This window comes from Erwinia sp. PsM31, from assembly GCF_030433775.1.
In the GTDB taxonomy this organism is placed as follows: Bacteria; Pseudomonadota; Gammaproteobacteria; order Enterobacterales; family Enterobacteriaceae; genus Erwinia; species Erwinia aeris.
Genome location: NZ_JARUWZ010000032.1, coordinates 1 through 50489, shown reverse-complemented (window position 1 = coordinate 50489; position 50489 = coordinate 1). Strand labels below are relative to the sequence as shown.

Annotated in this window: 49 protein-coding genes, 1 tRNA gene and 2 pseudogenes; 20 read left to right on the top strand and 32 right to left on the bottom strand. The window is 56.1% G+C overall.

Going from position 1 to position 50489, the window contains the following annotated elements; all coding sequences use genetic code 11:
• Positions 1–333 precede the first annotated feature (333 nt).
• Complete coding sequence (gene rpiA, locus QCD69_RS19400) at positions 334–993, bottom strand: ribose-5-phosphate isomerase RpiA (protein ID WP_253458641.1); 660 nt, start codon at positions 991–993, stop codon at positions 334–336.
• 198 nt (positions 994–1191) lie between these two features.
• On the opposite strand from rpiA, the gene QCD69_RS19395 reads away from it, so the two are divergent.
• Positions 1192–2088, top strand: a complete 897-nt coding sequence (locus tag QCD69_RS19395) for a LysR family transcriptional regulator ArgP (protein WP_125287336.1) — start codon at positions 1192–1194, stop codon at positions 2086–2088.
• A gap of 90 nt (positions 2089–2178) precedes the next feature.
• On the opposite strand, the gene QCD69_RS19390 is transcribed toward QCD69_RS19395, so the two are convergent.
• From QCD69_RS19390 to epd, 6 genes are all read right to left on the bottom strand, one after another.
• Positions 2179–2898, bottom strand: coding sequence for an oxidative stress defense protein (locus QCD69_RS19390; RefSeq protein ID WP_253458639.1), 720 nt, complete (start codon positions 2896–2898; stop codon positions 2179–2181).
• A 150-nt stretch (positions 2899–3048) separates the two neighbouring features.
• On the bottom strand, positions 3049–3669 hold the full coding sequence (argO, locus tag QCD69_RS19385) for an arginine exporter ArgO (RefSeq protein ID WP_301253210.1): 621 nt from the start codon (positions 3667–3669) through the stop codon (positions 3049–3051).
• Positions 3670–3848: 179 nt separating this feature from the next.
• Complete coding sequence (gene mscS, locus QCD69_RS19380; protein WP_301253209.1) at positions 3849–4745, bottom strand: small-conductance mechanosensitive channel MscS; 897 nt, start codon at positions 4743–4745, stop codon at positions 3849–3851.
• 285 nt (positions 4746–5030) lie between these two features.
• Positions 5031–6110 carry a class II fructose-bisphosphate aldolase gene (fbaA, locus tag QCD69_RS19375; protein WP_125287332.1) on the bottom strand — a complete coding sequence of 360 codons (1080 nt, stop codon included), beginning with the start codon at positions 6108–6110 and terminating at the stop codon, positions 5031–5033.
• A 90-nt stretch (positions 6111–6200) separates the two neighbouring features.
• On the bottom strand, positions 6201–7361 hold the full coding sequence (gene pgk / locus QCD69_RS19370; protein ID WP_253458627.1) for a phosphoglycerate kinase: 1161 nt from the start codon (positions 7359–7361) through the stop codon (positions 6201–6203).
• 22 nt (positions 7362–7383) lie between these two features.
• Positions 7384–8430 carry an erythrose-4-phosphate dehydrogenase gene (gene epd, locus QCD69_RS19365; protein ID WP_253458624.1) on the bottom strand — a complete coding sequence of 349 codons (1047 nt, stop codon included), beginning with the start codon at positions 8428–8430 and terminating at the stop codon, positions 7384–7386.
• A gap of 485 nt (positions 8431–8915) precedes the next feature.
• On the opposite strand from epd, the gene QCD69_RS19360 reads away from it, so the two are divergent.
• The gene (locus QCD69_RS19360) at positions 8916–9653 is read left to right on the top strand and encodes a bactofilin family protein (RefSeq protein WP_301253206.1); all 738 of its coding nucleotides are present in this window, start codon (positions 8916–8918) and stop codon (positions 9651–9653) included.
• A 98-nt stretch (positions 9654–9751) separates the two neighbouring features.
• Here the strand turns inward: QCD69_RS19360 and tkt are convergent, their stop codons facing one another.
• Entirely contained in the window at positions 9752–11743 is a 1992-nt protein-coding gene (tkt, locus tag QCD69_RS19355) for a transketolase (protein ID WP_301253204.1), read from the bottom strand.
• A 274-nt stretch (positions 11744–12017) separates the two neighbouring features.
• Here tkt and QCD69_RS19350 point away from each other — a divergent pair, with 274 nt between their 5' ends.
• Positions 12018–12770, top strand: coding sequence for a M48 family metallopeptidase (locus QCD69_RS19350; protein WP_125287327.1), 753 nt, complete (start codon positions 12018–12020; stop codon positions 12768–12770).
• A 41-nt stretch (positions 12771–12811) separates the two neighbouring features.
• Here the strand turns inward: QCD69_RS19350 and speB are convergent, their stop codons facing one another.
• The 3 genes from speB to QCD69_RS22905 form a co-directional block, all read right to left on the bottom strand.
• On the bottom strand, positions 12812–13735 hold the full coding sequence (gene speB, locus QCD69_RS19345; protein WP_125287326.1) for an agmatinase: 924 nt from the start codon (positions 13733–13735) through the stop codon (positions 12812–12814).
• A gap of 141 nt (positions 13736–13876) precedes the next feature.
• On the bottom strand, positions 13877–15853 hold the full coding sequence (gene speA / locus QCD69_RS19340) for a biosynthetic arginine decarboxylase (RefSeq protein WP_125287325.1): 1977 nt from the start codon (positions 15851–15853) through the stop codon (positions 13877–13879).
• The gene (locus QCD69_RS22905) at positions 15846–15947 is read right to left on the bottom strand and encodes a hypothetical protein (RefSeq protein ID WP_367317868.1); all 102 of its coding nucleotides are present in this window, start codon (positions 15945–15947) and stop codon (positions 15846–15848) included. The genes speA and QCD69_RS22905 overlap by 8 nt, the downstream gene beginning before the upstream one ends.
• Before the next feature lie 626 nt (positions 15948–16573).
• Between QCD69_RS22905 and metK the strand changes: the two genes are divergently transcribed.
• The 8 genes from metK (at position 16574) to ruvX (ending at position 23812) form a co-directional block, all read left to right on the top strand.
• Positions 16574–17728, top strand: coding sequence for a methionine adenosyltransferase (metK, locus tag QCD69_RS19335; protein ID WP_253458613.1), 1155 nt, complete (start codon positions 16574–16576; stop codon positions 17726–17728).
• Between the two features lie 413 nt (positions 17729–18141).
• A complete protein-coding gene (locus QCD69_RS19330; RefSeq protein WP_253458610.1) occupies positions 18142–19539 on the top strand; it encodes a sugar porter family MFS transporter in 1398 nt (465 codons plus the stop codon).
• 69 nt (positions 19540–19608) lie between these two features.
• Entirely contained in the window at positions 19609–20121 is a 513-nt protein-coding gene (locus QCD69_RS19325) for a SprT family zinc-dependent metalloprotease (RefSeq protein WP_253458608.1), read from the top strand.
• 107 nt (positions 20122–20228) lie between these two features.
• Positions 20229–20933: a deoxyribonuclease I gene (gene endA, locus QCD69_RS19320; RefSeq protein WP_253458605.1), complete on the top strand. Its 705-nt coding sequence runs from the start codon at positions 20229–20231 to the stop codon at positions 20931–20933.
• A 72-nt stretch (positions 20934–21005) separates the two neighbouring features.
• Positions 21006–21737: a 16S rRNA (uracil(1498)-N(3))-methyltransferase gene (gene rsmE, locus QCD69_RS19315; RefSeq protein ID WP_253458602.1), complete on the top strand. Its 732-nt coding sequence runs from the start codon at positions 21006–21008 to the stop codon at positions 21735–21737.
• A gap of 54 nt (positions 21738–21791) precedes the next feature.
• Entirely contained in the window at positions 21792–22736 is a 945-nt protein-coding gene (gene gshB / locus QCD69_RS19310) for a glutathione synthase (protein WP_125287319.1), read from the top strand.
• Positions 22737–22826: 90 nt separating this feature from the next.
• On the top strand, positions 22827–23390 hold the full coding sequence (locus tag QCD69_RS19305) for a YqgE/AlgH family protein (protein ID WP_125287318.1): 564 nt from the start codon (positions 22827–22829) through the stop codon (positions 23388–23390).
• The gene (gene ruvX, locus QCD69_RS19300) at positions 23390–23812 is read left to right on the top strand and encodes a Holliday junction resolvase RuvX (RefSeq protein WP_125287317.1); all 423 of its coding nucleotides are present in this window, start codon (positions 23390–23392) and stop codon (positions 23810–23812) included. Before QCD69_RS19305 ends, ruvX begins: the two co-directional genes overlap by 1 nt.
• Positions 23813–23821: 9 nt before the next feature.
• Here ruvX and QCD69_RS19295 read toward each other — a convergent pair whose 3' ends face one another.
• Positions 23822–23968, bottom strand: a complete 147-nt coding sequence (locus QCD69_RS19295; protein ID WP_301253200.1) for a hypothetical protein — start codon at positions 23966–23968, stop codon at positions 23822–23824.
• Between the two features lie 84 nt (positions 23969–24052).
• On the bottom strand, positions 24053–25048 hold the full coding sequence (locus tag QCD69_RS19290) for a type IV pilus twitching motility protein PilT (protein WP_253458596.1): 996 nt from the start codon (positions 25046–25048) through the stop codon (positions 24053–24055).
• Between the two features lie 15 nt (positions 25049–25063).
• Here QCD69_RS19290 and QCD69_RS19285 point away from each other — a divergent pair, with 15 nt between their 5' ends.
• The 4 genes from QCD69_RS19285 to hemW are packed head-to-tail and all read left to right on the top strand — an operon-like array spanning position 25064 to position 28082.
• The gene (locus QCD69_RS19285; RefSeq protein WP_253458593.1) at positions 25064–25762 is read left to right on the top strand and encodes a YggS family pyridoxal phosphate-dependent enzyme; all 699 of its coding nucleotides are present in this window, start codon (positions 25064–25066) and stop codon (positions 25760–25762) included.
• Between the two features lie 15 nt (positions 25763–25777).
• Positions 25778–26329 carry a YggT family protein gene (locus QCD69_RS19280; RefSeq protein ID WP_253458591.1) on the top strand — a complete coding sequence of 184 codons (552 nt, stop codon included), beginning with the start codon at positions 25778–25780 and terminating at the stop codon, positions 26327–26329.
• A gap of 30 nt (positions 26330–26359) precedes the next feature.
• Positions 26360–26953 carry an RdgB/HAM1 family non-canonical purine NTP pyrophosphatase gene (gene rdgB, locus QCD69_RS19275; RefSeq protein ID WP_253458589.1) on the top strand — a complete coding sequence of 198 codons (594 nt, stop codon included), beginning with the start codon at positions 26360–26362 and terminating at the stop codon, positions 26951–26953.
• Positions 26946–28082, top strand: a complete 1137-nt coding sequence (hemW, locus tag QCD69_RS19270; protein ID WP_253458587.1) for a radical SAM family heme chaperone HemW — start codon at positions 26946–26948, stop codon at positions 28080–28082. The genes rdgB and hemW overlap by 8 nt, the downstream gene beginning before the upstream one ends.
• A 255-nt stretch (positions 28083–28337) precedes the next feature.
• Here hemW and QCD69_RS19265 read toward each other — a convergent pair whose 3' ends face one another.
• The 3 genes from QCD69_RS19265 to trmB form a co-directional block, all read right to left on the bottom strand.
• On the bottom strand, positions 28338–29045 hold the full coding sequence (locus QCD69_RS19265; RefSeq protein ID WP_253458585.1) for a DUF2884 domain-containing protein: 708 nt from the start codon (positions 29043–29045) through the stop codon (positions 28338–28340).
• An 84-nt stretch (positions 29046–29129) separates the two neighbouring features.
• Positions 29130–29456 carry a YggL family protein gene (locus tag QCD69_RS19260; RefSeq protein WP_253458583.1) on the bottom strand — a complete coding sequence of 109 codons (327 nt, stop codon included), beginning with the start codon at positions 29454–29456 and terminating at the stop codon, positions 29130–29132.
• Positions 29456–30175: a tRNA (guanosine(46)-N7)-methyltransferase TrmB gene (gene trmB / locus QCD69_RS19255; protein WP_253458581.1), complete on the bottom strand. Its 720-nt coding sequence runs from the start codon at positions 30173–30175 to the stop codon at positions 29456–29458. The genes QCD69_RS19260 and trmB overlap by 1 nt, the downstream gene beginning before the upstream one ends.
• Positions 30176–30330: 155 nt before the next feature.
• Here trmB and mutY point away from each other — a divergent pair, with 155 nt between their 5' ends.
• The 3 genes from mutY to mltC are packed head-to-tail and all read left to right on the top strand — an operon-like array spanning position 30331 to position 32807.
• The gene (gene mutY, locus QCD69_RS19250) at positions 30331–31407 is read left to right on the top strand and encodes an A/G-specific adenine glycosylase (protein WP_301253216.1); all 1077 of its coding nucleotides are present in this window, start codon (positions 30331–30333) and stop codon (positions 31405–31407) included.
• Positions 31407–31679: an oxidative damage protection protein gene (locus QCD69_RS19245; protein ID WP_125287307.1), complete on the top strand. Its 273-nt coding sequence runs from the start codon at positions 31407–31409 to the stop codon at positions 31677–31679. The genes mutY and QCD69_RS19245 overlap by 1 nt, the downstream gene beginning before the upstream one ends.
• A 51-nt stretch (positions 31680–31730) precedes the next feature.
• Entirely contained in the window at positions 31731–32807 is a 1077-nt protein-coding gene (mltC, locus tag QCD69_RS19240) for a membrane-bound lytic murein transglycosylase MltC (RefSeq protein ID WP_199746323.1), read from the top strand.
• Between the two features lie 111 nt (positions 32808–32918).
• Here mltC and QCD69_RS19235 read toward each other — a convergent pair whose 3' ends face one another.
• The gene (locus QCD69_RS19235) at positions 32919–33746 is read right to left on the bottom strand and encodes a phosphoenolpyruvate hydrolase family protein (RefSeq protein WP_301253196.1); all 828 of its coding nucleotides are present in this window, start codon (positions 33744–33746) and stop codon (positions 32919–32921) included.
• Between the two features lie 2 nt (positions 33747–33748).
• Positions 33749–34969, bottom strand: a complete 1221-nt coding sequence (locus QCD69_RS19230) for a Tm-1-like ATP-binding domain-containing protein (protein WP_253458575.1) — start codon at positions 34967–34969, stop codon at positions 33749–33751.
• Between the two features lie 280 nt (positions 34970–35249).
• Between QCD69_RS19230 and QCD69_RS19225 the strand changes: the two genes are divergently transcribed.
• Positions 35250–35885 carry a TetR/AcrR family transcriptional regulator gene (locus tag QCD69_RS19225; RefSeq protein ID WP_253458572.1) on the top strand — a complete coding sequence of 212 codons (636 nt, stop codon included), beginning with the start codon at positions 35250–35252 and terminating at the stop codon, positions 35883–35885.
• 62 nt (positions 35886–35947) lie between these two features.
• Here QCD69_RS19225 and QCD69_RS19220 read toward each other — a convergent pair whose 3' ends face one another.
• Complete coding sequence (locus QCD69_RS19220; protein ID WP_301253194.1) at positions 35948–38092, bottom strand: ornithine decarboxylase; 2145 nt, start codon at positions 38090–38092, stop codon at positions 35948–35950.
• A gap of 790 nt (positions 38093–38882) precedes the next feature.
• Between QCD69_RS19220 and QCD69_RS19215 the strand changes: the two genes are divergently transcribed.
• Positions 38883–38958 (top strand) — tRNA-Phe (locus QCD69_RS19215).
• 295 nt (positions 38959–39253) lie between these two features.
• On the opposite strand, the pseudogene QCD69_RS19210 reads toward QCD69_RS19215, so the two are convergent.
• The 13 genes and pseudogenes from QCD69_RS19210 to QCD69_RS19150 all read right to left on the bottom strand — a co-directional run.
• Positions 39254–39361: pseudogene (locus QCD69_RS19210) on the bottom strand (helix-turn-helix domain-containing protein); the annotation flags it as partial.
• Positions 39362–39703: 342 nt separating this feature from the next.
• Positions 39704–40192, bottom strand: coding sequence for a GNAT family N-acetyltransferase (locus QCD69_RS19205; protein ID WP_301253193.1), 489 nt, complete (start codon positions 40190–40192; stop codon positions 39704–39706).
• Positions 40189–40482: a type II toxin-antitoxin system TacA family antitoxin gene (locus QCD69_RS19200; RefSeq protein WP_301253191.1), complete on the bottom strand. Its 294-nt coding sequence runs from the start codon at positions 40480–40482 to the stop codon at positions 40189–40191. Before QCD69_RS19200 ends, QCD69_RS19205 begins: the two co-directional genes overlap by 4 nt.
• 393 nt (positions 40483–40875) lie before the next feature.
• Complete coding sequence (locus QCD69_RS19195) at positions 40876–42213, bottom strand: VasL domain-containing protein (RefSeq protein ID WP_301253190.1); 1338 nt, start codon at positions 42211–42213, stop codon at positions 40876–40878.
• A gap of 94 nt (positions 42214–42307) precedes the next feature.
• Entirely contained in the window at positions 42308–42676 is a 369-nt protein-coding gene (locus tag QCD69_RS19190) for a DUF1283 domain-containing protein (protein WP_301253189.1), read from the bottom strand.
• Between the two features lie 58 nt (positions 42677–42734).
• Entirely contained in the window at positions 42735–43190 is a 456-nt protein-coding gene (gene tssE, locus QCD69_RS19185) for a type VI secretion system baseplate subunit TssE (protein ID WP_253458563.1), read from the bottom strand.
• On the bottom strand, positions 43190–43726 hold the full coding sequence (tssJ, locus tag QCD69_RS19180) for a type VI secretion system lipoprotein TssJ (protein WP_301253187.1): 537 nt from the start codon (positions 43724–43726) through the stop codon (positions 43190–43192). The genes tssE and tssJ overlap by 1 nt, the downstream gene beginning before the upstream one ends.
• Entirely contained in the window at positions 43704–44789 is a 1086-nt protein-coding gene (gene tssG / locus QCD69_RS19175) for a type VI secretion system baseplate subunit TssG (protein WP_301253185.1), read from the bottom strand. Before tssG ends, tssJ begins: the two co-directional genes overlap by 23 nt.
• Positions 44753–46507, bottom strand: coding sequence for a type VI secretion system baseplate subunit TssF (gene tssF / locus QCD69_RS19170; RefSeq protein ID WP_301253213.1), 1755 nt, complete (start codon positions 46505–46507; stop codon positions 44753–44755). Before tssF ends, tssG begins: the two co-directional genes overlap by 37 nt.
• A gap of 431 nt (positions 46508–46938) precedes the next feature.
• Positions 46939–48933: a T6SS effector phospholipase Tle3 domain-containing protein gene (locus QCD69_RS19165; RefSeq protein WP_441004989.1), complete on the bottom strand. Its 1995-nt coding sequence runs from the start codon at positions 48931–48933 to the stop codon at positions 46939–46941.
• 52 nt (positions 48934–48985) lie between these two features.
• A complete protein-coding gene (locus QCD69_RS19160; protein ID WP_301253182.1) occupies positions 48986–49750 on the bottom strand; it encodes a T6SS immunity protein Tli3 family protein in 765 nt (254 codons plus the stop codon).
• Positions 49751–49766: 16 nt separating this feature from the next.
• Positions 49767–50144 carry a T6SS effector phospholipase Tle3 domain-containing protein gene (locus QCD69_RS19155; protein WP_301253180.1) on the bottom strand — a complete coding sequence of 126 codons (378 nt, stop codon included), beginning with the start codon at positions 50142–50144 and terminating at the stop codon, positions 49767–49769.
• Positions 50134–50489, bottom strand: a pseudogene (locus QCD69_RS19150) (T6SS immunity protein Tli3 family protein); the annotation flags it as partial. The pseudogene QCD69_RS19150 and the gene QCD69_RS19155, both read right to left, overlap by 11 nt.

Here is a 50489-nt window from a genome sequence, read left to right as displayed (position 1 = left end):
AACTTAGAACTTAGAACTTAGAACTTAGAACTTAGAACTTAGAACTTAGAACTTAGAACTTATCGATTGTGGCCTGCCATTTAGCACCTGGCATTTAGCATTTAGCATTTAGCATTTAGCATTTAGCATTTAGCACTTAGCACTTAGCACTTAGCACTTAGCACTTAGCACTTAGCACTTAGCATTCAGAGCTTATGGCTATGGCTATGACCTGGCGCTTATAGCTATGGCTACAGCTATGACTTAGAGCCTGGCGCTTAAGGTCGCGGCTGGCGGCCACGACCTTGATGCGCTATCTGCCTTTCCAGGCTGGTAAACGGCCACGCTAATCAGCTAATCGCCCAGCGTTTTTACACCGTTTGCCGTGCCGATCAGCGCCACGTCCGCGCCACGCGTGGCGAAAAGCCCCACCGTGACTACGCCCGGCAGCGCGTTGATGGCTTTTTCCAGCGCGACGGCATCCAGGATTTTCAGATTATGCACGTCCAGGATGACGTTACCGTTATCGGTGACCACCTGCTGACGATATTCCGGCAGGCCGCCCAGCTTCACCAGCTCGCGCGCCACAAAGCTGCGAGCCATAGGAATGACCTCGACCGGCAGCGGAAATTTGCCCAGCACGTCGACCTGCTTGGATTCGTCGGCGATGCAGACGAACTTTTTCGCCACGGCGGCAATGATTTTTTCACGGGTCAGCGCCGCGCCCCCGCCTTTAATCATCTGCATCGCGCTATTGATCTCGTCGGCGCCGTCAACGTAAACCGACAGGGAATCCACCTCGTTCAAATCGAAAACCGGAATACCTAAGCTTTTCAGCCGGAGCGTGGAAGCCTCCGAGCTGGAGACCGCGCCTTCAATCTCATTTTTAATCGAGCCCAGCGCATCAATAAAGTGGGCGGCGGTCGATCCGGTGCCCACGCCAACGATAGTGCCGCGTTCAACATAGTTTAACGCGGCCCAGCCAACGGCTTTTTTCAGTTCATCCTGCGTCATGGTAAGTTTAGAATCCGTGCTGCTACTGTGTGGCGATAGTATAAAGCAACCCTCGTTGAAAAAACCGCCCTGCGGCGCCATTTGTTGTCACTCTGGAAGAGAGGCCGCAAAACCGGGACGCCAGCTTTAAGCGCAGGGCAAAATGGCAAAAATATGGCATAGTGCAGATTCCACACCTGAAAGAGAGCTAAAACAACAATGAAACGCCCGGACTATCGAACGCTTCAGGCGCTGGATGCAGTCATTCGCGAGCGCGGCTTTGAACGCGCGGCGCAAAAACTTTGTATTACCCAGTCAGCCGTTTCCCAGCGCATCAAGCAGCTGGAAAATATGTTTGGTCAGCCGCTGCTGGTGCGCACCGTGCCGCCTCGCCCTACCGAACAGGGGCAAAAGCTGCTGGCGTTGCTGCATCAGGTAGAGCTGCTGGAAGAAGAGTGGCTGGGCGATGAAAACAGCGGCACCACGCCGCTGCTGCTGTCACTGGCAGTGAACGCCGACAGTCTGGCGACCTGGCTGCTGCCCGCGCTGAAAACGGTGCTGAGCGATTCGCCGGTGCGCCTGAATCTTCAGGTGGAAGACGAAACCCGTACCCAGGAGCGCCTGCGGCGCGGCGAAGTAGTCGGCGCGGTAAGTATCCAGCCGCAGCCGCTGCCAAGCTGCCTGGTGGATCAGCTCGGCGCGCTGGATTATCTGTTTGTCGGCTCGAAAGAGTTTGCCGCGCGCTACTTTCCGAACGGCGTGACCCGCTCAGCACTGCTGAAGGCGCCGGCGGTGGCTTTCGATCATCTTGACGATATGCATCAGGCGTTTTTACAGCAGAATTTCGATCTGTCGCCCGGCAGCGTGCCGTGCCATATCGTTAACTCGTCGGAGGCTTTTGTGCAGCTGGCGCGTCAGGGCACGACCTGCTGTATGATCCCGCACTTACAGATTGAGCGCGAGCTGGCGGAAGGCGAACTGATCGATCTGACGCCGGGGCTGTTTCAGCGCCGGATGCTGTACTGGCATCGTTTTGCGCCGGAAAGCCGCCTGATGCGCAAAGTGACCGACGCGCTGATTGCCCACGGCCATCGCGTGCTGCGCCAGGGGGAATAGCGCTCAGGTTGGAGCGGATTTTTGCCTGGCATCCCTGGCAAAGAAAAGCGTCCGGAATGCTTACCGGACGCGGCTTTCAGCAAGCTGAGATTACTGCTTGCGCTGTAGCTCAAACACCACATCCACCTGATCGTCAAAGTGAATGCTCTGCTGCTCGTAGGTTTGCGCGGCCGAGCTCATCGGCGCGGCGTCGGCGGTTTTAAACATTCTCGCCATTGGCATCGGCTGATAGTTGGCTACGTGATAGCGAATGCTGTAAACCGGCCCCAGCTGAGCGTTAAAGCCTTTCGCCAGCTCGCCAGCCTGATGCGTCGCGTTTTCGATAGCGGCCTGGCGGGCTTTATCGCGATAGCTATCGGGATTAGCCACGCCCAGCTCAACGGAGCGGATTTCGTTCAGGCCCGATTTCAGCGCGCCGTCCAGCAGCTCGTTCAACTTATCAAGCTGGCGCAGCGTAACCTGCACCTGACGCACCGCGCGATAGCCTTTCAGCTCCGATTTGCCGTCTTTCAGATAATCGTATTCCGGCTGCGTACGCAGGTTGGCCGCGTTGATATCTTTTTTATCAATGCCGTTTTTCTGGAGAAAATCAAAATACTGGGCGACACGGCTGTCGGCCTGTTTTTTCGCTTCAGAGGCATCTTTCGACGAGACGCCAACCTCTATCGCCAGCGTGGCAATATCAGGCGTTGCGTCGACGCTTGCCTGCCCGGACGTGACAACATGCGGGCCGTTAGGCAGTTCATCCGCCACGGCGGCAAAAGGCGAGGTAAAAATAAGGGCGGCCAGCGCCAGTTTGGTCAGCTTCAAAGGAGATCCTCCATGGGACTTCAGTCATAGCAGAAGAAGCCGGCCTGACTACAGCGTACCGGCTTCCACAATTTATCCATCAGTTCGCATCTTAGTGCGATTGTACCTGCCAGACTATGACCTTAATTCCTGGAATGAGTTCGGCCGTGTTTACCAGATATTCAGCGCCTGCAGCGCCAGCTTCAGGGCGATCAGCCACATCACCAGCCCCACCAGCAGATTAATAATACGCTGCGCCCTGGTGGTATTGAGACGCGGTGCCAGCCAGGCGGCAAGGATAGCCAGGCCGAAAAACCAGATTAGCGAGGCACAGGCCGATCCCAGTGCAAACCATTTGCGCGCTTCTGCCGGAAGCTGGCCGCCCAGGCTACCCAGCACCACAAAGGTATCGAGATAGACGTGCGGATTCAGCCAGGTTACGGCCAGCATGGTGGCGATAATGCGCCAACGGCTTTGCTTCATCGCTTCCGATGACGCCAGCGCCACATCGCCGCTGAAGGCGGTACGCAGCGCCCCCCAGCCGTACCACAAAAGAAACAGTACGCCGCCCCAGGTTACCAGGTTCAGCAGCAGGGTGGAATGGGTCAGCAGCGCGCTGCCACCGAACACGCCACCGCAAATCAGCAGGATATCGCTCAGCGTACAAAGCGCGGCGGTCATTAAATGGTAGTGGCGGCGCACGCCCTGGTTCATCACAAAAGCATTCTGCGGCCCCAGCGGCAGGATCAGCGCGGCGCCCAGCGCCATGCCCTGCAGAAAAACGGCAAACATAGAGTCTTCCTCAAACGGTTTCAGCTGGCGGCGAGTGTATAGCGACAGCATCATTAGAGGAAATTGAAGATTCTAATACTCCATAAACTTAGCTAATGATAACGATCGGTAAAAAGGCGAACCGCAGTCCGCCTTTTCTTTTGCATGATGAGCAAGCCGTCAGGCTCAACCGGCTAACACTACTCTGCCTTTGCCTGTACTGGCGCAGCAGTCTGAGCAGCGTCGCTTTTTGTCTCGGCCGTCTGATGCAGGTGCACATCCATCTGCGGATAAGGGATACCGATATTGTTGGCATCCAGCGTGCGCTTGAAGTTCTTCATCAGATCCCAGTATACGTTTTGCAGATCGCCCGCGTTGCTCCAGCAGCGCACCACGTAGTTAACCGACGAAGCCGCCAGCTCGTTCAGGCCAATCTGTACGCCCATATCCTGCAGCACGCGAGGATCGGCATCCACCACTTCGCGCAGCAGTTTGAGAACCTGGTCCGCGTCGGCATCGTAGGAGACGCCAATGATAAATTCATTACGGCGAACCGGCTCGCGAGAGAAGTTTACGATGTTGCCGGCGATAATTTTACCGTTTGGCACCACAACGGTTTTGCCGTCCGCGGTTTTCAGCGTGGTAGAGAAAATCTGTACCTGTTGTACGGTGCCCATAATGCCGATATCGATAAAGTCACCTGTGCGGAACGGACGAAAAGTCACCAGCAGCACGCCAGCTGCCAGGTTGGAGAGCGAGCCCTGCAAAGCCAGACCGACGGCCAGACCTGCGGCACCCAGCACGGCGATAACCGACGCCGTCTGTACGCCTACGCGCCCAAGCGCCGCAATCAGCGTAAACGCAATCACGGCATAGCGCACCAGCGCCGAAAGGAAATCGGCTACGGTGGCGTCGATATGACGAGCGCGCAGCACCTTGTTCAGCGTTTTTGAAATGATACGCGCTACGATAGTCCCGATAATCAGGATGATAATGGCCGCTACAATATTTACCGCATAGCTCAGCAGCAGCGCCTGATTGTGTACCAGCCAGCTGCCAGCGCGGTTAACGCCGTCGACTACGTTCAAATCTTCCATTTGCTTATCCTGTTGTTGTTCCCCGCCGGGAAGTAAGCAGACTGCCAGTCCAGGCTGGCATCCCAAACCTCAAGCGTAACTAAAAATGCTGTCTGGTGCCAAATAACGAGGCAAATTAATAATTTGTTACCGCAAAGGCGCTTTTTTTGCAGGGTTTTTAATAAGGGAAAAGCCGATAGCCGCGCCAATATTTACAGAAATGCAGAAGGCAAACTTCGCTGACGTTCTAAAATTTGCCCATAAAAAAAGGCTCCGCGAGGGAGCCTTCTGTTCAGAACGAGAAAATTACAGTACGTCTACCGCGTTCAGTTCTTTAAACGCCTGCTCCAGACGAGTAATCATGGAAGTCTGAGCAGAGCGCAGCCATACGCGCGGATCGTAGTATTTCTTGTTTGGTTTATCAGCGCCTTCCGGGTTGCCCAGCTGCGCCTGCAGATAACCTTCGTTCTTTTTGTAGTACTGCAGGATGCCGTCCCAGGTCGCCCATTGGGTATCGGTATCGATGTTCATCTTGATCACGCCGTAGCTGATAGACTCTTCGATTTCAGCAGCGGAAGAACCGGAACCGCCGTGGAAAACGAAGTCCAGCGCGTTGTGCGCCAGGTTATGTTTTTTGGTCACATATTCCTGAGAATCACGCAGGATGGTTGGCGTCAGCTTAACGTTGCCTGGCTTATACACGCCGTGAACGTTACCGAAAGAGGCCGCGATGGTGAAACGCGGGCTGATTGCGTTCAGTTTTTCGTAAGCATAGTTCACGTCTTCCGGCTGGGTGTACAGTGCGGAAGCATCCATATGGCTGTTATCAACGCCGTCTTCTTCACCGCCGGTGCAGCCCAGTTCGATTTCCAGCGTCATGTTGATTTTTGACATACGCGCCAGATACTTGCTGCAGATTTCGATGTTTTCTTCCAGCGACTCTTCAGACAGGTCGATCATGTGGGAAGAGAACAGCGGTTTACCGGTTTTTTCAAAGTGAGCTTCGCCCGCGTCCAGCAGACCGTCGATCCACGGCAGCAGTTTTTTCGCGCAGTGGTCGGTATGCAGGATAACCGGCACGCCGTAGTGTTCCGCCATCTGATGCACGTGATGCGCACCGGAGATTGCGCCCAGGATGGCTGCAGCCTGCGGCTTATCGGACTTCAGGCCTTTACCGGCGATGAACGCCGCGCCACCGTTGGAGAACTGGATGATAACCGGCGCTTTAACTTTCGCGGCGGTTTCCAGCACGGCGTTGATGGAATCGGTGCCGACACAGTTAACCGCTGGCAGTGCGAATTTGTTCTCTTTTGCGACTTTGAAGATTTTCTGTACGTCGTCACCGGTGACAACGCCTGGTTTTACGAAATCAAAAATTTTAGACATGTCTTTTGTCCTGTTTCGTCGGCAGTAGGAAAAGATGTTGCGCCTTAAGGGGCAAATCATTCTGGCGGAGGCAGCCCTCCGCCCCAGAGGTTACTGTTTCGCGCGTTCTTCCAGCATAGCTACCGCAGGCAGTTTTTTACCTTCCACGAACTCAAGGAAAGCGCCGCCGCCGGTAGAGATATAAGAAATCTTATCTTCAATGCCGAAGAGGTCGATGGCAGCCAGCGTATCACCGCCGCCTGCGATAGAGAATGCGTCGCTGTCGGCAATGGCTTTCGCCACGATTTCGGTGCCTTTGCGGAAGTTCGGGAATTCAAACACGCCCACCGGGCCATTCCACAGAATAGTTTTGGCTTCTTTCAACAACTTAGCCATGGCTTCTGCGGTTTCGTCGCCAAAGTCCATGATCTCTTCATCATCTTTAACTTCGGAGACTTTCTTCACGGTTGAAGGCGCAGTTTCAGAGAATTCCGTGCCGACGCGGGAGTCGGTTGGCACAGGAATTTTATATTCGTCGCGCAGTTTTTTCGCAGCTTCCACGAAATCCGGCTCGTACAGGGATTTACCCACCTTGTTGTCGATAGCCACGAAGGTGTTGGCGATGCCGCCGCCTACGATCACCGTATCGGCGATTTTCACCAGCGAGTTCAGCACGTCGAATTTGGTGGAAACTTTAGAACCGCCAACCACCGCCACCATTGGACGAGCAGGCTCTTTCAGCGCTTTACCCAGCGCTTCCAGCTCATCGGCCAGCAGCGGGCCAGCGCAGGCTACCGGCGCAAATTTCCCCACGCCATGCGTGGAAGCCTGGGCGCGGTGCGCGGTGCCGAAGGCGTCCATCACGTAGACGTCGCACAGTGCGGCATATTTTTTCGCCAGCGCCTCGTCGTCTTTCTTTTCGCCTTTGTTAAAACGAACGTTTTCCAGCACTACCAGCTCGCCCTCGGCGATATCAACGCCTTCCAGGTAGTCTTTTTCCAGACGAACCGGAGAAGAAAGTTTTTCTTTCAGATAGTTAACTACTGGCAGCAGGGAGAACTCTTCGTTGTACTCGCCTTCGGTCGGGCGGCCCAGGTGAGAAGTGACCATCACTTTCGCACCCTGTTTCAGCGCGGCTTCAATGGTTGGCAGTGAAGCACGGATACGTGCGTCAGAGGTGACTTTGCCCTCTTTAACCGGCACGTTTAAATCAGAACGAATCAGTACGCGTTTCCCGGCAAGATCCAAATCGGTCATTTTAATTACTGACATGGTGAGTCCTCTCGTTGATTCTCTAAATTTTAAAGGCGCAGTCCGCGCCCTGGCTGAAACCGCTGGCGGCCATGGCTAACGTCGTGTCGAGCATTCGGTTAGCAAAGCCCCATTCGTTGTCGCACCAGACCAGCGTTTTGATCAGGTGCTGTCCGCTGACCCGCGTTTGCGTGCCGTCCACAATGGCACTGTGCGGATCGTGGTTAAAATCAATGGAGACTAACGGTAGTTCCGTATAGTCAACTATACCACTAAATGCTTTTTCTGATGCGTTTCGCAGCAGCGCATTCACCTCGCAGGCCTTTACCGGCGTGCGGACGCTGACGCTTAAATCAATGGCGGTCACGTTGATTGTCGGTACACGCACGGCGATCGCTTCGAAACGGTCATTGAATTTCGGAAAAATACGCGCGATACCCGCAGCAAGGCGAGTATCGACCGGAATTATCGACTGGCTGGCTGCGCGAGTGCGGCGCAAATCAGTATGGTAAGCGTCAATAACCTGCTGATCGTGCATGGCGGAATGGATGGTGGTGACCGTTCCCGACTCAATGCCGAAAGCATCATCCAGTAACTTAATCACAGGAATAATACAGTTAGTGGTGCAGGAGGCGTTAGAGACGATCAGGTCGCTGGCCTTTAGCGCTTTTTCATTGACGCCGTAAACCACGGTAGCGTCAAGATCGTTGCCGCCCGGATGGGAAAACAGGACTTTTTTCGCCCCGGCGGCAAGGTGCGCTTCGCCGTCTTCGCGGCTGCCCCAGACGCCGGTGCAGTCCAGCACCACATCCACGTTCAGCTCCTTCCAGGGGAGATCGGCGATAGCGGCCCGATGCAGAATGCGCACAGGATCTTCGCCTATCCACAGCAGATCCCGCTCCTGACGAACGTCCCATGCAAAACGGCCATGACTGGTGTCATATTTCAGCAGATGCGCCATGCCGGCGGCTTCCGCCAGCTCATTAACCGCCACGACGGTAATCTCCGCGCGGCGTCCGGTTTCATAAAGCGCGCGCAGCACGTTGCGCCCAATGCGTCCAAAACCGTTGATGGCAATACGAACCGTCATATCACTCCTGCATCCAAATTCTGTGCAAAACCGGAGCGTTAGCCTGAGCCAGACGTTCCCGTTTGTACAGGGAATTTTTGCGTTACCGGGCCGTTTTTCCAACGGAAAGAGGTCAGTCCCAATGCTTGTTGAAACGGTTCAGCTACAATAAAGACAATGCGGAATAATTGGAATGCGCCAGATCAATCCACAGTTTAAAAATCTGACCTGCATCACATTTAGATAAGGTTCTGTATAAAAAACAGGCCAACAACGCTCAACAAAGTAGTAAAGTAACTTTTACTGATATTTACTTTCAAGTAACCAGTTAGCGACACGATCAACGGAATTTTCTTACTTTTGCAGGTAAATATCAGAATTTTCTCTCTGACAACCGTTTCCAGGAAGGAGACGCCCACAGCAGAGCGCCGGTAAAAGCGCGGCTGGCTGTAGCGAGATCGGGAAAGATCTGGCGTCCACTCTCTGGTCACTAACCGTGCCGGAATATGAATTACAACTTGCTTTGGTATCTCTGGATTATCTGGGCTTCAGCGCTGCTCGTCTATTCCCTTAGCTGGGCGACAACGCTGTTGCTGATCCGCCAGCATCGGGGACTGTTAATGGCCGCAGCCTCCGCCATTTTTACCTGGCTTGCCTTCAGGAAATTCACGTTAAATAAGGAAATAGCGATGTTCAAACGTAAAGAGAATCCCCGTCAACCCAGCGCTCCGCTGAATTACACTTCGCCCGTGCCGCCCGCTTCCGCTTCGCTAATGGACAGCGAATTTGAAGAAAGCGTCTCTGCCGCAACCGTCGTCAGCGTCGCCAGCGCGCCTGCCACAGGCACCACCACCATCCCGGATACCTGCACCATCGTAGGTGAAATCAGCGCCGCAGGCGATATTCATATCACCGGCAGCGTTAACGGTAAGGTGAATTCAGAAAAAACCGTTTTTGTGCAGAAAGATGGGCGGGTCGAAGGGGAAATCTGGGCGCAACGCACCGAAATCAGCGGCGAGCTGAAAGGATTATGCTGTAGTCGGGAGGTGGCCATTAACGCCAACGGATTTATGGATGGCACCATCGAGTGCGAATCGCTTTCGATCAACCAGCAGGGTAAATTTTATGGCCAGTCCAAGCCTTATAAGACGGAAAGAGAGCCGGAAAGCAACGTGGTGAAAAGCTTTGCGGAGCCGGTGATACCGCCCAGCCAGGATTTCCATTTGCGGGACACCGCGCAGTAGGTAAAAAGGTTCGCCTGTTTGCACAGGCGAACCGGATTTATTACGGCTTAAGCGATTGCCAGGAAGGTTCACCTGCTTGCACAGGCGAACCCGGTTTATTACAGCAGCTCTTTCGCTTTAGCGAGCACGTTGTCTACGGTGAAGCCGAAGATTTCAAACAGCTTCTCGGCCGGTGCCGACTCGCCAAAGGTGGTCATGCCAACCACCGCGCCATGCAGGCCGGTGTATTTGAACCAGTAATCGGCGATACCGGCTTCAATCGCCACGCGCGCGCCAACCGCTTTCGGCAGTACGGCTTCACGATAGGCCGCATCCTGCTTGTCGAAAGCATCGGTAGACGGCATGGACACCACGCGCGCCTTACGCCCTTCCGCGCTCAGCTTCTCGTAAGCACCAACCGCCAGCTCCACTTCAGAACCGGTCGCAATCAGGATCACTTCCGGCGTGCCGTCGCAATCTTTCAGGATATAGGCGCCGCGAGCCACGTTAGCCAGCTGCTCGGCGCTGCGATCCTGCTGCGCGAGGTTCTGGCGGGAGAAGATCAGCGCGGTTGGGCCGTCGTGACGCTCAATCGCATATTTCCAGGCTACCGCAGACTCAACCTGGTCGCACGGACGCCATACGCTCATGTTCGGCGTGACGCGCAGGCTGGCCAGCTGCTCAACCGGCTGGTGCGTCGGGCCATCTTCACCCAGACCGATAGAGTCGTGGGTATAGACCATCACCTGACGGATTTTCATCAGCGCGGCCATACGGGCAGCGTTACGCGCATATTCCACAAACATCAGGAAGGTGGCGGTATACGGCAGGAAACCGCCGTGCAGCGTAATGCCGTTGGCGATAGCGGTCATGCCGAACTCACGCACGCCGTAGTGAATATAGTTGCCCGCCGCGTCTTCGTTGATCGGCTTAGAACCAGACCACATTGTCAGGTTGCTTGGCGCCAGGTCGGCGGAGCCGCCCAGATATTCCGGCAGCAGCTTGCCGAAAGCTTCCAGCGCGTTTTGTGAGGCTTTACGGCTGGCGATTTTGGCCGGATTGGCCTGCAGCTGCTCAATGAATTTCTGCGACTCGGCCTGCCAGTTTTCCGGCAGCTCGTTTTTGGTGCGGCGCTGGAACTCCAGAGCCAGCTCGGGATAAGCTTTGGCATAGGCCGCGAACTTCTCGTTCCAGGCCGCTTCTTTCGCCTTGCCCGCTTCTTTAGCATCCCACTGCGCGTAGATATCCTGAGGGATTTCAAACGGCGCGTGGTGCCAGCCCAGCTGTTTACGGGTCAGCGCGATTTCTTCGTCGCCCAGCGGCGCGCCGTGGGAATCGTGCGTGCCAGCTTTGTTCGGCGAGCCGAAACCAATTACGGTTTTGCACATCAGCAGTGAAGGCTTGTCGCTGACCGCTTTTGCTTCTTCAACCGCTTTGCGGATCGCTTCCGCGTCGTGGCCGTCCACGCCGCGCACCACGTGCCAGCCGTAGGCTTCAAAACGCTGTGCGGTATCGTCCGTGAACCAGCCGTCGATGTGACCATCAATCGAGATGCCGTTATCATCATAGAAAGCCACCAGCTTGCCCAGCTTCAGCGTACCGGCCAGCGAGCAAACTTCGTGCGAGATCCCTTCCATCATGCAGCCGTCGCCCATAAACACGTAGGTATTATGATCGACAACGTTATGGCCTGGACGGTTGAACTGCGCGGCCAGCGTGCGCTCGGCGATAGCCATACCCACGGCGTTGGCGATGCCCTGCCCCAGCGGGCCGGTGGTGGTTTCAACGCCGGCGGTGTAGCCGTATTCCGGGTGACCTGGAGTTTTGGAATGCAGCTGACGGAAGTTCGCCAGCTCGGCAATCGGCAGATCGTAGCCAGAGAGGTGCAGCAGGCTGTAAATCAGCATTGAGCCGTGGCCGTTGGACAGCACGAAGCGGTCACGGTCGGCCCACAGCGGGTTGGTTGGGTTATGGTTCAGGAAATCACGCCATAACACTTCGGCAATATCCGCCATGCCCATGGGCGCGCCAGGGTGGCCGGATTTCGCTTTCTGTACAGCATCCATACTTAATGCGCGAATGGCGTTCGCAAGCTCTTTACGAGAAGACATGTTCTACTCCAGGTCGGATTAAAGGCTTCGCCGTCCTTAACCTATTTTAATCAATGAGTTATCAGGCAAAGCTGCAAAAGACGACCCTCAATGTACATGAAAGAGCAGCCGAATGTACATGGCGAAAAGTGCAAAAAAACAGGGCCATACTTGCGTTTTTCAGACGTTGGAACTATGCATTAGCGCGCAGGAAGTTAACATAGTGCCAGTCTTATTCCCTGCCTTTAACGGCAGGTGTTTGTTTTTATTACCTTGTTATCTAATGGATGGAAATATGAAAATACCCGCTTCTCTGATGGCGCTGGCCGTCGCTACCGCACTGACCGGCTGTCAGAATTTTGACAGCAACGCGCTGTTGCAGTCTGGCGCGCAGGCTTATCAGGCCGCTTCGCTTAGCGACGCGCAGGTAAAAGAGCTGAGCGTAAAATCGTGCGAGCAAATGGACAGCGAAGCGCAGATTGCACCCGCCGACAGCGTTTACACCCAGCGCCTGAATAAAATCGCCGCCGCGCTTGGCGATAACATCAACGGCACGCCTGCTAACTATAAGGTTTACCTGACCAAAGACGTCAACGCCTGGGCGATGGCCAACGGCTGTATCCGCGTTTACAGCGGCCTGATGGATATGATGACGGACAACGAAGTGGAAGGCGTGCTGGGCCATGAAATGGGCCACGTGGCGCTGGGCCATACCCGCCGCGCGATGCAGGTCGCTTACGGCACCACCGCAGCGCGTACCGCGGCCGCATCCGTTGGCGGTATTGCCGCTACGCTGTCGCAGTCGCAGCTGGGCGATCTGGGCGAAAAGCTGGTTAACGCGCAGTTCTCACAAAAACAGGAGTCACAGGCGGACGACTACTCGTTCGATCTGCTGAAAAAACGCGGTATCAGCCCGCTGGGTCTGGAAACCAGCTTTGAGAAACTGGCGAAGCTGGAAGGCGGCAGCGCGAGCACCATGTTCGATTCTCACCCTTCTTCCGAATCCCGCGCGGCGCATATTAAAGCGCGCATCGAAGCCGGAAAATAAGCCTGAACAAGGCCAGCCCTGCGGCTGGCCCCTTTCGACGATTACTCGCCTTTATTCACAGCCTGAACGTGCAGCATATCCAGCGCCAGCGTGGCGGCGGCCAGCGCAGTGATATCGGACTGGTCATAGCCCGGCGCGACTTCCACCAGATCCATGCCCACAATGTTCAGCCCTTGCAGACCGCGCACCAGCTTAGTTGCTTTGTCCGAGGTCAGACCGCCGACAACAGGCGTGCCCGTGCCCGGCGCGTGAGCCGGATCCAGACAGTCGATATCAAAAGTCAGATAAACAGGCATATCGCCCACGATCTCTTTCACCTGTGCGATGATATCGTCGACGCTGCGATCGTTAATCTGCGCCGCATCCAGCACATTGAAGCCCAGCGATGCATCGAACTCGGTGCGAATACCAATCTGCACGGAGCGCGTCGGATCGATCAGCCCTTCCTGCGGCGCGGTGTAGAACATGGTGCCGTGGTCGAACTTCGGGCCGTTGGAATAGGTATCGGTATGCGCATCAAAATGCACCAGCGCCATTTTGCCGAAGTGTTTCGCGTGCGCGCGCAGCAGCGGCAGCGTGACGTAGTGGTCGCCGCCAAAGGTCATCATGCGTTTGCCGTTAGCCAGCAGCTTCTCGGCATGGGCCTGCAATTTGTCGCTCATATCCTGCGAATCGCCAAAAGCGTAAACCAGGTCGCCGCAGTCAACGACGTTCAGACGCTGACGCAGATCGAAATTCCACGGCCAGCGGCAGCCTTCCCAGGCCAGGTTAGTGGAGATCTGACGGATGGCGCCCGGCCCTAAGCGGCTGCCGGGACGGCCGGACGTGGCCGCGTCAAACGGTACGCCGGTGATCACCCATTCGGCGTCGCTGTCGTACGGCTGGAAGTTAACCGGAAAACGCATAAAACCAAAAGCATTGGAAACCAAAGAGTTATCGTACTGGTTGCCCAGAGTATTATACATAAGCCCCTCTCTTGCTGTCGGCCAGGCTGGCCTTGCTGTTATAGCTAAAAAAAATCCCCGTCGCGTCGTTAGGCCCGACGAGAAAGGGATTGGGTTCAGGTTGTCAGGCGGAAAAGCGCCGCCCGACCGCGCGGCTAAGGCTTACTCATCTTCCAGATAAGTGTAGCCGTAGAGGCCCGCTTCAAACTCTTCGATAAACTGCGCGCGCAGCTCGTCGTCCAGATCGGATTCGGCAATCTGCTTGCGGAAATGCGTCAGCAGCTCGTTCGGATCCAGCTGCACGTATTCCAGCATGTCCGCTACGGTATCGCCTTCGTCCGACAGCTGCACATCAACACGGCCATCCGCGTAAGCATAAACGTCAACCGCTTCGGTATCGCCGAACAGGTTGTGCATATTGCCCAGGATTTCCTGATACGCGCCGACCATAAAGAAGCCCAGCATCGGCGGATTATCCACGTCGTACTGCGGCATCGGCATGGTGGTAGCGATACCGTCGCCGTCCACATAGTGGTCGATGGTGCCGTCTGAATCACAGGTAATATCCAGCAGCACGGCGCGGCGCTCCGGCTTTTTATCCAGCCCTTCCAGCGGCAGCACCGGGAACAGCTGATCGATGCCCCACGCGTCCGGCATGGACTGGAACAGCGAGAAGTTGACGTAAATCTTATCCGCCATACGCTCCTGCAGCTCGTCGATAATCGGACGGTGCGCGCGGTTACCCGGATCCAGATGCTGCTGAATGTAGTTACAAACGCTCAGGTAAAGCTGCTCGGCCCAGGCGCGCTGCTCCAGATTGTAAATGCCCTGAGAGTAGCCCGTATGGATATCAAACAGATCCATCTGGCTGTCGTGCAGCCATTCACGCAGCGAGCGACGATTGTTCAGCTCGTGCATCTCCTGCCACGTATCCCACAGGCTGATAATCGGGCGAGGCGCATCCGCTGGCGGCGACTCCGGCGTAATAAACTCGTTGCGTTCCACGCCAATGATGTTGGAAACCAGCACGGTATGGTGCGCGGTAACCGCGCGACCTGATTCGGTGATGACCGTCGGATGCGGCAGATTGTGCTCCTCACACGCATCGCCGATAGCCCAGATCACGTTGTTGGCGTATTCGTTCAGGCCGTAGTTGACCGAACAGTCGGACTGGGAACGCGTTCCCTCATAGTCCACGCCCAGGCCGCCGCCCACGTCGAAGCACTGGATGTTGACGCCCAGCTTCGCCAGTTCGACATAGAAACGTGCCGATTCGCGTACGCCGGTGGCGATATCGCGGATATTCGCCATCTGCGAGCCGAGGTGGAAGTGCAGCAGCTGCAGGCTTTCCATTCTGCCGGCTTCGCGCATGATCTCAACCAGCTTCAGCACCTGCGTAGCGGACAGGCCAAACTTGGACTTTTCGCCACCGCTGGACTGCCATTTGCCGGAGCCCTGCGAGGCCAGGCGCGCGCGGATGCCAAGACGCGGCACCACGTTCAGGCGTTCCGCTTCTTCCAGCACCAGCTTCACTTCGGTCATCTTTTCCAGCACCAGATAGACTTTGTGGCCCATCTTTTCGCCGATCAGCGCCAGACGAATATATTCACGGTCTTTGTAGCCGTTACAGACGATCACTGAACGGGTCATGCCCGCGTGCGCCAGCACCGCCATCAGCTCCGCTTTGGAGCCCGCTTCCAGCCCCAGCGGCTCGCCGGAGTTGATCAGCGATTCGATCACGCGCTTATGCTGGTTAACCTTGATCGGATAGACCAGGAAATAGTCGCCGCGATAGCCATAGGATTCCCGCGCGCGCTTAAACGCTGCGTTAATGGAGCGCAGGCGATGCTGTAAAATTTGAGGGAAACAGAACAGCGCGGGCAGGCGTTGCCCTTCGGCCTCGCGCTCTTTAACCAGCCGGGCCAGATCGACGCGCGCTTCCGGCACGTCGGGATCGGGACAGACGCTGATATGCCCCAGCTCATTGACGTCGTAATAATTATTGCCCCACCAGGCAATATTGTAGGTGCGCAGCATTTTGCTGGCATCTTGATCGCTCATGGCCACCTCCTGCATTGAGCGGAGTACACCCTGTTCGCCTGCTGACGAACCCTTAATCATCTTGCTGTCGTCAGACATCGCGAGCCTCGAATTTCAATGATGCGGAACAGTTAACTACTATCGCAGGGAAAACCCACGACAACAACCCATCGACTACCGGGCATCCCAGCATAAAACGCTGAGGAACCGCACCAGGCGATATCAGAAGTATAACATTAAACACGTCGCGGACTCCGGCACCCAGCTGCGCTGAGAAACGAGAAGGAGGAGATTATCGACAATTAATGCCGGCATCACGACCGGCGCTACATCGGCACGGCGCCGAGGCAGGAAAACAGGACAGGAAGAGTTTGCGTGCGCCGGAATGGCGCAATGAACCGGTTGCGATCATGACCGTATTCAGCTCCGCTTGGGGAAACCGGGAGGAAAAGGCCAGCGAAAAATCCTCTCGCTGACGCGCCTGCCGCTGATACCGGCAAACCCGGCTTACAGCAGCGGCGTTTTATACAATCAGCACGACAGGAATGCAAAATTTAAATGTAAGGAACAACAAGGGACACGGTAATTTTTACAAAATCCCCCGGTTGTTTCCGATAAAAAATGCTGGCAATCTGTTTAACGAGTAACCTAAAATAGCCGTCCAGATGTGAATCCATCTATACTGGTTAACTTCTAAGCGTCTTAAATTAAATTATTGTACTGCTCATGGCTTTGCCTGAGGGGGCGCAGAGAGAGAAAACCGTTTCTTTTTAGCGCTATGCAGTCGATCCCAACCCGTTTCAGTAAGGTAAAGAATAAATGGCTAAACACCTTTTTACTTCCGAGTCCGTCTCAGAAGGCCATCCCGATAAAATCGCCGACCAGATCTCTGATGCCGTGCTGGATGCCATCCTTGAGCAGGATCCGAAAGCCCGCGTCGCCTGTGAAACCTACGTAAAAACCGGCATGGTGCTGGTCGGTGGCGAAATCACCACCAGCGCATGGGTAGATATCGAAGAGATCACCCGTAATACCGTGCGTGAAATCGGCTATGTTCATTCCGACATGGGCTTTGATGCCAACTCCTGCGCGGTGCTGAATGCTATCGGCAAACAGTCACCGGATATCAACCAGGGCGTGGATCGCGCCGATCCGCTGGAACAGGGCGCGGGCGATCAGGGCCTGATGTTCGGCTATGCCACCAACGAAACCGACGTGCTGATGCCTGCGCCGGTGACCTACGCGCACCGTCTGGTGCAGCGTCAGTCCGAAGTGCGTAAAAACGGCACCCTGCCGTGGCTGCGTCCGGATGCGAAAAGCCAGATCACTTTCCAGTACGATGCGGGCAAAATCGTTGGTATCGACGCGGTAGTGCTTTCTACGCAGCATTCAGAAGATATCGATCAGAAAGCGCTGCAGGAAGCGGTGATGGAAGAGATCATCAAGCCGGTTCTGCCAGCTGAATGGATCAACGCCGGTACCAAATACCATATCAACCCGACCGGCCGTTTCGTTATCGGCGGCCCGATGGGCGATTGCGGCCTGACCGGTCGTAAAATCATCGTGGACACCTACGGCGGCATGGCTCGTCACGGTGGCGGCGCGTTCTCCGGTAAGGATCCGTCAAAAGTTGACCGTTCCGCAGCCTACGCGGCACGCTACGTGGCCAAGAACATCGTGGCTGCCGGCCTGGCCGATCGCTGTGAAATCCAGGTTTCTTACGCCATCGGCGTTGCGGAACCGACTTCCATCATGGTAGAAACCTTTGGTACAGAAAAAATCTCTACCGAACAGCTGACGCTGCTGGTACGCGAGTTCTTCGACCTGCGTCCTTACGGCCTGATCCAGATGCTGGATCTGCTGCACCCAATCTACCGCGAAACTGCGGCTTACGGTCACTTTGGCCGCGAGCACTTCCCATGGGAAAAAACCGACAAGGCCGCACAGCTGCGCGAAGCGGCTGGCCTGAAGTAAGGTTTTACCTATCGCATCAAGGGCACCTAAAGGGTGCCCTTTTTGCTGCCCGCTGGCTGGCAGATTGGTAAACTCCGTATACACTTTTGCAGGCCTTCGTCGCCCCGCATGTTAACGGTTACATCCAGAAACATCAGGCAGCATCTGATAATTAAGAATTTCCAGCCTTAACAAGAGTAGCGGGAATGCGCTATTTTCAGCGCTGTCCGATAGAGGGCCAGCAGGGAACCAGGAGAAGCTATTTAGTGCTATGCCTGAACGGTTATAAAGCGTAAGCGCGTATGAAAACCACTGTTTTCAGAAAGATCTGGTGTGTAACCGATTACACCGTGTGATCGCCCGCACAGTCTTTCGCGCCGGGTTTTTTTAACATTTATAAAAACAATATACAGTACCACTAATATGGAGGCTTCATGCCTGATAATAAGAAACAGAGCAGAACATCCAACAAGGCGATGACCTTGTTCGTATGTTTACTCGCCGCACTCGCCGGCCTGCTTTTCGGGCTGGATATCGGCGTGATTGCCGGCGCTTTACCTTTCATTGCGAAAGATTTCAACGTCACTGCCCACCAGCAGGAATGGATTGTCAGCTCGATGATGTTCGGTGCCGCCGTCGGCGCCGTCGGCAGCGGCTGGATGTCCTCTTACCTCGGTCGTAAAAAGAGCCTGATGATTGGCGCCGTGCTGTTCGTTATCGGCTCGCTGTGGTCAGCCATGGCGGGAAACGCGGATATGCTGATTGTGGCGCGCGTGCTGCTGGGCCTGGCCGTCGGCGTGGCTTCCTTTACCGCTCCGCTTTACCTTTCTGAAATCGCACCGGAAAAAATTCGCGGCAGCATGATCTCGCTGTACCAGCTGATGATCACCATCGGTATTCTGGGTGCCTATCTCTCCGATACCGCGTTCAGCTACACCGGCGAATGGCGCTGGATGCTGGGCATTATCACTATCCCGGCGGCCCTGCTGCTGGTCGGCGTCTGCTTCCTGCCTAACAGCCCGCGCTGGCTGGCGGCGAAAGGCAACTTCCGCGATGCGCAGCGCGTGCTGGATCGCCTGCGCGACACCAGCGAGCAGGCAAAACGCGAGCTGGATGAAATTCGTGAAAGCCTGAAGATCAAACAGTCCGGCTGGAATCTGTTCAAAAACAACGGTAATTTCCGCCGTGCGGTCTGGCTGGGTATTCTGCTACAGGTTATGCAGCAGTTCACCGGTATGAACGTCATCATGTACTACGCGCCGAAAATTTTTGAAATTGCCGGCTTTACCAATACCACCGAGCAGATGTGGGGCACCGTTATCGTTGGTCTGATCAACGTGCTGGCGACCTTTATCGCTATCGGTCTGGTGGATCGCTGGGGCCGTAAGCCGACCCTGAAGTTGGGCTTCCTGGTCATGGCGATCGGTATGGGCGTGCTGGGTACCATGCTGCATATCGGCATTCACTCTGCCGGTGCACAGTACTTTGCTATCGCTATGCTGCTGATGTTTATCATTGGCTTCGCCATGAGCGCCGGCCCGCTGATCTGGGTACTGTGTTCTGAAATTCAGCCGCTGAAAGGCCGCGATTTTGGTATCACCGTTTCTACGGCGACCAACTGGATTGCCAACATGATCGTCGGGGCGACCTTCCTGACCATGCTGAACACGCTGGGCAACGCCAATACCTTCTGGGTCTACGCAGGTCTGAATATCCTCTTTATTATTCTGACGATTATGCTGATCCCGGAAACCAAAAACGTTTCTCTTGAGCATATCGAACGCAACCTGTTAAGCGGCAAAAAGCTGCGCGACATCGGTCAGCGCGACTAAGCTTCACTGGCCGGGGCAACCCGGCCAGCTTCATTGAATTCCCCTGCCTCACGTCGTATCCTCTGCACCATGAAATCCCCTCGACTTCCAATAGCCCTACAACAGGCCGTGATGCGTTCGCTGCGCGACAAGCTGCAGCAGGCTAATCAGCGCCTTGAACGTCACTATCCTGAACCAAAGCTGGTTTATCAGCAGCGCGGTACGGCTGCGGGCACCGCCTGGCTGGAAGCCTGGGAGATCCGCCTGAATCCGGTGCTGCTGCTGGAAAATCAGGAAGCTTTTATCAATGAAGTGGTGCCGCACGAGCTGGCGCATCTGCTGGTATGGAAACAGTTTGGCCGCGTGGCGCCGCATGGCAAAGAGTGGAAGTGGATGATGGAAAGCGTGCTGGGCGTGCCTGCACGACGCACCCACCAGTTTGCTATCGAATCGGTGCGCAGCCGCGCTTTCCCCTATCGCTGCCGCTGTCAGCAGCATCAGCTGACCGTGCGTCGCCATAACCGGGTCACGCGCGGCGAAAGCGAATACCGCTGCGTTCACTGCGGCGAAAAATTGCTGCCCGGCACGTTTACGCCCGCATAAAAATCGGCCTGGCGTCAAAAAAAGCGCTGATAAAGCACGCGACGATTTCCTGTTATCCGGCGCTTCTGCTACTCTCGCCGCTTTATTGACTGACAGAAAACCGGACTATGTTACGCAAAATTATTGGCTGCTTTTCGCTGCTGACCGCCTTCTTTGCCCACGGGTTAAGCCCCAACAACTACCATCAGAATAATTTCAGCCAGGCAAAAGCCTATGCCGCGCAAATCAATGCCGATGCGCCAGGCTCTTTCTACTGCGGCTGTAAGATTAACTGGCAGGGGAAAAAAGGCGTGCCGGACCTCGCCTCCTGCGGCTATCAGGTGCGCAAAAACGCCAACCGCGCTAACCGCATCGAGTGGGAGCACGTGGTGCCCGCCTGGACTTTCGGCCACCAGCGCCAGTGCTGGCAGGATGGCGGCAGAAAACAGTGCGCCAAAGACGCGGGCTATCGCCGTATAGAGTCCGATCTGCATAACCTGCAGCCCGCCATCGGCGAGGTTAACGGCGATCGCGGCAACTTTATGTACAGCCAGTGGAACGGCAGCGAGCATCAGTACGGCCAGTGCGAAATGAAGATCGATTTCAAGAACAAGCAGGCTGAACCGCCAGCGCGCGCGCGCGGCGCCATCGCCCGCACCTGGTTCTATATGCGCGACCAGTACCAGATTGCGATGTCGAAACAGCAGACTCAGCTGATGACGGTCTGGGACAAGCAGTATCCGGTTACCGCCTGGGAATGCGAGCGCGATAACCGCATCGCAAAAGTCCAGGGCAACCACAACCCCTATGTACAGCGTGCTTGCCAGCGGTAAAATCTGTGGCCTAAACTGGACAGCATGTCTTGGCCGCGCCCGCCGCGGCCAGTTACTTTTATCAGGATCCCCATGCGTATACCCCGCATTTATCATGCCGAACCGCTGGTCGTCGGCAGTGAAGTTTTCCTCAACGAAGAAGCGGCAAATCACGTAGGACGCGTACTGCGGATGAACGCCGGTCAGCGCCTGGAATTGTTCGATGGTACTAATCTGACATTTAGCGCCGAAATCGTGCAGGCGGATAAGAAAAATGTGCGCGTCGCCGTGCAGGAAAGTCGCGAAGAGTGCCGTGAATCCCCGCTTCACCTGCATTTAGGCCAGGTGATGTCGCGCGGCGAGAAGATGGAGTTCACCATTCAAAAAGCGGTGGAACTGGGCGTAAACAGCATCACCCCCTTGTTTTCTGAGCGCTGTGGCGTAAAGCTTGATGCCCAAAGGCTGGCGAAAAAAATCCAGCAGTGGCAAAAAATTGTGATTGCCGCCTGCGAGCAGTGCGGCAGAAATCGCGTGCCGGAGGTGCGTGAAGCAATGACGCTGGAGGCCTGGAGCGCCGAAGAGGACAGCAGCCTGAAGCTCAATCTGCACCCGAGAGCGAGCCAAAGCATCAATACCCTGCCGCAGCCCGTGGAACGCGTCCGTTTGCTGATTGGCCCGGAAGGCGGCCTGACGGCGGATGAGATCGCGATGACGGCGCGCTACGGCTTTACCGATATCCTTTTAGGGCCTCGCGTGCTGCGCACGGAGACCACCGCGCTAACCGCCATTACCGCCCTTCAGGTGCGGTTTGGCGATTTAGGCTGATAACAGGCACTGACGAGAAAAACGGCAGGCAAGAAAGCTCAACTGGAGAGACTAATGATTAAGCTTGGCATTGTGATGGACCCGATTAGCGCCATCAATATTAAAAAAGACAGCAGCTTCGCGATGCTGCTGGAAGCACAGCGCCGCGGTTATGAAATTCACTATATGGAGATGAAAGATCTCTATCTGCGCGGCGGTGAAGCGCGCGCCGCAACGCGTCTGTTGAGCGTTGAGCAAAACTACGACAAATGGTACGAGTTCGGCAGCGAGCAGGATATTGCGCTGGCCGACCTGAACGTAGTGCTGATGCGTAAAGATCCGCCTTTCGACACCGAATTTATCTACGCGACCTACATCCTTGAGCGCGCGGAAGAAAAAGGCACGCTGATCGTGAATAAGCCGCAGAGCCTGCGCGACTGCAACGAGAAGCTCTATACCGCCTGGTTTGCTGAGCTGACGCCGGACACGCTGGTGACCCGCAGCGCGCAGCAGATCCGCGATTTCTGGCAGGAGCACGGCGACATTATCCTGAAACCGCTGGACGGCATGGGCGGCGCCTCTATTTTCCGCGTGAAGCAGGAAGATCCAAACCTGTCGGTGATTATTGAAACGCTGACCGAGCATGGCAGCTTCTACTGCATGGCGCAGAACTATCTGCCAGCGATTAAAGAAGGCGACAAGCGCGTGCTGGTGGTGGATGGTGAACCCGTGCCTTACTGCCTGGCTCGCATTCCCAAATCGGGCGAAACGCGTGGCAACCTGGCGGCCGGCGGCCGTGGCGAAGCGCGTCCGCTGTCCGAAAGCGACTGGGAAATTGCCCGCCGCGTCGGCCCAATGCTGAAGCAAAAGGGCCTGATTTTTGTCGGCCTGGATATCATCGGCGACAAGCTGACGGAAATTAACGTGACCAGCCCGACCTGCATACGTGAGATCGAGGCCGCATTCCCGATTTCAATTACTGGTATGCTTATGGATGCGATTGAAAAACGACTGGCCTGATAAGAAAAGGATTGACGGGCCTTCGTGCTAACCCTGTTGTTCGCCTGCGGCCTTTACCACAGGCGGGCAACCCGACTACAGAATCCTGATATGAATTTACAGCATCATTTTTTGATTGCCATGCCCACGCTGCTGGATCCTTTGTTCAAACGTTCGGTTGTTTATATCTGCGAACACAATGACGAAGGCGCCATGGGTATTATCGTTAATAAACCGATGGAAAATCTTACCGTCGACGGCATTCTTAAGAAGTTAAAAATTATGCCAACCCCGCGCGAACCCGAAGTCAAACTCGACAAGCCGGTTTTTGCCGGCGGCCCGCTGGCAGAAGATCGCGGTTTTATTTTGCACTCGGCTCAGCATACCTACGCGTCCAGCATTCGCGTTTCCGATAATACGGTGATCACCACCTCCCGCGACGTGCTGGAAACGCTGGGCACGCCGGAGCAGCCGGAAAGCGTACTGGTCGCGCTGGGCTACTGCGCCTGGGAGAAAGACCAGCTGGAAAACGAGCTGCTGGAAAACGCCTGGCTGACCATTCCGGCCAACAGCAATATTCTGTTTAAAACGCCCGTGGCCGAACGCTGGCGCGAAGCGGCGAAAAGCATCGGCGTGGATATTCACAATATCACCAGCGATGTTGGACACGCCTGATGAGCCACCTTACTCTGCTGGCCTTCGATTTCGGCACCAAAAGCATCGGCGTGGCGATAGGCCAACAGCTTACCGGCACCGCCCGCCCGCTTCCCGCGTTAAAAGCGCAGGATGGCACGCCCGACTGGAGCAAAATCGAGGCGTTGCTGAAAGAGTGGCAGCCGGATCATGTTGTGGTCGGTCTGCCGTTAAATATGGACGGCACCGAACAGCCGCTAACCGCCAGAGCGCGCAAATTTGCCAACCGGCTGCACGGCCGCTTTGGCGTCAAGGTAGAGCTGCACGATGAGCGCCTCAGCACCGTGGAAGCCAGGGCTGACCTCTTTTCACGCGGCGGCTTTCGGGCGCTGAACAAGGGCAGCGTCGATTCCCTTTCGGCCGTGATCATCCTCGAAAGCTGGTTTGAGAACGCGTGGAGCTAGTCGGCTCGTTTATCGCTTCACTTTTACCGCCGGGCCGCGTAACGTCGCCCGGCTCGTGCACCAGCACCGCTTAACGTTACGCCACCAGCACCGCCACCCGCCCGTTTCGATTGCCGCCACGCCCCAGCACCAGCGGCTGCCAGTCTCGATTGCCATTACTTCTCCAGCTCCACTTGCCAGTAACGCCTGCCATTACGCTATCAGCCCCGCTTTCCGTTACACCTCCGTCTTCACCTGAAATCACGCCACCAGCCCGGCCTGCCGCCGCGCCTGCAAACTTTGCTCAAACGTCTGCATACCCAGCTGCGCGCCGGTTTGCAGCACGCCCGGCAGCTGATGCGTTTTGCCCTCGCGAATCAAGCTGCTCGTGGCAGGGGTATTAATCAGCACCTCAAACAGCGCTACCCGACCCCTGGTCACGCCCGGCACCAGCTTTTGCGCAATCACCGCTTTCAGGCTGCCGGCCAGCTGGCTGCGGATCAGGTTTTTCTCCGCGCCGGGAAAAACGTCCACCAGCCTGTCCACCGCCTGCGCCGCGCCGCGCGTGTGCAGCGTCGCCAGCACCAGATGCCCGGTTTCTGCCGCCGTCAAAGCCAGCTGGATGGTGTCGCTATCGCGCAGCTCGCCCAGCAGGATGACGTCCGGATCCTGACGCAGCGCCGCCCGCAGCCCGGTGCTGAAAGAGACGCAGTGCCGGCCTATCTCCCGCTGCTGGATAAGCGATCGCTCGCTGCGGTGAATAAACTCCACCGGATCTTCCAGCGTCAGGATATGGCGGTGCTGCTGCTGGTTAATCGCGCCGATAAGCGCAGCCAGCGTGGTTGATTTGCCGCTGCCCGTCGCGCCCGTCACCAATACCAGCCCGTCCTGCAGCCGGAGCAGCTCCTTTACTATCGGCGGTAGATCCAGCTCCGCCAGCTCGGGACAGCGGCTGGTGATAAAGCGCAGCGCCAGCGAAATACCCCGCCGCTGCCGGAACAGATTCGCCCGCAGCCGCGTGCCGTCGGCCAGCGTCAGCGCGAAATCCAGCTGGCCTGCGCGAGCGAATTCGCGTTGCTGATCGGCATCCAGCCACGCCTGACTAATTTTTAGCAGCAGCTCGTCGCTGGCAGGAAGACCGCCCGGTATCGCCTCCAGCCTGCCGGCCAGCCGCCAGAACGGATAATGACCACTACAGAGGTGCAGATCCCCGGCGTTATGCTTTACACTAAGCGCCACTAATTCCTCAATATCCATATTAACTCCCTGACTATGACCCCGATTCAGCACAACTTACAGCAGATACGCGAGCGGATCTCAGCGGCAGCCGCACGATGCGGCCGCGATCCAGCAGAAATTACGCTGCTTGCAGTGAGCAAAACAAAACCTGCGAGCGCGGTCGAAGAAGCGGCGGCGGCGGGCCAGCTTGCCTTTGGCGAAAACTACGTGCAGGAAGGCGTCGATAAAATCCAGGCGCTTAACAATTCCGCGCTGGCGTGGCACTTTATCGGGCCGCTGCAATCCAACAAAAGTCGGCTGGTAGCGGAAAACTTTGCCTGGTGCCATACGGTGGATCGGCTGAAGATCGCCGCAAGGCTGAACGAACAGCGTCCGGCCGATTTACCGCCGTTGAATGTGCTGATCCAGATAAATATCAGCGACGAGCAGAGTAAATCTGGCATCATGCTGGCTGCGCTGCCGGATCTGGCTCGGGAGATTGCTCAGCTGCCGCGTTTAACGCTGCGCGGCCTGATGGCGATCCCCGCGCCGGAGGCGGATTATCAGCACCAGCTGGCCGTTTGTCGCCGGATGGCGGCAGCCTTTAGCGAACTGAAAAAGAGTTATGCCTCCGTCGACACGCTCTCTCTGGGGATGAGCGACGATATGGATGCGGCTATTGAGGCAGGTACGACCATGGTGCGCATTGGCACCGCCATATTTGGCGCGCGCGATTACGGCGCCACTAACTAACTTTTGAGGGACTCCATGCTGACGTTGACTTTTCTGGTCTCAACGATAATTAATCTTTACGTGAAAGTGCTGCTGCTGCGTATCTGGATGCAGTGGGCAAGATGCGATTTTTATAATCCGTTCTCGCAGTTTATCGTTAAGATCACCCAGCCGGTGATCCGCCCGATGCGCCGGGTCATTCCCTCTATCGGGCCGCTGGATACCGCGTCTTTACTGCTGGCCTATGTGCTGAGCGTGCTGCTGTTTACCGTGATGTTCACGCTTCAGAGCAGCGTATTTATTTTCGATCCGGTCTTCCTCTATTTCGGCCTGGTGTCGCTGGTGAAAGCCGCCGGCGTGCTGGTATTCTGGGTGATTATCATTCGCTCGCTGATGAGCTGGATAAGCCAGGGCCGCAACCCGGTGGATTACGTGCTGATCCAGCTGACTGAGCCGCTGATGGCACCCGTGCGTCGCCTTATTCCGGCGATGGGCGGCATCGACTTCTCGGCGATGGCGGTGATCCTGATCCTCTATATGCTGAACTATCTGGGAATGGACTTTGTTCCCGGCTGGGCGCAGCTTTAATTTGTACGGTAGTTAACTTCTGGACCTGATATGCAAAAAGTAGTGCTCGCCACCGGCAATGCCGGAAAAGTTCGTGAACTGGCCGATAAGCTGGCCGCCTTTGGCCTGGATATCGTGGCGCAGACCGAGTGTGGCGTGGAGTCGGCCGAAGAGACCGGCCTGACCTTTATCGAGAATGCCCTGCTGAAAGCGCGTCACGCTGCGGCTATCACCGGTTTGCCGGCGATTGCCGACGACTCCGGGCTGGCGGTGGACGCGCTGGGCGGCGCGCCTGGCATCTATTCCGCGCGCTACGCCGGCGCGGAGGCCAGCGATCGGCAGAATATCGACAAGCTGCTGGAAGCGATGGAAAACGTGGCGGACGGCCAGCGCCAGGCGCAGTTCCACTGCGTGCTGGTTTATCTGCGCCATGCTGAAGACCCCACGCCGCTGGTGTTTCACGGCTGCTGGCAGGGAGAAATCGCCCGTGCCGTCAGCGGCGAAGGCGGCTTCGGCTACGATCCCGTGTTCTTTGTACCGGCGCTGGGCAAAACCGCCGCAGAGCTGAGCAAAGAAGAGAAACGCGCGGTTTCCCATCGTGGCAAAGCGCTGGCCCTGCTGCTGGAAGCGATGCGCAATGCATAATCTGCCGCCGCTCAGCCTCTATATTCATATTCCGTGGTGCGTACAGAAATGTCCCTACTGCGATTTCAACTCGCATGCGCTGAAGGGCGAAGTGCCGCACGAGGAGTATGTCCGGCATTTACTGGCCGACCTGGATGCCGATCTGCCGCTGGCGGCTGGCCGCGAGGTTGGCACAATCTTTATCGGCGGCGGCACGCCCAGCCTGCTGAGCAGCGAGGCGATGCAGATGCTGATGGACGGCGTGCGGGCAAGGCTGCCGCTCTCGCCAACGGCGGAAATCACCATGGAGGCGAACCCGGGCACCGTCGAGGCCGATCGCTTCAGCGGCTATCAGCGCGCCGGTATCAACCGCATCTCGATTGGCGTGCAAAGCTTCAGCCAGCAGAAGCTGACGCGTCTTGGCCGCATTCACGGCCCGGAAGAAGCGAAGCGCGCGGCGAAGCTGGCTCAGGGGCTGGGCCTGCGCAGCTTTAACCTTGATTTGATGCATGGCCTGCCCGATCAGTCGCTGGCGGAGGCGCTGGACGACCTGCGCCAGGCTATCGAGCTGGATCCGCCGCATCTTTCCTGGTATCAGCTGACCATCGAACCCAACACGCTGTTTGCCTCCAGGCCGCCCGTGCTGCCGGACGATGACGCGTTATGGGATATCTTTGAGCAGGGCCACCAGCTGTTAACGGCGGCGGGTTACGAGCAGTACGAGACTTCCGCCTATGCCAAACCGGGCTACCGCTGCGAGCATAACCTCAACTACTGGCGCTTCGGCGACTATCTGGGGATCGGCTGCGGCGCGCACGGCAAGCTGACGCAGGCAGACGGGCGAATTATCCGCACCGCCAAAACCCGCCACCCACGCGGCTTTATGAACGGCAATTATCTGGACCGTCAGCACGAGGTCGCGGAAACAGAAAAGCCGTTTGAGTTCTTTATGAACCGTTTCCGGCTGCTGGAAGCGGCGCCGCGCGAAGAGTTTGCGCGCTTTACCGGCCTTAGTGAGGAAGCTATCCGTCCTCAGCTTGATGAGGCGCTGGCGAAAGGTTACCTGACGGAAACGGCGCAAAGCTGGCAGGTGACGGAGAAAGGCAAGCTGTTCCTGAACTCACTGCTGGAGCTGTTCCTGGCTGAATAGCCGCCCCGCTTTACCCACTCCCCGCCGGAAAAAGCGGGGCGTGTTTTCAAACGGCTATCCCCTCTTTACGCGCGGCGCGCGGAATACCAGCCTAATCGCAAGCCGTTAACACAGTCTGCCGTTATGGCAACGCTGCCAGCTATAAATCCCATGGACGTCTTTAGACAAAGAGAAAGGCGATAACGTCCTGGTGCCGGTAGTCTTTGCCGCTTACAGCCAGCCCGTACAGACACCAGAAGAGTAGCTCTGGCCGGATTATTTCAATCCGCCAATCAGCGTCTTACGCTGCGCTTCCAGCGCGGTCACGCGGTTGCAAACTTCGTGTCCGAAGTTCTGGAAGTCCGCCTCCTGATTGCTCCATTCCGCCTGCACGGCCTGCTGCAATCCGCCCAGGTTACCCATCACTGCCTGAAGCGGATTATCGCCGTTTACCTTGCTGCCCATTTCGTTAAGGCTGTCCTGGATCACGCCGCCCATCGCGCTCTGCACCAGCTTTTCGCCGTCCTGCCGCACCTGCTCGATAGCCTGATGATGGAACGTCAGCCCGTCGTTGCGATGCTCAATAATGCGGTTCATCTGCTGCTTCAGCTGCTCGTCCAACTTTGTCAGGCGGCTACGGACTCTGCTGTCCGTGCCCAGTTTGTTGACGATCACGTTATCCAGCGCCACGCGGCTTTTTTCCAGACGCTGACGCGCTCCCTGATCGATCCAGGGCAAATCGCGGCGCAGCGCGGCCTGATAGTCGATGGCGGTCTGGCGCGTGGCGTTATCGACCGAAGCGGACTGCCCGTTGCGCTGTACCTCGCCGGTCGGTGTGATGATCAGATTGCCGCTGGCGCCCACTACCTTGACGTTCTGCGGAGAGATAACGATATCGTCCTGAGGATTGACGCTACATTGATAGTCGGCCTGTGCCTGGCCTGCCGCCAGCAACAGCGCGGCCGCTACGATCGCTTTACGCATTGACTCTTCTCCTGAGAAACAAAAGGCCACGCATGCGTGGCCTCAACGGACGGTTTGCCTGCTTATGCTACGGCAGGCAGATAATTAGTCCCACCAGACGTCGAAAAGTTCGGTTACCTGGATATTATTCAGCTGGCGATCTTCCAGCCATTTACGCACCAGCTCGCGGTGCTCGTCGGTGCACTTGCCGGTTTGCTGCAGGCAGACCAGCCCTTCCCACTGCAGGAAGCCGCTGCCGTCAAACGCCAGGCCGTTGGGATCGATAACTTCATTAATGAAGGCGTCCAGGGTGGTGTCGATGGTGTCGCCGCTGGTATCTTCCGGGAAGGAGAAAGCGACGGAAAAGCCTAATTCCTGAAACTCATCGATATGCATTTTTTTACGCAAGCGACGACTGCGTTGAGCTGCCATTATTTAATCCTCTCAAACATCAAATCCCATACACCGTGGCCAAGACGCTGGCCGCGCTGTTCGAATTTTGTTAACGGCCGCGAATCGGGACGCGGCACATAATCGTTGGTTGCCGACTGGTTTTTGTAGCCAGCAATGCTGCTCATTACTTCCAGCATATGTTCCGCATAGGCTTCCCAGTCGGTCGCCATATGAAACACGCCGCCCAGCTTCAGCTTGCGCATCACCAGCTCGGCAAAAGGCACCTGAACGATGCGGCGCTTGTTATGGCGCGCTTTATGCCAGGGATCCGGGAAAAAGAGCTGCACCATACGCAGCGAATTATCCGGGATCATTTTCTCCAGCACGTCGACTGCATCGTGACACATCACGCGCAGATTCTCCACGCCCGCCTCGTCGGCTGCGCTCAGGCAGGCGCCGACGCCCGGCGAATGGACTTCAATACCCAGAAAGTTTTGCTGCGGGTTCGCGGCGGCCATCGCCACCAGCGATGCGCCCATGCCAAAGCCAATCTCCAGCACCACCGGCGCCTCGCGGCCAAAAAGGGATGCCAGATCAACGGGTTCCGGCTGATACTCCACACCTTTAACAGGCCAGAAATGGTCCAGCGCGTGCTGCTGGCCTTTGGTCAGGCGGCCCTGACGGCGAACGAAGCTGCGAATACGGCGCATCGGGCGGCCGTTTTCGTCAAACTCCGGTGTAATCACATCATTCTTCATGTTTCTGCCTGCTGGTCTGCAATATCTGAAAAACGGGCATTATGCAAAGTTACAGCGGTTAAGCAAGCCCTGGAAACTTCCGGTTTACAGCATAACGGGTCTGTGCTGGAATCCCAGCCTGATTTTTAATTTACTGGGGAAACCTCGCAAAGATGATGCAAGCGCCGCAGTTCTCACAGCAGGTACTGGACTGGTATCAGCGCTTTGGCCGCAAAACCCTGCCCTGGCAGCTGGCAAAAACCCCTTATAAAGTTTGGCTCTCCGAAGTGATGCTGCAACAAACGCAGGTCGCGACCGTTATCCCTTACTTTGAACGCTTTATGGCACGCTTTCCCACCGTGACCGATCTGGCTGCCGCAAAGCTGGATGAGGTGCTGCATTTATGGACCGGACTTGGCTACTATGCCCGCGCGCGCAATCTGCATAAGGCGGCGGTACAGGTAGTGGAAAAACACGGCGGGAAATTCCCGGAGACCTTTGCAGAGGTTGCCGATCTGCCCGGCGTCGGCCGCTCGACAGCGGGTGCGATCCTTTCTTTATCGCTGGGTCAGCATTTCCCGATCCTGGACGGCAACGTCAAGCGAGTGCTGGCACGCTGCTATGCCGTTCAGGGCTGGCCGGGCAGAAAAGAGGTGGAAAAGCGTCTTTGGCAGATTAGCGAAGAGGTCACGCCTGCCGAAGGCGTCAGCCAGTTTAACCAGGCGATGATGGATTTGGGCGCGATGGTCTGCACCCGCTCAAAACCCAAATGTGAAATTTGTCCGCTGAAGCTGGGCTGTATCGCCTGTGCGCAGGGCAACCAGACCGCTTATCCCGGCAAGAAGCCAAAACAGATTTTGCCGGAGCGCACCGGCTATCTGCTGATGATGCAGCGGGACGACAAAGTGTGGCTGGAACAGCGGCCGCCGGTTGGCCTGTGGGGCGGGCTGTTCTGCTTTCCGCAGTTCGCCAGCGAAGACGAGCTGCGGCAGTGGCTGCACAGCCGCCATATCGATCATGCGGCGCTGACCCAGACTATCGCTTTTCGCCACACATTCAGCCATTTCCACCTGGATATTGTGCCAATGTGGCTGAAACTGCCTGCCGCAGGCGCGGTCATGGATGAAGCCGCGGGTCTCTGGTATAACTTAGCGCAGCCGCCGTCCGTGGGACTGGCTGCCCCGGTGGAGCGCTTGCTGGCGCAGCTGCGTCAGCCGCAACCGATGGGCATTCCAACAGAAGAGGAAGAGTGATGAGCAGAACCATTTTTTGTACGTTCCTGCAGCGCGATGCTGAAGGACAGGATTTTCAGCTCTATCCGGGTGAACTGGGCAAGCGTATCTATAACGAAATTTCCAAAGAAGCCTGGTCGCAGTGGATGAGCAAGCAGACCATGCTGATCAACGAGAAAAAGCTGAGCATGATGAACCCGGAAGATCGCAAACAGCTTGAGCAGGAAATGGTGAAATTTCTGTTCGAAGGACACGATGTCCATATCGAAGGTTATACCCCGCCAGCAGAATAAACGTTGGGCCTCGCCATAGAGGCCCCCTCAATTTGGGCGTAGCACGACATAATGAAGAAACTGATAGGCTTGCTGGTTATCGCGCCGCTGCTGATTTCCTGCTCCAGCAATAAAAAGCCGGTTTTCCACGAAGAGTGGGTCAAGGACACCAACGGATTCGACATTCTGATGGGGCAGTTTGCCCATAACATCGAAAATATTTGGGGTATTAATGAAGTCCTGATCGCCGGTCCAAAAGACTACGTTAAATATAGCGATCAGTATTATACGCGCAGCCATATTAACTTTGACGCCGGTAAGATCACTATCGAGACCATCGCCGGTACGGATCCGATGGCAAGCCTGCGTCAGGCGATCATTACCACGCTGCTGATTGGCGAAGATCCGGGCAATGTCGATCTCTACTCCGACGCCAACGATATTCAGCTGGGTCAGGAGCCGCTGCTCTATGGTCAGGTGCTGGATAATACCGGCCAGGCGATCCGCTGGCAGGGTCGCGCGGCCAGCTTCGCCGACTACCTGATCCAGAATAAATTGCAGCGCCGCAACGCCGGTCTGCATATCATCTGGTCGGTTACTATCCCGATGGTGCCCAACCATCTGGACAAGCGTGCGCATAAATATCTGCCGATGGTGCGCAAGGCGGCGGAGAAATACGGCGTGGATCAGGCGCTGATCCTGGCGATCATGCAGATTGAATCGAGCTTCAACCCCTATGCGGTCAGCCATTCTGACGCGCTGGGCCTGATGCAGGTGGTGCAGCATACCGCCGGCGCGGACGTGTTCCGCATGAAAGGGAAATGGGGCAAGCCGAGCCGCAGCTACCTGCTCGATCCGGAAAACAATATCGATGCGGGGACGGCCTATCTTTCGCTGCTGCAGGACAGCTACCTTTCCGGCATCGCGAATCCGCTGTCACGGCGCTATGCGGTGATCACAGCCTATAACGGCGGCGCGGGCAGCGTACTGAGAGTCTTCTCCAGCGATAAGAATCGGGCCTTCAGCGCGATTAACGATCTGTCGCCTGCGGAGGTGTATCAAACGCTGACCACCAACCACCCTTCTGCCGAGTCGCGTCGCTATCTTTATAAAGTGAACAACGCGCAGAAGAGCTACCATCGCTATTAGTATTGCTGCGGGTAGCGCGGACGTTCCGGGTGGGATAAAGCGAATAGCGCGCAGGCTGACTTCTGCAAAAGAGTAAAGCGGACGGATCCGAGGATCCGTCCGCTTCCAGCCTTAGCGGCTGATATTTTTAAACCGCTTGGTGGTTTCCGTCAGCGCAACTTCGGTCGGCAACCGCTCCATGGAGCTGGCACCGTAAAAACCGTCGCACTGTGGGCACTGGCTGAGGATATACTTCGCGTCTTCCGGCGTGGAAATCGGCCCGCCGTGACAAAGTACAATGACCTCTTTACGCACTTTCTTCGCGGCTGCCGCCCATTCGTTGATTAACGGCACGCAGTCGGCCAGCTTCAGTGCGGTTTCCGCGCCGATGTTGCCGCCGGTGGTCAGTCCCATATGCGCCACGATAATATCCGCGCCCGCTTCCGTCATCGCTACAGCATTTTCCGTGCTGAAAACATAAGGCGTGGTCAGCATCTCTTTTTGTGCCGCCAGCCGGATCATATCGACTTCCAGCCCATAGCCCATGCCGGTTTCTTCCAGGTTGGCGCGGAAGTTGCCATCAATCAGCCCTACCGTGGGAAAATTTTGCACGCCGGCGAATCCCATCGCCTTGAGATCGTCCAGAAACTTATCAAAATGGCAGAAGGGATCGGTGCCGTTGACGCCCGCCAGCACCGGCGTGTTCTTCACTACCGGCAGCACTTCTTTTGCCATATCCACTACGATCTCATTAGCGTTGCCGTAGGCCAGCAGGCCGGCCAGCGAACCACGCCCGGCCATACGGTAGCGCCCTGAATTGTAGATAACGATCAGGTCTATGCCGCCCGCCTCTTCGCATTTCGCGGAAAGCCCGGTACCGGCTCCGCCGCCGATAATCGGTTCGCCGCGCGCAATCATCGCGTTAAATTTTGTCAGTATCTCCTGACGGGTAAAAGCCATGTTCAGCACTCCTTTTCGATCAGCTGGCGAAACTCTCTGACCGCCGCCAGCGCAAATTGCGGATCGTTGATATTAAACGGCAGGCGACGAATAACGCGGCGGCTGGTCTGTTTGACGTTCGCCTCCAGCGTGCTGATAAAGGCGGCGCGCGCTTCCGGCGACCAGAAAGCCTGGCCCGGCGCGTCCAGCGCGGAAAACCCGCCTTCCGGGATCAAAAACACGATGTCGCCTTCGCAACGATTAAGCTTATCCGCTATCCATTTCGCCATCGTCGCGTTCTCTTCCGGCGTGGTGCGCATCAGCGTAACCTGCGCGTTATGGTGATAGAAAAGCCGGTCGGCATATTTCTCCGGCACGCCGGAAGGATGACCAAAGTTGACCATATCCAGCGCGCCGCAGGAAATTACGCAGGGAACGCGGCTGTTGGCTACGGCGTCAAAACGCGTTTCATCGCAGGCCAGCACGCCGCCAAACAGGTAGTCGCAGACTTCGGTGGTGGTTAAATCCAGCAGGCCGCTCAGCATCCCGCTGTCGGTCAGCTTTTCCATCGCCTTGCCGCCGCTGCCGGTGGCATGAAACACCAGGCAGTCGTAATGCTCTTCCAGCATGGCGCTGACCGTCTGAATACAGGGCGTGGTGACGCCGAACATGGTCAGGCCCAGCGCGGGCTTGTCGTTACTGTCTTTCTCTATGGGAAAAAGCACCGCACCGGCGATTTGATGGGCCGCATTGCCCAGCACGCGACGCGAGATACGGTTAAGGCCGGAGACATCGGTGACCGAATAGACCATGCTGATATCGCTGGCGCCAACGTAGCCGGAAACGTCGCCGGAAGCCATCGTCGAAACCATTACCTTCGGCACGCCGATCGGTAAGGCCTGCATCGCTGGCGTAATCAACGCCGTACCGCCCGAGCCGCCGAGGCCGATAACCCCAAGCAGATCCTGACGTTGGCTAAGGAAAATTTTAAACGCCTGCGCCATCGCGTTAATGGCCCTGCCGCGGTCGCCGCAGAACACGGCTTCACGCCCGTCCGGATGAAAATCGGCGACCAGCTCCGGCGGAAAATCAGCGGTGGAAGGCGTACTAACTGGTTGAGTTGACAGGTCAACTGTGACGACGTCAACGCCCGCCTTGCGCAGGCAGTCGCTGACATAAAACAGTTCCCTTCCTTTAGTATCAGCCGTTGCGACGGCGTAAACAAAACCACGATTAATAGTCATAGTCGTAACAACACCCTGTTATCAGACAGAATAAAGACTTGATAAAGAAGCAATAAAACAGTAAATAGAGATTGAGAGTTTTTTACTTTCAATTTGTTGAGATAACAGTATCACTATCGTCAATGATAAATCAATTGAATGGAATAAGTGTCTCACAAGGATGTTGGCTATGCTTAATAACAAAACCTGTCCTGCAGACGCCAGCGAATGGGAACGCCCTTTACGCGCTGCCGTCTTCAATCGCTTGAATATCAGGCAGATTTAACAAAATGAGGTTAATGTGGAGCAAAGGGATTCCGCTGGGGTTGTAAAGCTGACCGCCACACGCGCAAGAACACGTCGTTTACTGATCGAGACCGCTATGCGGCTTTTTGACAGCGGCGCGTTCCCGTCCATTACCGAAGTCGCGCAGGAAGCTCAGCTTTCTCGCGCAACGGCCTATCGCTATTTTCCAACGCAGAGCGCGCTGGTTTCCGCCATCGTTACGGAGACGCTCAGCCCGATTAAAAGCTGGCGCCCGACTCGTGAAGAAGCCAGCGACCGTATTGACGAGCTGCTGACGTTCGCTTTTCCGCGCATGTTGGAGCATGAAGGCACGCTGCGCGCGGCGCTGCACCTTTCTCTGACCCAGTGGGCACAGTCGCAGTCCAGCGACAAGCCGGACAGAGAAAAGCTGGTAAGGGGAAACCGCAAGGCGCTGTTGCAGCACGTGCTGGAGCCGCTGAACGACGAGCTGCCGCCGGAGATTGTCGATCGGGTGATTAAGTCCCTGTCGCTGGTCTACGGCTCGGAGATTTTTCTGGTGATGAAGGATATCTGGGGCTGCGATAACGACCAACTTCAGGATATCGGCAAGTGGATCGCCAGGGCCATTATGCGTCAGGCGCGGGAAGACGCCGCGCTACAGGCTAACTGAGCGGCGCTACCGTGCGACAAAAGGGGCTTATCCCGCGACCTTAGCGGCGCGGGATCGCTGGCTTAGCGGCTAAGCATATAGCCCATCAGGCGCTTCACGCCGTTTTCGTCCGTTTCCACATACACGCCCTGTAGCTCCGGTGAAAAACCCGGCAAGCCGTTTAGCCCTTTCTCCAGCGCAAGGAAATAACGCTGCGCCGCCCCGCCCCAAACCTCGCCCGGCACCACGCAGAGCACGCCCGGCGGATAAGGCAGCGCGCCTTCCGCAGCGATACGCCCTTCCGCCTCTGCAATGGGCACCAGCTCGACGTTGCCGCGTATAAATTCAATGTTAGCGTCCTGAGGGTTCATCGCCACCTTCGGCAGGCTCTGCTGGCGGAACATCGCCTTCTGAAGATCTTTTACCTCGTTACCGACATACAGCTGGTGCATCTCCAGACAGAGGCGGCGCAGTGTATAGCCTTCGTAGCGCGCGGCGTTTTTGCGGTAAATAGTCGGCAGCACGTCGCGCAGCAGCGCGTCCTCGCGGATATGCTGCTCAAACTGCGCCAGCTTCGCCACCAGATGCGCCATTTTCTCCATGCTTTCGGCGGGCGTCAGCAGGAAAAGAATGGAGTTCAGATCGCATTTTTCCGGCACCACGCCGTTTTCACGCAGGTAGTTGGCCAGGATCGTCGCCGGAATGCCGAAATCAGCATATTCACCGCTGGCGGCATCAATGCCCGGCGTGGTCAGCAGCAGCTTGCAGGGATCGATCAGATACTGATCTTTTGCGTAGCCGGCAAAGCCATGCCAGGCGGCGCGCGGCGCAAAGCTGAAGTAGCGGCTGTCGGCGGCAATAGCGGCCGTCGACGCATCCTGCCAGCGCTCGCCGTCCACTTCGTCAGGGATAAAAGGCCGGATCATCTCGCACTTCGCGAGGATAGCCTTGCGCGCTTCAATCCCCAGCATGACGCACTCGTGCCACAAACGTCGTCCGGCTTCGCCCTGGTGCATTTTGGCATTAACGTCGAGCGCGGCGAACAGCGGATAAAAAGGACTGGTTGAGGCGTGCAGCATAAAAGCATTATTAAGCCGCTTGTGGCTGCAAAAACGCCGCTGGCCGCGAAGGTGGTTATCCTTTTTATGGATCTGGGAGGTTTGCGAAAAGCCAGCCTGCTGTTTGTGTACCGACTGGGTGACGAAAATGCCCGGATCGTGCTCATTAAGTTCCAGCAGCAGCGGCGAGCAGGCTTCCATCACCGGAATAAACTGCTCGTAGCCTACCCAGGCGGAATCAAACAGGATGTAGTCGCAAAGGTGGCCGATGCTGTCGATAACCTTACGCGCGTTATAAACCGTGCCGTCATAGGTGCCAAGCTGGATAATCGCCAGCCGGAAAGGACGCGGCTGGTTGGCGCGATCCGGCGCGACGGCGGCTATTTGCTCCCGCAGCCACTTCTCTTCAAAACAGTGCGCATCGATACCGCCGATAAAACCAAACGGGTTACGCGCCGTTTCCAGATAAACCGGCGTCGCGCCCGCCTGGATCAGCGCGCCATGATGGTTGGATTTGTGGTTGTTGCGATCGAACAGTACCAGATCGCCTCTGGTCAGCAGCGCGTTGGTTACGACCTTATTGGCGCTGGAGGTGCCGTTCAGCACAAAGTAGGTCTTATCCGCGTTAAAAACTTTTGCTGCGAATTTCTGGGCATGCTTGGCCGATCCCTCGTGAATAAGCAGATCGCCCAGTTTCACATCGGCATTGCACATATCGGCGCGAAAAATGTTCTCGCCGAAGAAATCATAAAACTGACGTCCGGCCGGATGCTTTTTAAAAAACGCGCCGCCCTGGTGGCCCGGACAGGCAAAGGTGCGGTTATCCATTGCCACGTATTTGGTCAGCGTGTTGAAAAACGGCGGCAGCAGCTTTGCCTGATAGTCGGCGGCGGCGGCCTCCAGCCTGGCGGCATCGTCCTCTTCGCCCGTCAGCACGCCGGTGACTTCCGGCAGATCTTCCGCCTGGGCCAAATCGTCAAGCGAGATAAATACGGGCAGGTTAAAACCGGTATGGCGCAGCAGCGCCAGCGTCCCGCTGCGCGAGTCGGCCACGGAGAGCACGATTGCCGCCACGTCCGTGAAGTCGGTTTTTTCCAGCGTCACGACTTCGCGACCGGTCTGAAGGTGGATCGCCACGGTGGTGCTGGCTGCAATTTTAAGTGGTGTCATTACGCAAATCCCAGGGCAAGGATAAGGGTGCCGGAGGCACAGCAACGGGGAAAGGCGCGGCCTTTACCCCACGAAAGCGTCAGTAGGGTCAGCTTCGACCGACAGACATCAGTAAACTCCGCGCGCGGCGGGTTTTACTCATGGCTAACCGTGAAGCAGGCAGAGCCTCACCGCATGGCGAGCGGCGTGGATAACAGAAGAAAATGGGATCGGCGGCGCGACATCAGATGATAGCGATAGTGCAGCAGAGCTTGCATGATGGCGGCCTCGCGGAGCGGAAAACGGGGTAATAATCGCATCTTTTATTTTGATGTTCAAGACGCAAAAAGCATTACCCCTATATAGCCTTTTTGAAATAAATATATATATTTCATATGGTTATTTTTTACCACACCTCTTTTACGCTGATTTTTTTGGTGATTATGCACTGAAAATGCAAACATATTCAGCAGTTTTCGGTAGTTTTGACTTTACGAACTGACAGCATTTGCCCGACGTGTGCTTTCGCTGCCCTGCCCCGTTTATTAGCCATCTTCCTTGGCGACAAAGCCTCATCAGGAATGCCTGGCTTGCAAAGCTGTGCAGAACGGCGAGCAAATCAGTCTTTAGTATGATGTAACTAACCAGAAAAGGTAGCTCGCGAGCGCGACGGTTTGCAGCAGACAATTGCGGGCAATAGTGCCAAAGCGGCGCAAATCCAGCCGGATTGATGGAAAAGAGTGCAAACAGTTCGCTTTTGTGCATAAAGCCGTTGACGGTTTTCCGCGACTCCTGTTTAATGCGCCTCGTTGCCCGGATAGCTCAGTCGGTAGAGCAGGGGATTGAAAATCCCCGTGTCCTTGGTTCGATTCCGAGTCCGGGCACCACTAATTTAGTTTCATGGCGTTCATATAAGTCCTGAAACGTTATAAAATCAGTAAGTTAAAGAAACCTGATGGCGCTGAAAAGCTCTTTCAGGTTTTTTTACATCCAGAATTTTTGCGGCTTAATTGAAGGCCTGTTGGTTTGATAAACCTCGGAGCCCCGCCATGCCACTCACCGATGCCACCATCCTCAATACAAAACCGCTCGATAAACCTCACAAACTCGCGACGCGCAGGACCTTTACCTGCTGATTAAACTCAACGGCTCTAAACTCTGACAATTCGAATACCGCTTTGGCAACGTGGAGGACGCCAGCCCTGAGTTGCAGGAAACGGCGGAAAGCAAAGCCCCCTGCTTTCTCAACGCTGCGATGATGTCGGCAGGATGCCAATCCGGTTGCCTTATGCTGCCACCTCGTCAATAAATTTCACGCCGTCGGTGATGCGCAACCAGCGCGGATCGTTGATTTTATTAGAGAAAAAGTGGTTCAGATCGTACAGCAGGTAGCCAGGGTAATTTCGGATTTACGGTACCAGCATCTGCGTCAGAGCAAGGCGGTAGTGGCAAAGTTCAGTACATTCAGGAACGAAACTCGTTGGGCAGGTGGGGAGTATATCAACTGTCAGGCTGTCCATCATGTGCTCCGGGATCGGATCCAGCAACGAAGGCAGAAGCAGCCTCAAAACAATATATCATTGATGATTTAATTCAAAACACTACCATTTTATTGGCTCCAAATAATGCCAATCAAGCATGAACCAAATCCCCCAACGTCACCATCAACATCATCGGCTCTATCGGCGACGGCTCAAACCCCACCCGCAGGTAAAACTCCCGCGCTTCATCCGACAGGGCGTGAACCAGCATCCCGCGAATACCGATAGTTTCCGCCACCTGAATCACCCGTAACCCGGCATCCCTCACCAGCGCCCGTCCGACGCCCTGCCCGTGCAGTGATTTATCCACCGCCAGACGCCCCAGTACCACAACGGGGATCGGATCGGGCATATTGCGACGAAAGCGACCGGGGGCAGTGTTTGTCGTTACCGCGCTGGACGCCAGCGAGTAATACGCCAGTACGTTAGAATCGCTGCCACAACACACAAAGGTACGGGACGCGCCAGTGGTCTGATTTTTCATCGCCCGCTGTTTCAGCCAGTTATCCATAGAATCCACACCGCAGCAAAACGGGGTAAGAATATGCCCGGCATGAAGCGGTTCAGGTGCGGAGATCATTTTTCCTGTTCCCACGGCGCAGGGGTCTGCATGGTTTTACGCAGTGCGGCGTTTGGCGCGGGAGCCTGATCCAGACGGGTCAGAAATGCCTGATAAGCCTGCGGATCGGCCATGATGATGCGTTGCTCGATCAACGCCTCTTCTGCGGCGGCGCGGGCGGCCTCCAGCACAAAGTCTGTGCGGTTTTTCCCTCTGGCTTTTGCAGCCCGATCGATAAGATCGCGCTCAGCGGGCTTGATGCGCAGGTTCAGGGTTTCGCGTTTTATCGCCATGCTGTTTGCGGTTGGCATGATGTTGTCCTCTTGTGTTTCTGTGGATATAAAGTATACAACATGCGTAACGCAGATGTCATTACGGTAAATCCAGAAGGAATCGAACCGGAGTATCGAACCAAACGATTTTCTACGTATTTTAAACCACCATTATGATTTACAAGCAGAAATGAGGGTCAACCTCTGGGTCTTGGCTGGAAATAGAAAAAAGATTTATCATTGAAATCAAATTGGTAAGTAATTGAATGTTCCCGAGTCCGGGCACCCTATTTGTAAGAACGGACCTCCCAAGAGGTCCGTTTTTCGTTTCTGTATCCCGCTAAGTTTGCGTTCCCTTTCCGATCGGCGCCCTGCGCGCGTACCGTCCTGACGTCAAAATCTGACAAAAAATCATGACAGGCTGAACGCCACTTATTTATCCGCCCTGGCCTTTTCTGCCTCCTGCTTCAACAAAAAATAGCGAGCCTGCAACTGCGCCAGCGCCCTTTCCGCCTGCCGTCGCTGGATATCTGACTGGCTGAGCGAGTAAAGACGCAGCTGTTCTTCGGCCGGCACCGAGCGGTTAAACGCCTGGGTGGCGTTATACACCACCGACTTCAGCTCGCTGACCGTCATATATTTACCGCGCTGCCCGTCGAGCGCATTCAGCTTTAAAGTTAGCTGCTGTAGCTGCTCCATTCCCTGCTGCCAGCCGCCCATCGCCTCTTCAGGCAGCGCCGCCGCTTTTACTTGCTGCTGCCATTCCGTTGCTATACCGCGCGCCTCCTCCGGGCTGGCTGCCAGCGCCAGGTCTATCAGCTGCTGCCCGTAATTCAGCGACCAGTCCGGTGCAAGGCCGCTAATATGTGCCAACTGCTGCTGAGTATCCCGCAGGACGTTTTGCGACAGCGCACCATCCTGCTTCAGGCTGTTTATCTGCGCTGTGGAAAGCGGCAGCGGTAATGGCGTCAGCGATGCCTTTAGCTGTGCCACCAGCGGGTCCGTACGATGCAGGCTATACCATGCCCATTGCCCCATACATCCCGCCACCAGCATGGTAAGCATTCCGGCGACAAAAGGTTGCCAGCGGCGGGTCTTCGGCGGTGCCGTCGTCACCTCAAAGTTGGACGTGGGCTGCGCCACATAGATCCACCGCGCCGCGCCGGGCACCATCTCAGCAACAGACTGCGCGGCGGCAGGTAATGCTACGGCTGGCGCGGAAACAGGATTATCGCCCGTGGCGGCATCGCTGTTTTCCAGCCGCACCGCGCTGGTGTGCATCAGCGCTGCCAGCGCGTCGAACTGGCTCAGATTCCGCAGCTCAAGGCGTTGTAACACCTCGTTAAGCCGTTTGAGCTGCTGTTCGGCAAGGTAAAGCTGGCTGAGGTCGCTGTAACTGGCGGGAAGCTTGCGCATCCATTGCTGCACGCGACGGCTAAGCGCGCTGAGGATCTCCACTCGCGCATGAACCTGCGACGGCCAAAGGTTTCCCCATTGATGAGTGATAAGCGCCTCCAGGATAGCCAGCCCTTCGTTCAGCCCGGCCAGTCCGGCCAGCTGCGCGCGCGCCAGCGTGTACCAGGCCGCCGTTTGCAGCTCTACGCCGTTGTGCTCAAACAGCGCGAGGCTGAGTTTTTCTACGTGTTGCCAGTTAACGTCCGGGCGTGCCGGATGGGACAGCTTGCCCAGCTCGTCGCGCAGGGCGGCGTAATCCGGCAGCGTGCGTGGGTCGCCGCCGGTTTTCAGGTAGCGTTCGGATAAAGTAGTCATAAGAGGTTTCAACTTCGAAAAAAAAGGCGTCTGAGATAAAGCAACAGGCTCGTGATTGGTTAACAGATTTTGATCCAGGCGGACGGCCTGATAGTCAGCCCGCGGCGTCTCTTCCTGTCGTCCTGTCCAGGCAGCGCCGGGTGACAGGTTCCCAATAGGCATTAAGGTTTTTGCTGTTTATGCACTGTACCCGAGGGTCGGGCGGCGGCGTGACCGCACGCTCATCAGGCTGTACCACGCTGGCAGCGTGTTTTTTCGGCGTCGCTTTCTTTTTCACAGGGCGCGCCGTTTGTGGATCTTGTCCGTGATAGTCCGCTTGCTGGCGCGAACTACCGTGGCAGTGATACTCGCCTGTTTTACGGTTGGTGTGACAACCTTCAGCATTTGTCCGGCCCGAATGGGCTAAAGCAGATGTACTTAAAATTGTGCAGATTAACAGTGCTGTACCAGCGTAAAGGTTCATTCGGACTCCTTGTCGAATGCGGAACGTAAAAGGGATAGGTACGCCTCCGTTCTCTGGTTCAGAGGATGGATTGCCGATCGAGATACTGCTGCTGTTTCATATGGCGGATCAGCACCTTGCCTTCCGGCAGAAATTCGGTGCCGTAACGCACCAGGCCAATCCCTTTCAGCTCGGCATCAATGCCATAGCGCAGCTCGCCGGGCATGGCCTGCGGCAGCAGCGTTACCTGAATGCTGTTCAGGCGCGGCTCGTAGCGGAGCAATACCTCGGACAGCGTGGTCATCAGCTGGTGCGCCGTGCCGGGCATTCCCTGAAGGATTTTGCTCATATCCGGCAGGCCGTAACCGGGCAGATGCGCCAGCGTTCCGGCGCGGCAGTTGAGAATACGCTGCATATTATCGAGCACGGAAAGAATGACCTGGTTCTCTTCGCTGATATCGTGCAGATCCAGCCCGCCGCTGAAGTTGCCGTAAAGCATTTCATACAGCGAGGGAGCGTTATGTGAGTGCGGCATTATTTCTCCTTGAGGGAAAGACTGTTATCGCCCGCTTCCAGCACGCGAGCGTTATCCGCGTCCAGCGCTTCACGCGCCAGCACCTGCTTCCAGTTATTTTTAGTCAGATCCGGCTGGCGGAATAACCCCACCACCGCGACGAACTTCGCCTCCGGTTCCATCGGCATATCCAGGTTGACCGCGCCGCCGGGAGTCAGGATCACATCCCGGCTGGCGAGCAGGTCGCTACTCAGCAAGGTATCGCCTTCAGTGACCAGCTGCTGATAAACCAGCTTATCGAAGACTTTACGGTCGCGAAGCTGATAGACGCGTATCACCACGGACTGAGGCGCGCTGTGGCTTTCGCGCGTATCAGTATTCAGCGCTTCCCGACTGGTAAAATCGAGATGCAGCACCTTTATTTGTTTATAAAAAATGGCGGACACCGCCGAGCGGGTGCCGTCGGTGACGCTTTGCGTCAGTCCGCAGCCGGTCAGGCTGGCGGCCAGTAACGGCAGTAGCCAGCGGGCGGATTTAATTGAATTGGTAGGTAACACGCTGATTTCCTTGTACGGAGACGGAAGAAGACAGCCCCTGATAGCGGCCGGATTCAATGGTAAAAGTTTGCGGCACGTCGCTGGGGATCTCATCCCCTTCCACGCCCAGTACGCCGCTCATGCCCAGCCGGAACGGCGCTTCGCCAAGAGGGGCTACGCGCAGCAGCGCCGTGCTGACGGTCAGACGAATTTTTGCCTTAAAGCGCCAGCCCAGGTAAACGCGCAGCATCACCAGAAAGTCCTGATACAGCTGACCGTCCGGCATCCAGCCCTGGGTTTCGCTTTTGCTGTCGGTTATCAGCTCAATCAGCAGCTGGCTGCTGGTATCCATAACTTCGTCACCCAGCGGCGTATTACCGTCCAGCAGGAAATCATCCTCGCCGTAAAAACCGAGCGGCTGGCTGATTTCCACCGGTCGCAGGCTGTAGGGGCTGACGCTGGCGCGGGTTTCCGGGGCCAGCAGGCGAACCAGCGCCTGGATCCCTTCCTGGGTTTTTGCAGGCTGCCGCAGTACGCCCAGCAGCGCCAGAAAGCGAGAAACCGGCGTGGCGATATGGCTGGCGGTGCCGGGAATGCCCAGCCCGACCAACCCCAGCAGCGACTGGGAAATAGCGTCCGTGCCGCCTGGCTCAAAGGTGGCCGGATAGGAGTATTTACGCCAGATGCGATAGAACTGCGTCAGGATGCGGTGGCTGAAAATATCGAGAAATGCCTGGAGCGCCTCATGCCCTTCCCTGCGCTGGGTAATATCGTCCAGATAGCTGGAGGGCAGCGGTGAATCCACGCCGTACATGCCCATAAACGTGGTCCGTATTTTGGGTGCGGCCGTGGCATCGTCTTCACTGTATTCAACGCTTTTCAGCTCGCTGGCGGGAAACCCCATCCCCGGCCACGGGGTAAAGCGCACCGCATCATCCTGCGGACGGCTGGAGCTGCCGAGCGGTGGTCGTTCCGGGTGCTGTTTTTCCAGCAGCTGACAGAAGCGATAAAAGTTTATCCGCGTCAGCTCCGCTTCCAGACGCGGGCTTAACCGGGAATGCGGCGGTTGTGTTTCTCTTCCCATTGCAGGCGTTCTCCGGTGGGGTTCAGAATGATAACCAGTCGATTAAACAGATAGATATCGGTATACAGCGCGAAGAAGTGACTGAGCATTTCGCCAAACAGACAGATATCGCCGTGGCCGGCAAAGCCGTGGCTGTCGAGCGTGACGTCAATCTGCACGCCCCGCAGCAAATGGCCTTGTTCAAAGCGCTCGATTTCGCTGTGGCTGACATCGACAATCGCTTCCAGACGGCGGCGATTCATCTCGCTGCCGGTCCACTCGTACAGCGCCAGCGTACCGCGCAGCACGTCGGCATTGTCCATCATTGACAGAAAATTGCTGCCGAGATGGCTCAGCACGCGCCAGTGAAAACGGTCGCGATCCGGCGGATAACAGGGCAGCGTGGGCGCACAGAGGTTGCGCACGTCCACCTTTGCCGAACTGGTCTTCATCGCGGTATCCAGCACCGTGCTCTGCAACGCGCGGCGCGGCAGCTGGCCGTTGGTGCCGGTAAGCGTCAGCGACAGGCTTTCATCATCCGGCACGGTATGATTATCAAAAGCTTCCCCGCCGAGGATAAGCCAGGTGTTATGCAGCCCGGACGCGCCGCGCCGCACGCGGGTATGGTAGTAATATTCCGGCGCTTCGTGACGCATCATGCCGCCCTTGTGGCGGAAGCTGGAAAACGGCACGTAGGCATGCCGCCCGGAGGAGATCACCGAATCGACGGAATAAATTTCGGTATGGCCATCCTGCACGCGCATAGGACGCAGCAGATACTCGGTCTGAAGCGAGTTCAGCGTCAGCGGGTCGGACTCCAGCGGAAAAAGATTGATGACCGGCGCGCAATGCAGCCGCAGGTGCTTCTCGCTGAAGGTGAAATCGTGCTCCCAGCGCCGCGCCAGCACTACCTCGATTTCAAACCATGCCAGTGCGGCAGGCAGCGTCACGCTCTCCAGACCGCGCAGGCCGGTGAACATAAATTTTTCCCGGAAGGTAAAGTACTCCAGCAGCAGCTGGTAGCCGCTGAAGCTGCTTTCGCCTTTCGGCCACAGCCCGTCTTGCTCGCCAAACCCCAGCGCGGTAAAGCGCGCGTCCAGCGGGCGACGCTCCGGCTCTCCCGGCAGGCGCAGCCAAATACTGGCGGTGTTTAAGGTAAAGGCTTCATGCATCGCGCAGGCCAGCGGCGCGTCAGCGTTAAAATAGAACGGGATCAGGCTGAGATCGACCCGGCTCCAGTCGGCCAGGCTGCTACAGGCAAAACGCAGGCACACCACCGATCGCCCTTCCGCATCGGTTGAAAGCGCGGCCTCCTCCAGTGCCAGCGGTTGCAGGCCGATCTGCTGAGTCGTGGTGTAGCGACAGCGGGTCGCTTTCTCGCCAATGGGCCGCGAGAGGATTTCAAACCCCTTCGCGATGGCTATTTTTTCTTTCATTTCGCGCCAGTCGGGGCTGAACTCTACTATCGACATTGACGGAATAGTCCGTAAGTAGTGCGGCCACAGCAGCGTGACCAGCCCTTCCGTCAGCTCGGGCAGATCGTCATCAAGCTTCTCGCGCAGGCGGCCCATCATAAAGGCGAAGCCCTCGAACAGGCGCTCCACATAAGGATCGCGAGCGTCCGCTTTATCCAGATTCAGCAGCGCCGCGCGATCCGGGTGAGCGCGAGCGAACTCTTCACCCGCTTCAAGCAGGTAACGCATTTCCGCGTCGTAATAACGTAGGGTTAAGTCGTCCATGAAGATAAATCTCAACTTTGGCGGATCTCCTTCAGGCCGCCTTAAAAAGCGCGGTAGAGGAAAAAAGCCGGTAAAAAAGAAGGGTGTGAATGACTAGCCGATGAAGTCGATAGTCGACTCATGCAGGTGGCGCGCCAGAGCGGCCCTGGCCTGCTGGTTTTTCTCAGTGATAACGCGTGTGCTTTCCCGGGCGGCGAGCAGCCCCGCTATCGCTAATTTTAGTGCCTGATATGAGCGTATCCTGCGCGGCCTGATGGTCAGATCGCCATCCTGTGCCGCTTTTCTTTTCTCCCTTATCACAAATCTTTGCTACGCTTCTGTCTCTTAGTATCAATAAGATATTAAGGTTCAGTGGACATCCGTCGTCATATTTAATCGAAAACTTGAGTAGATTCCGTTTTCCGGCATTCGTAGCTGTATTTCTCATAACGTCATTTGTCCTTCGCCTGACGGACCGCCGCATTCATCTTCTCTATCTCCGCCCGCGCACCGGCCCGTTTTGCCACCAGGTCAAACGGCGTGTCCCTGCGGATCAGCGGCGGCATCGGCGGTATGCTCAGCCTGCCGCTGTGGTAATAGTCGTCGCTCTCCAGCCAGTCCGCCTGCCTGCGTAGTTCCGCCAGCGCCGCCCTGTCCCATGAATGCCAGCAGAACCCCACCGGCAGGTCATAGGCCACCACCCGGCTCATAAAGTCCTTATTTATCGGCAGCGTGCTGTGGTCGGTCGGGCGCAGCACGTATGTGCGCACCTCCTCCCGCATTTCCTCATAAGACTGTTTTTCGTGCCGTATCCGCTGCTCTTTTGAACCCGGACCCGGCTGATAGTAGCCCGACGCCGGCTTACGCTGCATTTTCCGGTCAAAGTAGCCGTACAGGGAGATGTAGTAACGGTAGTCCGCATCGACGGGCTGCCCTGTACGTGTATCTCCATCCTGGACCGTATCAATATCAACTTGCCCGTAGCCATATCCCGTCGGGCCGCTCTGCTTTTCCGTGCTGCGGTAGTCCCTGTCAAAGTCCTTCAGCTCCTCTGCCGTAAGCGGAACCGGCACCCGCGGCGCGTTTATGTTCAGCCTCTGCGCCCGCTCCGGCGCCGGCCACGTCAGCTTCTGCATCACCGTGGTCGTGCTGTCCCAGAACGGCCTGCCGTCGCCCGGGTCGCCGAAGCGCGTGGCCGGGTCGGGCTCGCCGCCGCAGGGGATGTTGCGCGCCATCATGCGCACGTACAGCGTGTCTCCGGCCTGCCTGAACAGCGGATGGGGGGCTGTATAGCCGCTCTCCCGGGTGTTGGGCAATCCCTGCCAGCCAATGCTCCGCAGCGGCGACGAACCCATAACGCGGTCGTGCGGATTGCAGTAGATAAAGGTGCTGCCGTGGTTGTCCCGCTCCGGCAGCCCGTTAAACGTTTTCCCCGCCGGCGTCCAGCTTTCCCCGTCGCAGCACGCGCCCGCCAGCAGGCCGCCGGCGTTTTGCCCCCGCAGCCGGCCCCTGTTCTCCGCCACCTTTTTCACAATACCGGCAAAGGTCGCCTCGCGCGCCTCCGGCGTGATAATTTCGTCAGGCGGATAGGAAACGTAGGTGGTCGGCTCATTATCCAGCGCGTAGGGCGAGTTCATCACAAACAGCGCGTCCGGCGCCTCGATGGCCGCCGCCGCCAGCGCCACCATCGTCCCCTGGCTGTGCGACAGCACCGTCACCGTGTCTTCCGGGTGGGCGCGGCGGATTTGTTTTATCAGATTTGCCAGGCGGCCGGCGGCGTGAGCGTAGTAGCTGCGCGGCGGCGCCCGGGTCAGCAGGCGGTCGCGCTCGCCGTTCATCAGCTGCGTGCTGAACGGGACCGGCACTCCCAGTAAAGAAATCCAGTTGTCAAACCCGGCCCCGCTCCACAGGCTGACCAGCTGGTTGCAGCCGTTCTGGAAGGGGCCGCCTCCCCAGAAAAAAGGCCCCCTGCTCTTTCTCTCTTCCGGCGTGAGCTCGTAGTAGTTATCGCCGCGCTTATTTTTCAGCGGAATAGCATAGTCGTCTTCCTTTCCTTCGGCGGCCCGGTAGCCCCAGTAAAAGCGGATTACGGGAGAGCGGCCCTCTTCCGTTATCTTTCTCGGCGGGACAATCCATTTTTGTTTTATGTCACCTTTTTTTCCGCTATCGCCATAACAACCATCCCATCCTGAATCATTTTTATCACAGGGCGCCATATAACCTTCCGCATAACGATTTTCTTTTAACCTGTATTTTTCATCTTTGTCATCCAGTCCTAAACGACGATTCAAACCCTGACATAATGCTTCTTCAGCGTCGTTATACCACTCTCCTTCTGAGTTAACTCCATGCACAAAAATAATCAGCCCCGGCAACTGCAAAGGTAGTTGAAGCTCGGCATTAACTTTGATGTTTTTATGTGATGTCATAGAGTAGCCAAAAGGCATTCCATTATCTGTCAGATGGACATCAATTTTTCTTGTAGGTGAACTTCTGTTATTACTCATCAACCCCCCTCTTATTTTGCACAGGCTCTAAGCGGCGATCGCACTGCATCGTTTCCTGGATAGTCTGAGAAACATCAATAGACAGAGTAGGTTGATGAACCGGGCCGGTTGCTCCGGAATAAAAAGAGTTGTTAGTCGCTTCCTCATCTGGATAAAACGTCCATTTTAAGGCGTAAGCACTGGTTGGTGAGCGTTCAGGAAAAGCATATTTAATCATATAAAATCCCTCATTCGTTACCAGCATATCGTAATTTTTGGTATTCCCATTAGGATCCTGCGTATACCCACCATAGGTCACCGAGCGTTTCGTTTTACCCCCATCAGTGGTTAACGCAACGATATTCATACACCCTTTATCCGATCCCATACAGGCGGCTTTGTTGTCATTTCTTGTCACAGGAAATGCCAAATAATCATCACGTGTAGAAGTCCAGAAAAAACGACCCTTAAATAAGTAGCCTGATGAGGGTGAAATCTGAACGTGGATGTTTTTTAATTTATTATTATAAAACGTCTGCCCGTTCTCACACCGGGTATAATTTTCCAGGGTGAAATAGCAATTATCATCAATACGGTAAATAATTTGCGGCGGCCCGTAAACCGGCGGCGGTGCATTCCTGTCTTTTTCGGTCATCACCGTTTCATGCAGTGAGCCGGCCCCGAGACCAAAAGCGGCCCCCTCTGTCACGCAGCTGGTTAACAACGGCACGGTTAACAGAACGGATAACAAACATGACATTTTCGTCAGAATATTCACAGTGGTTAATTCCTTTTTATATAAATCCAGGTTCAGGATTTTTTGTGGCGTGGCGGTGCGCCGCTCCACAGGCTGACCAGCCGCTTTCTTTGTGACTTACTTCAGTTAAACGCCCCGCATCATATTTATTTTCCACAAGGGAAAATTTATCTTTAAGTCCAAGCCTTTCGTTTAACCCGTCACATAAGGCCTTTTCCGCATAGTCATACCACTCCCCCTCGGAGTTGACTCCATGTACAAAAATAATCAATCCGGGTAATTGCAGCGGCACCTGTACTTCGGCATTAATATTTATATTTTTATGGGAGGTCATGGAGCAGGCAAAAGGCGCACCATTATCAGTTAGTTTTACCTCAACCTTACGCGTAGGCGATAATAGCCGACTATTGCTCATCAAGACGGCTCCCTTCTGGCTGTTTTGGTTCCAAAGTGCGATCGCAATGCATGTTTTTATCTATACTTTTAGTATAGAATTTTGATAAATCTATTTTATAAAACCCACCCACGGGAATCGGCTCACCCGGCTTGAATAAATCATAGACACTCTCTATTTTAAGTACACCGAAATAGTATTTATCATTAAAACCCCATCCATCTATTACAGGATATATTCTGTTAACACCTCGATAGTAAATCATATAAAACCCCTGATTCGTCACCAGCATATCGTAATCTTTTGTAGCTTCTGTCGGGGATGTGGTATTTGATCCATAACCCACACCATGCAATGTTTTTCCAC

Bases quoted from the DNA above. Each gene is read 5' to 3' on its own strand.
- rpiA (WP_253458641.1), bottom strand. From the start codon at position 993: ATGACGCAGGATGAACTGAAAAAAGCCGTTGGCTGGGCCGCGTTAAAC.
- QCD69_RS19395 (WP_125287336.1), top strand. From the start codon at position 1,192: ATGAAACGCCCGGACTATCGAACGCTTCAGGCGCTGGATGCAGTCATT.
- argO (WP_301253210.1), bottom strand. From the start codon at position 3,669: ATGTTTGCCGTTTTTCTGCAGGGCATGGCGCTGGGCGCCGCGCTGATC.
- mscS (WP_301253209.1), bottom strand. From the start codon at position 4,745: ATGGAAGATTTGAACGTAGTCGACGGCGTTAACCGCGCTGGCAGCTGG.
- fbaA (WP_125287332.1), bottom strand. From the start codon at position 6,110: ATGTCTAAAATTTTTGATTTCGTAAAACCAGGCGTTGTCACCGGTGAC.
- pgk (WP_253458627.1), bottom strand. From the start codon at position 7,361: ATGTCAGTAATTAAAATGACCGATTTGGATCTTGCCGGGAAACGCGTA.
- epd (WP_253458624.1), bottom strand. From the start codon at position 8,430: ATGACGGTTCGTATTGCCATCAACGGTTTTGGACGCATTGGGCGCAAC.
- QCD69_RS19360 (WP_301253206.1), top strand. From the start codon at position 8,916: ATGAATTACAACTTGCTTTGGTATCTCTGGATTATCTGGGCTTCAGCG.
- tkt (WP_301253204.1), bottom strand. From the start codon at position 11,743: ATGTCTTCTCGTAAAGAGCTTGCGAACGCCATTCGCGCATTAAGTATG.
- QCD69_RS19350 (WP_125287327.1), top strand. From the start codon at position 12,018: ATGAAAATACCCGCTTCTCTGATGGCGCTGGCCGTCGCTACCGCACTG.
- speB (WP_125287326.1), bottom strand. From the start codon at position 13,735: ATGTATAATACTCTGGGCAACCAGTACGATAACTCTTTGGTTTCCAAT.
- speA (WP_125287325.1), bottom strand. From the start codon at position 15,853: ATGTCTGACGACAGCAAGATGATTAAGGGTTCGTCAGCAGGCGAACAG.
- QCD69_RS22905 (WP_367317868.1), bottom strand. From the start codon at position 15,947: ATGCTGGGATGCCCGGTAGTCGATGGGTTGTTGTCGTGGGTTTTCCCT.
- metK (WP_253458613.1), top strand. From the start codon at position 16,574: ATGGCTAAACACCTTTTTACTTCCGAGTCCGTCTCAGAAGGCCATCCC.
- QCD69_RS19330 (WP_253458610.1), top strand. From the start codon at position 18,142: ATGCCTGATAATAAGAAACAGAGCAGAACATCCAACAAGGCGATGACC.
- QCD69_RS19325 (WP_253458608.1), top strand. From the start codon at position 19,609: ATGAAATCCCCTCGACTTCCAATAGCCCTACAACAGGCCGTGATGCGT.
- endA (WP_253458605.1), top strand. From the start codon at position 20,229: ATGTTACGCAAAATTATTGGCTGCTTTTCGCTGCTGACCGCCTTCTTT.
- rsmE (WP_253458602.1), top strand. From the start codon at position 21,006: ATGCGTATACCCCGCATTTATCATGCCGAACCGCTGGTCGTCGGCAGT.
- gshB (WP_125287319.1), top strand. From the start codon at position 21,792: ATGATTAAGCTTGGCATTGTGATGGACCCGATTAGCGCCATCAATATT.
- QCD69_RS19305 (WP_125287318.1), top strand. From the start codon at position 22,827: ATGAATTTACAGCATCATTTTTTGATTGCCATGCCCACGCTGCTGGAT.
- ruvX (WP_125287317.1), top strand. From the start codon at position 23,390: ATGAGCCACCTTACTCTGCTGGCCTTCGATTTCGGCACCAAAAGCATC.
- QCD69_RS19295 (WP_301253200.1), bottom strand. From the start codon at position 23,968: ATGGCAATCGAGACTGGCAGCCGCTGGTGCTGGGGCGTGGCGGCAATC.
- QCD69_RS19290 (WP_253458596.1), bottom strand. From the start codon at position 25,048: ATGGATATTGAGGAATTAGTGGCGCTTAGTGTAAAGCATAACGCCGGG.
- QCD69_RS19285 (WP_253458593.1), top strand. From the start codon at position 25,064: ATGACCCCGATTCAGCACAACTTACAGCAGATACGCGAGCGGATCTCA.
- QCD69_RS19280 (WP_253458591.1), top strand. From the start codon at position 25,778: ATGCTGACGTTGACTTTTCTGGTCTCAACGATAATTAATCTTTACGTG.
- rdgB (WP_253458589.1), top strand. From the start codon at position 26,360: ATGCAAAAAGTAGTGCTCGCCACCGGCAATGCCGGAAAAGTTCGTGAA.
- hemW (WP_253458587.1), top strand. From the start codon at position 26,946: ATGCATAATCTGCCGCCGCTCAGCCTCTATATTCATATTCCGTGGTGC.
- QCD69_RS19265 (WP_253458585.1), bottom strand. From the start codon at position 29,045: ATGCGTAAAGCGATCGTAGCGGCCGCGCTGTTGCTGGCGGCAGGCCAG.
- QCD69_RS19260 (WP_253458583.1), bottom strand. From the start codon at position 29,456: ATGGCAGCTCAACGCAGTCGTCGCTTGCGTAAAAAAATGCATATCGAT.
- trmB (WP_253458581.1), bottom strand. From the start codon at position 30,175: ATGAAGAATGATGTGATTACACCGGAGTTTGACGAAAACGGCCGCCCG.
- mutY (WP_301253216.1), top strand. From the start codon at position 30,331: ATGCAAGCGCCGCAGTTCTCACAGCAGGTACTGGACTGGTATCAGCGC.
- QCD69_RS19245 (WP_125287307.1), top strand. From the start codon at position 31,407: ATGAGCAGAACCATTTTTTGTACGTTCCTGCAGCGCGATGCTGAAGGA.
- mltC (WP_199746323.1), top strand. From the start codon at position 31,731: ATGAAGAAACTGATAGGCTTGCTGGTTATCGCGCCGCTGCTGATTTCC.
- QCD69_RS19235 (WP_301253196.1), bottom strand. From the start codon at position 33,746: ATGGCTTTTACCCGTCAGGAGATACTGACAAAATTTAACGCGATGATT.
- QCD69_RS19230 (WP_253458575.1), bottom strand. From the start codon at position 34,969: ATGACTATTAATCGTGGTTTTGTTTACGCCGTCGCAACGGCTGATACT.
- QCD69_RS19220 (WP_301253194.1), bottom strand. From the start codon at position 38,092: ATGACACCACTTAAAATTGCAGCCAGCACCACCGTGGCGATCCACCTT.
- QCD69_RS19205 (WP_301253193.1), bottom strand. From the start codon at position 40,192: ATGATCTCCGCACCTGAACCGCTTCATGCCGGGCATATTCTTACCCCG.
- QCD69_RS19200 (WP_301253191.1), bottom strand. From the start codon at position 40,482: ATGCCAACCGCAAACAGCATGGCGATAAAACGCGAAACCCTGAACCTG.
- QCD69_RS19195 (WP_301253190.1), bottom strand. From the start codon at position 42,213: ATGACTACTTTATCCGAACGCTACCTGAAAACCGGCGGCGACCCACGC.
- QCD69_RS19190 (WP_301253189.1), bottom strand. From the start codon at position 42,676: ATGAACCTTTACGCTGGTACAGCACTGTTAATCTGCACAATTTTAAGT.
- tssE (WP_253458563.1), bottom strand. From the start codon at position 43,190: ATGCCGCACTCACATAACGCTCCCTCGCTGTATGAAATGCTTTACGGC.
- tssG (WP_301253185.1), bottom strand. From the start codon at position 44,789: ATGGGAAGAGAAACACAACCGCCGCATTCCCGGTTAAGCCCGCGTCTG.
- tssF (WP_301253213.1), bottom strand. From the start codon at position 46,507: ATGGACGACTTAACCCTACGTTATTACGACGCGGAAATGCGTTACCTG.
- QCD69_RS19165 (WP_441004989.1), bottom strand. From the start codon at position 48,933: ATGCCTTTTGGCTACTCTATGACATCACATAAAAACATCAAAGTTAAT.
- QCD69_RS19155 (WP_301253180.1), bottom strand. From the start codon at position 50,144: ATGAGCAATAGTCGGCTATTATCGCCTACGCGTAAGGTTGAGGTAAAA.